At 46.6% G+C, this 45,875-nt stretch carries 41 protein-coding genes and 1 pseudogene (1 of these 42 cut by a window edge); 16 read left to right on the top strand and 26 right to left on the bottom strand.

What is annotated here, in order from left to right:
• Positions 1 to 288: 288 nt before the first annotated feature.
• Entirely contained in the window at positions 289 to 1,827 is a 1,539-nt protein-coding gene (locus EMM73_RS15195) for a S10 family peptidase (protein WP_127687646.1), read from the top strand.
• A 120-nt stretch (positions 1,828 to 1,947) separates the two neighbouring features.
• Here EMM73_RS15195 and EMM73_RS15190 read toward each other — a convergent pair whose 3' ends face one another.
• A complete protein-coding gene (locus tag EMM73_RS15190; protein WP_127687645.1) occupies positions 1,948 to 2,364 on the bottom strand; it encodes a DUF4174 domain-containing protein in 417 nt (138 codons plus the stop codon).
• A 476-nt stretch (positions 2,365 to 2,840) separates the two neighbouring features.
• On the opposite strand from EMM73_RS15190, the gene EMM73_RS15185 reads away from it, so the two are divergent.
• From EMM73_RS15185 to EMM73_RS15170, 4 genes are all read left to right on the top strand, one after another.
• Positions 2,841 to 5,180: a TonB-dependent receptor domain-containing protein gene (locus EMM73_RS15185; RefSeq protein WP_186435249.1), complete on the top strand. Its 2,340-nt coding sequence runs from the start codon at positions 2,841 to 2,843 to the stop codon at positions 5,178 to 5,180.
• 445 nt (positions 5,181 to 5,625) lie between these two features.
• The gene (locus EMM73_RS15180) at positions 5,626 to 5,949 is read left to right on the top strand and encodes a DUF883 domain-containing protein (protein WP_127687643.1); all 324 of its coding nucleotides are present in this window, start codon (positions 5,626 to 5,628) and stop codon (positions 5,947 to 5,949) included.
• Between the two features lie 48 nt (positions 5,950 to 5,997).
• Complete coding sequence (locus EMM73_RS15175; RefSeq protein ID WP_127687642.1) at positions 5,998 to 6,471, top strand: hypothetical protein; 474 nt, start codon at positions 5,998 to 6,000, stop codon at positions 6,469 to 6,471.
• Positions 6,446 to 6,700 (top strand): hypothetical protein, encoded by a 255-nt coding sequence (locus EMM73_RS15170; RefSeq protein ID WP_127687641.1) that lies wholly within the window; start codon positions 6,446 to 6,448, stop codon positions 6,698 to 6,700. The genes EMM73_RS15175 and EMM73_RS15170 overlap by 26 nt, the downstream gene beginning before the upstream one ends.
• A gap of 180 nt (positions 6,701 to 6,880) precedes the next feature.
• On the opposite strand, the gene EMM73_RS15165 is transcribed toward EMM73_RS15170, so the two are convergent.
• The 3 genes from EMM73_RS15165 to EMM73_RS15155 all read right to left on the bottom strand — a co-directional run bounded on the left by EMM73_RS15165 (position 6,881) and on the right by EMM73_RS15155 (position 9,752).
• Positions 6,881 to 8,023, bottom strand: a complete 1,143-nt coding sequence (locus EMM73_RS15165; RefSeq protein WP_127687640.1) for an alpha/beta hydrolase — start codon at positions 8,021 to 8,023, stop codon at positions 6,881 to 6,883.
• Positions 8,024 to 8,041: 18 nt separating this feature from the next.
• Positions 8,042 to 8,419 carry a cyclophilin-like fold protein gene (locus EMM73_RS15160; protein WP_222422678.1) on the bottom strand — a complete coding sequence of 126 codons (378 nt, stop codon included), beginning with the start codon at positions 8,417 to 8,419 and terminating at the stop codon, positions 8,042 to 8,044.
• Positions 8,420 to 8,528: 109 nt separating this feature from the next.
• Complete coding sequence (locus tag EMM73_RS15155; RefSeq protein ID WP_186435247.1) at positions 8,529 to 9,752, bottom strand: MFS transporter; 1,224 nt, start codon at positions 9,750 to 9,752, stop codon at positions 8,529 to 8,531.
• A gap of 118 nt (positions 9,753 to 9,870) precedes the next feature.
• On the opposite strand from EMM73_RS15155, the gene EMM73_RS15150 reads away from it, so the two are divergent.
• Entirely contained in the window at positions 9,871 to 10,779 is a 909-nt protein-coding gene (locus tag EMM73_RS15150; protein ID WP_261373458.1) for a LysR family transcriptional regulator, read from the top strand.
• Positions 10,780 to 10,944: 165 nt separating this feature from the next.
• Entirely contained in the window at positions 10,945 to 12,057 is a 1,113-nt protein-coding gene (locus EMM73_RS15145; protein WP_127687638.1) for an MBL fold metallo-hydrolase, read from the top strand.
• A 48-nt stretch (positions 12,058 to 12,105) separates the two neighbouring features.
• Here EMM73_RS15145 and EMM73_RS15140 read toward each other — a convergent pair whose 3' ends face one another.
• Together EMM73_RS15140 and EMM73_RS15135 are read right to left on the bottom strand one after the other, a co-directional pair.
• Entirely contained in the window at positions 12,106 to 13,320 is a 1,215-nt protein-coding gene (locus EMM73_RS15140; protein WP_222422677.1) for a glycerophosphodiester phosphodiesterase family protein, read from the bottom strand.
• A gap of 124 nt (positions 13,321 to 13,444) precedes the next feature.
• Positions 13,445 to 14,320: a DMT family transporter gene (locus EMM73_RS15135; RefSeq protein WP_186435246.1), complete on the bottom strand. Its 876-nt coding sequence runs from the start codon at positions 14,318 to 14,320 to the stop codon at positions 13,445 to 13,447.
• Between the two features lie 281 nt (positions 14,321 to 14,601).
• Between EMM73_RS15135 and EMM73_RS15130 the strand changes: the two genes are divergently transcribed.
• Positions 14,602 to 15,564 carry a glycosyltransferase family 2 protein gene (locus EMM73_RS15130; RefSeq protein ID WP_127687637.1) on the top strand — a complete coding sequence of 321 codons (963 nt, stop codon included), beginning with the start codon at positions 14,602 to 14,604 and terminating at the stop codon, positions 15,562 to 15,564.
• A 961-nt stretch (positions 15,565 to 16,525) separates the two neighbouring features.
• Here the strand turns inward: EMM73_RS15130 and EMM73_RS15125 are convergent.
• From EMM73_RS15125 to EMM73_RS20390, 10 genes are all read right to left on the bottom strand, one after another.
• A complete protein-coding gene (locus EMM73_RS15125; RefSeq protein WP_127687636.1) occupies positions 16,526 to 17,017 on the bottom strand; it encodes a glutathione peroxidase in 492 nt (163 codons plus the stop codon).
• A 125-nt stretch (positions 17,018 to 17,142) separates the two neighbouring features.
• Positions 17,143 to 17,556, bottom strand: coding sequence for an ExbD/TolR family protein (locus EMM73_RS15120; RefSeq protein WP_127687635.1), 414 nt, complete (start codon positions 17,554 to 17,556; stop codon positions 17,143 to 17,145).
• Complete coding sequence (locus EMM73_RS15115; protein ID WP_127687634.1) at positions 17,557 to 18,285, bottom strand: MotA/TolQ/ExbB proton channel family protein; 729 nt, start codon at positions 18,283 to 18,285, stop codon at positions 17,557 to 17,559. It lies immediately after the preceding gene.
• Positions 18,286 to 18,295: 10 nt separating this feature from the next.
• Complete coding sequence (locus tag EMM73_RS15110; RefSeq protein ID WP_222422676.1) at positions 18,296 to 18,964, bottom strand: energy transducer TonB; 669 nt, start codon at positions 18,962 to 18,964, stop codon at positions 18,296 to 18,298.
• Complete coding sequence (locus EMM73_RS15105; RefSeq protein ID WP_127687633.1) at positions 18,961 to 19,641, bottom strand: Fe2+-dependent dioxygenase; 681 nt, start codon at positions 19,639 to 19,641, stop codon at positions 18,961 to 18,963. Before EMM73_RS15105 ends, EMM73_RS15110 begins: the two co-directional genes overlap by 4 nt.
• A 52-nt stretch (positions 19,642 to 19,693) precedes the next feature.
• Positions 19,694 to 22,042, bottom strand: a complete 2,349-nt coding sequence (locus tag EMM73_RS15100; protein ID WP_127687632.1) for a catecholate siderophore receptor Fiu — start codon at positions 22,040 to 22,042, stop codon at positions 19,694 to 19,696.
• A gap of 163 nt (positions 22,043 to 22,205) precedes the next feature.
• The gene (locus EMM73_RS15095; protein WP_127687631.1) at positions 22,206 to 22,805 is read right to left on the bottom strand and encodes a PepSY domain-containing protein; all 600 of its coding nucleotides are present in this window, start codon (positions 22,803 to 22,805) and stop codon (positions 22,206 to 22,208) included.
• Between the two features lie 58 nt (positions 22,806 to 22,863).
• Positions 22,864 to 23,769, bottom strand: coding sequence for a diguanylate cyclase domain-containing protein (locus EMM73_RS15090; protein WP_127687630.1), 906 nt, complete (start codon positions 23,767 to 23,769; stop codon positions 22,864 to 22,866).
• 249 nt (positions 23,770 to 24,018) lie between these two features.
• Positions 24,019 to 24,162 carry a hypothetical protein gene (locus EMM73_RS20395; RefSeq protein WP_261373457.1) on the bottom strand — a complete coding sequence of 48 codons (144 nt, stop codon included), beginning with the start codon at positions 24,160 to 24,162 and terminating at the stop codon, positions 24,019 to 24,021.
• A gap of 141 nt (positions 24,163 to 24,303) precedes the next feature.
• The gene (locus tag EMM73_RS20390; protein ID WP_261373456.1) at positions 24,304 to 24,492 is read right to left on the bottom strand and encodes a hypothetical protein; all 189 of its coding nucleotides are present in this window, start codon (positions 24,490 to 24,492) and stop codon (positions 24,304 to 24,306) included.
• Between the two features lie 280 nt (positions 24,493 to 24,772).
• Between EMM73_RS20390 and EMM73_RS20220 the strand changes: the two genes are divergently transcribed.
• The 3 genes from EMM73_RS20220 (at position 24,773) to EMM73_RS15065 (ending at position 28,479) form a co-directional block, all read left to right on the top strand.
• Entirely contained in the window at positions 24,773 to 25,342 is a 570-nt protein-coding gene (locus EMM73_RS20220; RefSeq protein WP_127687629.1) for a methyl-accepting chemotaxis protein, read from the top strand.
• A 63-nt stretch (positions 25,343 to 25,405) separates the two neighbouring features.
• Entirely contained in the window at positions 25,406 to 26,110 is a 705-nt protein-coding gene (gene cobB, locus EMM73_RS15070; RefSeq protein ID WP_127687628.1) for a Sir2 family NAD+-dependent deacetylase, read from the top strand.
• Between the two features lie 365 nt (positions 26,111 to 26,475).
• Positions 26,476 to 28,479, top strand: coding sequence for a PhoX family protein (locus tag EMM73_RS15065; RefSeq protein WP_127687627.1), 2,004 nt, complete (start codon positions 26,476 to 26,478; stop codon positions 28,477 to 28,479).
• A gap of 62 nt (positions 28,480 to 28,541) precedes the next feature.
• Here the strand turns inward: EMM73_RS15065 and EMM73_RS15060 are convergent, their stop codons facing one another.
• From EMM73_RS15060 to EMM73_RS15045, 4 genes are all read right to left on the bottom strand, one after another.
• The gene (locus EMM73_RS15060; RefSeq protein WP_261373455.1) at positions 28,542 to 28,850 is read right to left on the bottom strand and encodes a DUF2798 domain-containing protein; all 309 of its coding nucleotides are present in this window, start codon (positions 28,848 to 28,850) and stop codon (positions 28,542 to 28,544) included.
• A gap of 123 nt (positions 28,851 to 28,973) precedes the next feature.
• Positions 28,974 to 29,324, bottom strand: a complete 351-nt coding sequence (locus EMM73_RS15055; protein ID WP_127687625.1) for a putative quinol monooxygenase — start codon at positions 29,322 to 29,324, stop codon at positions 28,974 to 28,976.
• Positions 29,324 to 30,256 carry a pseudouridine synthase gene (locus EMM73_RS15050; protein WP_127687624.1) on the bottom strand — a complete coding sequence of 311 codons (933 nt, stop codon included), beginning with the start codon at positions 30,254 to 30,256 and terminating at the stop codon, positions 29,324 to 29,326. The genes EMM73_RS15055 and EMM73_RS15050 overlap by 1 nt, the downstream gene beginning before the upstream one ends.
• Positions 30,257 to 30,404: 148 nt before the next feature.
• Positions 30,405 to 31,682, bottom strand: a complete 1,278-nt coding sequence (locus EMM73_RS15045; RefSeq protein ID WP_127687623.1) for an MgtC/SapB family protein — start codon at positions 31,680 to 31,682, stop codon at positions 30,405 to 30,407.
• Positions 31,683 to 31,916: 234 nt separating this feature from the next.
• Here EMM73_RS15045 and EMM73_RS15040 point away from each other — a divergent pair, with 234 nt between their 5' ends.
• Positions 31,917 to 32,903 carry an LLM class flavin-dependent oxidoreductase gene (locus EMM73_RS15040; protein ID WP_127687622.1) on the top strand — a complete coding sequence of 329 codons (987 nt, stop codon included), beginning with the start codon at positions 31,917 to 31,919 and terminating at the stop codon, positions 32,901 to 32,903.
• 52 nt (positions 32,904 to 32,955) lie between these two features.
• Here the strand turns inward: EMM73_RS15040 and EMM73_RS15035 are convergent, their stop codons facing one another.
• Positions 32,956 to 33,945 (bottom strand): DUF481 domain-containing protein, encoded by a 990-nt coding sequence (locus EMM73_RS15035; RefSeq protein WP_186435245.1) that lies wholly within the window; start codon positions 33,943 to 33,945, stop codon positions 32,956 to 32,958.
• A 128-nt stretch (positions 33,946 to 34,073) separates the two neighbouring features.
• Complete coding sequence (locus EMM73_RS15030; protein WP_127687620.1) at positions 34,074 to 34,556, bottom strand: fasciclin domain-containing protein; 483 nt, start codon at positions 34,554 to 34,556, stop codon at positions 34,074 to 34,076.
• 291 nt (positions 34,557 to 34,847) lie between these two features.
• Between EMM73_RS15030 and EMM73_RS15025 the strand changes: the two genes are divergently transcribed.
• A complete protein-coding gene (locus EMM73_RS15025) occupies positions 34,848 to 35,153 on the top strand; it encodes an ArsR/SmtB family transcription factor (RefSeq protein WP_127687619.1) in 306 nt (101 codons plus the stop codon).
• A gap of 10 nt (positions 35,154 to 35,163) precedes the next feature.
• On the top strand, positions 35,164 to 36,216 hold the full coding sequence (locus tag EMM73_RS15020) for an alkene reductase (protein ID WP_127687618.1): 1,053 nt from the start codon (positions 35,164 to 35,166) through the stop codon (positions 36,214 to 36,216).
• Between the two features lie 47 nt (positions 36,217 to 36,263).
• Here EMM73_RS15020 and EMM73_RS15015 read toward each other — a convergent pair whose 3' ends face one another.
• Together EMM73_RS15015 and EMM73_RS15005 are read right to left on the bottom strand one after the other, a co-directional pair.
• Positions 36,264 to 37,667, bottom strand: a complete 1,404-nt coding sequence (locus tag EMM73_RS15015; protein WP_127687617.1) for a PepSY-associated TM helix domain-containing protein — start codon at positions 37,665 to 37,667, stop codon at positions 36,264 to 36,266.
• Between the two features lie 3 nt (positions 37,668 to 37,670).
• Positions 37,671 to 39,779: pseudogene (locus EMM73_RS15005) on the bottom strand (TonB-dependent receptor).
• A 290-nt stretch (positions 39,780 to 40,069) separates the two neighbouring features.
• Between EMM73_RS15005 and EMM73_RS15000 the strand changes: the two are divergent.
• Both EMM73_RS15000 and fusA read left to right on the top strand, forming a co-directional pair.
• Positions 40,070 to 40,255: a hypothetical protein gene (locus tag EMM73_RS15000; RefSeq protein ID WP_127687614.1), complete on the top strand. Its 186-nt coding sequence runs from the start codon at positions 40,070 to 40,072 to the stop codon at positions 40,253 to 40,255.
• Between the two features lie 341 nt (positions 40,256 to 40,596).
• Entirely contained in the window at positions 40,597 to 42,702 is a 2,106-nt protein-coding gene (gene fusA, locus EMM73_RS14995) for an elongation factor G (RefSeq protein ID WP_409994310.1), read from the top strand.
• 148 nt (positions 42,703 to 42,850) lie between these two features.
• On the opposite strand, the gene EMM73_RS14990 is transcribed toward fusA, so the two are convergent.
• Both EMM73_RS14990 and EMM73_RS14985 read right to left on the bottom strand, forming a co-directional pair.
• Positions 42,851 to 43,945 carry a PepSY-associated TM helix domain-containing protein gene (locus tag EMM73_RS14990; RefSeq protein WP_127687612.1) on the bottom strand — a complete coding sequence of 365 codons (1,095 nt, stop codon included), beginning with the start codon at positions 43,943 to 43,945 and terminating at the stop codon, positions 42,851 to 42,853.
• A gap of 27 nt (positions 43,946 to 43,972) precedes the next feature.
• On the bottom strand, positions 43,973 to 45,875 hold the 3' portion of the coding sequence (locus EMM73_RS14985; protein ID WP_186435244.1) for a TonB-dependent receptor plug domain-containing protein. Its footprint extends 35 nt past the window's final position; the window shows 1,903 of its 1,938 coding nt (coding positions 36-1,938); its start codon lies beyond the right edge, outside the window; the stop codon is at positions 43,973 to 43,975.

Genomic DNA, 45,875 nt, shown 5'->3' with positions numbered 1-45,875 from the left:
GAAGTAGGTGGTTTAGGGCCGAAAATAAAAACAGACTACAGCAGCGGCATCAGCCAGACTACTTAAATGGACTTTTAGGCAAGAAGTGCGGAGCAACAGACAAAGTGAAGGCGGCTTCACGCACTGAGCTTGATGCGCTGAGCTGAATTCTCCAGTGGGATAAGAAGCAAAATTCTGAGCTTTTTAACCTGAATCTTTGTAATTAGTCTCAAGCCGGGTGGTTATTTTGCCAGCTCTGAGTTAAACAGTAGGCTGAACTAAAATAACAACAGTCCTATCAGGAAACTTATGAAAATCAGTCCACTTCTAGTGCTCGGCTTATGCCTGAGCACCACCAGTTTAAGCACAGCTGTTCAGGCAGACGAAGCTAAAACCGCAAAAAATGCGGCGATACAAATAGATGCCGACTCAGTGGTGGTTACCGACCATAAAACTACAGTACTGGATCAAAGCTTTAACTACAAAGCTTACACTGGCACTCAGCCGGTATGGAATGAACAAGGCGAGCCCACAGCCGCCATTTTTTATACCTACTATGAACGTCAGAATGTAAAAGACAGAAAAAGCCGTCCTTTACTGATCTCTTTCAACGGTGGCCCTGGTTCTGCTTCGGTATGGATGCAAATTGCATACAGTGGCCCCAAAGCGCTGAATGTAGATAGCGAAGGCTACCCGCTGCAGCCTTATGGCGTAAAACAAAACCCTTATTCAGTGCTCGATACGGCCGACATAGTCTTTGTAAACCCGGTGAATACAGCCTATTCCCGCGTCTTACCGGGCAAAGATGGCAAAATGCCAAGCCGTGATGAGCAACAAAAAATGTTTTTTGGTGTAAACGCCGATATCAAATACCTGGCCGAGTGGGTCAATACTTTTGTCAGCCGTTACAACAGATGGGAATCGCCTAAGTATCTGATTGGTGAAAGCTATGGTACTACAAGGGTTTCAGGTTTAGCTTTAGCGCTGCAAAACCAACAGTGGATGTACTTGAACGGCGTCGTACTGGTGTCTCCGACTGATATAGGTATTAAACGTGACGGCCCTGTCGATGTAGCCAACCGCCTGCCGTATTTTGCGGCGACAGCCTGGTATCACAAGGCGCTTAGCAGCGAATTGCAGCAAAAAGACTTACTGGATTTTTTACCTGAAGTAGAAGCTTTTACATTAGACACTTACCTGCCTGCTTTGGCTAAAGGCAATTCATTACCTGAAGCTGAGAAACAAAAAGTTGCAGAACAGGTAGCAAAGTATTCAGGTTTATCCGTCAAAACTGTGCTGCAAAATAACTTAGATATTGATAACAACTTCTTCTGGAAAGAATTACTGCGTGAGCGCGGCCAGACCGTAGGCCGTTTAGATTCGCGTTATTTAGGCATAGATAAAAAAGAAGCTGGTTCAGCGCCGGATTACAACGCCGAACTCACCTCATGGCTGCACTCTTTTACTCCGGCTATTAATCATTACCTGAAAAACGAGCTGAATTACAAAACTGACATTAAATACAATATGTTTGGCAATGTGCACCCATGGGACAGAAGCAATGACAATACAGGTGAAAACTTACGTCAGGCCATGGCACAAAACCCCTACCTGCATGTGATGACTCAGTCGGGTTACTACGACGGCGCCACCAACTATTTTGACGCCAAATACAATATGTGGCAGTTGGACCCAAGTGGCAAAATGAAAGACAGATTAAGCTTCAAGGGCTATCGCAGCGGTCACATGATGTACCTGCGTTATGACGACTTACGCCAGTCGAATCAGGATTTACGTGACTTTATCAAAGCCACTTTACCTAAGCCGGATCAAGCAGCCAAGTATTGATGTAAGTGAGTCAATGTGAAAAAGGACCGCAAGGTCCTTTTTTTGATGTCTGCTGTAGGGTGCAATAGCCGCGAAGCGACTTTGCTCTGTCAGTGCACTCAAGCACAACCAGCACCGACCTCAATTCAGCATTTCATTTTGCCGCATAGGCATGGCATCAATCTCTGAAAATATCGCTTCTAAATCCATACGGTCGAGCAAAAACTTTACGCCGCCATCCTTGCCAATCAGCATAATTTTCCCTGGCGTGATCTGGTAACGCTTTCTGGTTTTCGCGACAAAATCTGCTGACAACTCCCCCTGATAGTTCGTCTCTGCCTGATCAGCTGTAAATATAAACCAAAGCAGATCACGCTCCTTGATTTCAATTTTATTTGTATCAAGCAAAACCAAAACAGTGTCCCGGCTTTGAACCTCATTTATAACAAGAATCCGATTATTCCATTGCAAAGTGGCAAGGTCAGAGAGCACTGTTTGCTGCTTGCTGTAAGCGGACAGACTGAATATGAGCAAAAGCAGTTTGATCAAGTTATTCATTATTGTTCTCCAGCTTTAAGCTTTCACCTGAGCAGACATAACGGATACTACAAAGATTCGGATCAGGCCTTACAGACTACGAACTTTTTGATCGTGGCCGCCATCCCCTCTTTAATAGGCACAGAGAACACTAACTCAGCCACCCTTCACTTTAATACTTGCCAAGCTCATGCCTGCGTCAGTAAATCCCAGCTCGGATGTAAAAATGATTAACCATATATGAACTCGGGATAAAGAGCGTCGACCTTTTTGATTTCACGAATCAAATCAACGCCACGAAAGCCTGAATACACTTGTTTCGTTTTGTAGAAAATACCTCAGGTTTATTTATTCGACAGCAATTTAAATGAAGACATTTTTCATAAAAATCACATTTTAATTACTTCATTTTGTCATCTTCCTTTCACTTTGCTGTCATTCGACCAGTTCAGAATGGCCGCGCTTTCTTCAATTCAAACAACAATATGGAGTTTCACGTGGCATTACATCACAAACATCTGCTCGCTCTGGCAGTGAGTTCAGCCTTGGGTTTATCGGCGCCTGTCATTGCAGAGGAAGCAGCAGTAGCTGCAGCCGAAGAGCAAGAAGTAGAAGTGCTGGCCATTACCGGCAAACGCATCAGCTATGCCAACAACAGTACAGATGAAGCTATTAAAAACACCAAAGCTCCTATAGGCAACGTATTAGATTTAGTGAGTCAATTACCAGGTATCAGTGTAGGCCAAGGCGACGCTTTTGGTGGTGACGACTGGTCTACTACTATTTCGATGCGTGGCTTTAACGTCAATCTAAGTGAGCAGCAGCTGGGTATTACTATTGATGGTTTGCCAAATGGCGGTTCAGGTTATGGCGGTGGCAGTAAAGCCAACCGCTACCTGGATTCAGAAAACACAGCTTATGTCGAAGTTGGTCAGGGAACCTCAGATATAGCCTCGGCTTCCCTGGATGCATTGGGTGGCACTCTTAACTTTGTTTCTAACAACCCACTGACAGAAGAGAATTTATCTTTGGCTGTCACTGGCGGCGATCACAATGCACGTCGCTATTACACTCGCTTTGACACAGGCCAAATTGGCGGTAACACCACAGCTTATGTCAGCTTGTCGGACAGCTTTAGCAACAGATGGATAGGTTCAGGCAGCAACGGTTTTTCCGACCGCTTGCATGGTGAAGTAAAAACTGTCACTGAACTGGATAACACTACCATTACTGCACGTTTTTCGTACGACGATACAGAAGAAGATAACTACAACACAGTTTCTTTACAGCAGTTTTTAGACAATCCGGACTGGGATCGCCTGACCAACGTCTGGACTGGTAATCCGGATATAGACCAGAACTTCGCTGAAGCCTGGTCGACCTTGAGGGAAAACAGCTTAACTTATGTCAAAGTGGACACAGACCTGAGTGATAGCCTGAATCTGACGGTGACGCCTTATGTCCATATGCAATCAGGCCGTGGTGACTGGTTACCGCCTTATCAGGTTTATGTAGAAGACGCTGCAGGCAACCGTGTTAGTCGAGGTACAGGCAATGGCAATCTGGTTCGTTACACCTATGTGAATGCAGCAGGGCAGCCTATTTTAGACCCCAATGCAGATTTAACGAACGCGACACGAGTGTCTTCTTACCGCCACACCCACTACGAAAAAGATCGCTATGGCCTGACCTCAGAACTAAAATGGGCCATGGACAATCATGAGCTACGTTTAGGTGCCTGGATTGAACAGCAAGACCGTAACGAAACCCGTGACTGGCATAATGTAATAGATCCTATTCAGTACCATTACTTTAATAATCAGCCTTACTGGGTACATTACGACCGCAACTATGAAACTGATACACAGAAAATTTATCTGCAGGACCAGATCAATTGGGATGACTTAACAGTCACTGTAGCTGTGAAGCAGTTCTATGTAGATGTCAGTCGCAAAGACAATATAGTGGCTGCAAATACAGACAAGCTGAACAGCGATTCTGACTTATTACCTAGTCTGGGCTTTGTCTACCGCTTAAACGAAAGTTACGAAGTGTTTGGTGGTTACGCCGAAAACTTCAAAGCTATCAGCGATGCGATTTTAGAGACCGATCAGGATTTTGATAATCTGGAGGCTGAAACTGCCAACAATATTGACTTAGGTTTGCGTTATTTTGGCAATGATTTAAGTCTTTCCGTCACTTATTATGATGTGCAGTTTGACAACCGTATTACCTTTTTACAACCCGGAGCTAACGCGGGTGGCCCGGATTATTTAAATGAGCTAGACGGTACTTATGTCAACGTGGGTGGTATTGAATCCAGCGGTTTAGAAGCCAGCTTAAACTGGGAGTTTATGCAAAGCTGGAGCCTTTACAGTGCTTTTACCAGCAACAAGGCCGAATATAGCCAAACTATCAATTCCGTGATTTTGGACGAAGACGGCAAGGTAGTTTTAGGGCCTGACGGCAAACCGGCAATTAACCCGGCTGCTATATTTAAAGGCGACAAAGTTGCAGGTTCACCTGAAACTATGCTGAGCCTGTCGCTGCGTTATCAGGGCGAAGCGTACCGTGCAGGCTTAACTGCCAAACGCACAGACAGCTACTTTGGTGCTGCCTTAGGTGGCAATAAAGATGAAATTCCTGCTTCAACCCTGATGGACTTTTATCTGGGCTACAGCAAAGACTTGTCATCAAAAGATATGTTTAAAGGCATCGACCTGTCCTTAGTGCTAAACAACCTGACCGATCAGGACTATTTAGCCGGTGGCCAGGAAGGCGCTTATTACTTAGGTGCAGAACGCACTGCGACTGTGACTTTAAAACTGGATTTCTGATCTAGCCCAGAGTAACAAAAGCCAGGCCGGAGCCCTCAAAGCTCCGGCTTTTTTATTGTTGCAGCTGTTCATTTTTATCGGTTAAGCCTGCCTAAAAATTACCAGCAGCCGGAACTTCTGCAGCTTCGCTGCAGATAAAGAATCGACAAAGCACNCTGCGTTGCTCTGTCTAGCCATAGCTTGCTATGGCGTACGACAAAGCGCCTTGAGATCCATAAAAATCTGCACATTCAGTCAGAAAAGAGTTTTGCTTTTTGAAAAGATACTTTTACGTCTTTGATTTTATTGATTAAATCAACAGAGGTCGACACTCGTTATCCCGAGTTCAGGTTAGTTATTGATTTATATCAATTTGGTGCAACCAATGCTTTAATGAATGCGCAGAGAGTAAGATGCAAGATGCAGCCATGGCTGCATTTCACAGTGATCACCAAGGAGATCTATCATGGCCACCTCACAAAGTGCTACAGAACAAGCAACAAGTAAAAGCAAGAATGCGTTAAATTCGCCTGTGACCGAAAAAGCTGTGGAAGCAGCACACCATGTAGTAGACGCAATCGCAGAAAAAGCTGCAACAGCTGAAGACATATTACGAAAAACAGCAGCCGACTCTCAGGAAACCCTGACAGATAAGCAAGATGAAATTAAACAACAATTGCAGCTGTCTTATAGCAAAACCCGTGACTTTGCAGTGCAACATCCACTGGCTGCAGCAGGAATAGCTTTTGCTGCTGGCGTATTGTTAACCACTTTACTACGCCGTAAATAAGGTCGTATTTGAGGCGGCAACAAACGCAGAAACAACCAAGGCGGTTAGATGCAAACTACTGAAAGTCCCGAAGTGCCTGTACAAAAAACCGGGCAGCCTGAATCGGTAGATCAGGCTTTGGCTCAATTGACTGAATTGGCTGAGCTTGGCCATTCAGTTCAACAAGCTTATGCCAGCCAATTAAAACTGACAGGGCAGATAGCAGCTGCAGAATGGCAGCTTACAGGTCGAAGCCTGACCATTGCCGCGGCTTTAGTGGTGTGTTTTGGTGCAGGCATGATTTTACTTTTGGGCAGTTTTTTGGCTGTACTGGGTTATCTGCTATTCCAGCTAAGCAGTTCAGTCGCAATTACGGCCACTGCTTTGTTGCTGTTGCAATTTGCCGTATTGTTTTGGTGTTGGCGCAGTTTAGCTTATGTGTTGTCACAAGCTGGCTTTTCAAATACCTGGCGGCAATTGCAATTGCTATTATTCAGGCCACAGAAGGAAGACAAAAATGCTGATCCAACGGCTACTGACTAAACAACAACAGAAGCTGACTGAGCTGACAATAAAAAGCCAGCTACAGCAGCAACTGCTGCTGGTAAGGAAACAGCAATTATCAGAAGCGGCTCTGAGGTTTATTGGCTCAACTCCGGGTTTAATGCTCAGTTTTTGCGCTGGTTGCCTGTTTCAGATGCGCCACAACAGCGCTGTGAAAATCATGCGCAGCCTGATAGGGTTTCGCTGGATCACCAGATTTATTGGCTAACACCCAAAGGGTACTTCAGCTCGCTGGCTTTTGAGCTAAAAGCCAGCGAAACAACTTGATCAAAGCTCAGAATAATGTTTGCAGTGGTTTAAACCTCTTCCTACCAAAGTCAGTTCAAAGCCAATTTTCAGCACATGCTGTTTTTGCTTTATCCTCATAACTCAGTCCTTTAATCAGTGCTTAGGCCATTAGGTGTTGCTGAAAAAAACTGGTCATTTTGTCAAAGGGGATCACATCAAGCCGATCGTACAGGTCAATATGAGTCGCGCCTTTGATAATCATTAACTCTTTTGGCTCTGCTGCTGCGGCATAGGCAGTTTCAGCAAAGTAACGGGAGTGCGCTTTTTCACCATGCACCAACAATAGCGGGCGGGGCGAAATTTCGTTGATATACGACAGCAACGGCATATTCATAAAGGATAATGGATTAGTCATGGTCCAGGAGCTGTTCGAGTTAATAGCTCGTGGGTGAAAGCCACGAGCGCGGGATTTGTAATACCCTGCATAATCTACTAAAAATTGTGGTTCGCCCCCTTTGAGTTCATTGTAAACAGGACCGAGCGCAGGTTCACCTTTCTCCGCATCTTTCCAGCGCTGCTGACCTAGTTGTTCCAGTGTTGCAGTTCGCTGTTCTTTGGTCACACTGTCGTTATAGCCTTTGGACATCACTCGCGTCATATCGTACATAGTACTGGCTACTACAGCTTTCACTCTCTTGTCGATGGCAGCAGCATTTAACGCCATGCCACCCCAGCCACAAATACCAAGTATGCCAATACGCTCACGATCGACATTAGCTAATAAGCCAATAAAATCCACTGCTGCACTAAAATCTTCGGTATTAATATCAGGTGAGGCAACATGACGTGGCTCGCCACCACTCTCGCCGGTAAAGGATGGATCAAAAGCAAGAGTTACGAAACCTCGCTCAGCCATGATCTGCGCATATAAACCAGAGGATTGCTCTTTAATAGCACCAAAAGGCCCCCCCACCACAATAGCTGCCAGCTTGCCGCTCGTGTTTAGTACTCCGGGATTTTTGGGTTGATATAAATCAGCAGCTAACCGAATGCCATAGCGGTTTTTAAAGCTGACTTTTTTATGATCCACTTTGTCACTTTTGGCGAAGGTTTTGTCCCACTCTGTACTAAGTTTCAGTTCCGTTTGAGCACCAACAGAGACTGGGGCTGCAGCAGCCACTGAGGTTGTAAAAAGTGGCGCAACACAAGCGGCAGCAATACCTGCGCTTGTCATTTTTAATAAATTACGCCGACCAGCGTCCGGTTGTCCGGCTTGTTTCATCTTGGGTTGACCCTTGTTCATGATTTCTATCCTCATAGCTTAATTAGAGTGAATAAGGCTGATAGTGGCGTACTTTTCGCCGCTAAAGTTCAGGTGTTCTATACCGCTGCTGATCCGTCCAAGCCTTACGAGATACTGGGAATAGGCAAAATCTTTATAGAAAATTGCCAGATTGCCCCAAGGCGCGTAATAGCTGATGTCGCCAACCGAAGGTATGCTGCCGGGCGGTGCATTTTGCGTGGTCAGCTTGTCAGGCAAAAAACCAATTTTTTCGGTCGATGCGTAGTCTTTTAGCTCTAATGTCATCGGCAGATGGGTGATAAAATCCCGTACTGTAGGGTTATCATCCAAAGTGGCAGAGATCAAAGCTCCATCCAGTTCAATTTGAATTTTGTATACCTTTTGTATCTTGAACACTGGGGCCTCCTTCGACCTGACTACAGCGTTAGCTGCTGGCGCAAAAACGCCGGCGAATAGAATAAGTAATGCAATAAAAGCCCTGACATTGAAGAAGTGATCAAATGTTTTAGTCATCTGAACCTACCTTCTGCTGCATTGGGTCTGCCCTAGGTGCAGTGATGACTGTCAGGCCTGCGGAAATCAGCAGCAGGGCAGCGCTGAATAAAAAAGTACTTTGGTAGCCACTGTGATCAAACAGCAGGCCGCCGACTGTCGACCCCAAGGCAATAGATAGCTGCACCATAGCGACAAAGAGGCCACCACCTGCTTCAGCGTCATCAGGAAATACCTGAGCTATCCAAGCCCACCAGCCTACAGGTGCTGCTGTTGCAGTCAGGCCCCATAACCCAAGCAAAACCAGCACAGCGTGACTGCGTTCACCAACCAGGGTCAGCAGCAATGCTGTTAGTGTCATCACCAGAGGAATAGCAATCAGCGTTTGGTAAAAGCGCCAGTGCAGGAGCTGACTTATAAACACAGTACCGATAAAGCCGGTAGCCCCTGCGACCAGTAAATAGAACGAAATTGTGGCACCTTGAACCCCTGTAACAGTTTCAAGAAAGGGCCGCAGATAAGTGAAGAGTGCAAACTGTCCCATAAACATCAGACTGCTGGCAAAAAAACCAGACAGGACAGCGGGTCGTTTTAGTAAAGCAAATACTTTAAATAACTGACCTGGCCGATTTTTTTGAACAGTTGCAGGCATCGAAGGCAAAGAAAGCCACAACCAGCCAAGCGCCATCAGCGCTAGAGGCACCAGACAAAAAAACGCAAAGCGCCAACCCACTGTGGCCCCGAGCCAGGCTCCAAGCGGTGCAGCGACCACTGTAGCCAGAGCATTACCGCCATTAACGATAGCAAGGGCGCGTGGCACTTGATGTGAAGGTACTAATCGAATAGCGGTAGCGGCTGACATAGACCAAAACCCGCCGACAACTACGCCGATCAGCGCACGGCCGAGCATATACATCTGATAGTCAGGCGCAAAGGCAACAATAGCGCCTGACAAGCCCATGACAGCGGTCAGCCCCAGCAGCAAAGTTTTGCGGTCAAGCTTCCCAAAAAGTGGAGAAATAAACAGGCTGGCCAGCACAGCAAAAAAGCCAGAGATAGCGATACCCTGACCAGCTAACCCTTCAGTTACGCCTAAATCTTCAGCTAAAGGAGTGAGCAAACTGACAGGCAAAAACTCAGATGCAACCAGCGCAAAAGCGCACACTGACATGGCAAATACGCTACCCCAGCTATTCGCTGTCTCAGCAACATCGGAGCTATAAATATAGCTATTCATTTCATCACGTCTTCAAAGACCAAAACATAGCTTTATCTTGACAGAGCTTTTATATTTTGATTAGTAGACATAATCTTTATGTAGTTGTGAGAAAAATTCAGCAATGGCACAAGACAAGATGAAGGATTTACAGGCCTTTCTGGCGGTGGCGCAGCAGCAAAGCTTTACCAAAGCAGCAGCCATACTGCGGGTTACACCTTCGGCTTTGAGTCACACCATTCGTGCTTTGGAAGAACGTTTAGGAGTGCGTTTGCTAACCAGAACAACACGTAATGTCTCGCTGACCGAAGCTGGTGTGCGGTTATCAGAGTCGATTAGTCCTTTGTTTGAGCAGATCAACGCCGAGTTGGACGCTCTGGGTGAACTCAGAGATAAACCCAAAGGCACCATTCGATTGACCTGCACCGATGATCAAATCCAGCTGCATTTACGCCCTATGCTGGCTAATTTTTTGCGTGATTACCCGGAAATCCAACTAGAACTCTACGTAGATTATGGCTTTACCAATCTGGTAGAAGAACGCTTTGATGCAGGGATCCGGCTTGGAGAATCCATCAGTAAAGATATGATTGCCGTGCGTATAGGGCCTGACTGGCGCTTGGTGGTGGTGGGATCTCCTGACTACTTTGCACGTCACTCAGCACCATCAACACCAGATGAACTTACAGAACATGCCTGCATTAATATTCGTCATCGAGTGGCTGGGTCAATTTATGCGTGGGAATTTGAAAAAGACCAACGCTCTTTTACTGTAAAAGCTGAAGGCCCGCTGGTGTTTAACAGCATTATGCATGTGCTGAATGCTGCTGTGGATGGTATTGGACTGGCTTATGTGCCTGAACCCTTAGTTGCGCCTTATCTGGCAGATGGCCAATTAAAAATGATCCTAACCGACTGGAGTCCGTATTTTCAGGGGTACCATTTGTATTACCCAAATCGTCGTCAAGCTTCACCTGCTTTTATGGCTTTTGTAAATGCCATCAGATACAAAGAGAATAAACAGATTACTGTTTTGCCAGAATTATGATTATTGAAAATAACTCATCATTGCATAGAGTTTTACCCGGCTAATCGACTTGCAGCTTCATCTGTACAATGGATTATGTATCCTTAAAGCACTGCAGTAAAACCTCAGCACTTCGATGCTGTGGACCCAATGTGAAAAGCTGCCTTAAACAATCAGAGTTGATACATGATAAAAAAACTATGTATTGGATTTGCCTGTCTGCTGGCTCTACTAGCAGTCTTCACTTATGCCTATTTTCAGCATGCCTTATTCGGCAGCTTGCCTGATGGAGCAAAACTGGACAGGATCCAGTCCTCTGCAAACTATGCTGAAGGCGCCTTCCAGAATCAGCTTGAGACGCCTTTTTTGACAAAGGGCGCGACCCAGTTATCTATCCGTATAGAAAACTGGCTTGCCGACAAGAAAACAACCCGGCCTGAACATCTGCTCCCCACAGAAAAAACCGACCTGTTTAGCCTCAATCCGAAGGATGACCTGGCGATTTGGTTAGGTCACTCTTCCTGGTACCTGCAACTGGGTGGCAAACGCATGCTGATAGACCCAGTGTTCAGCGACTATGCAGCGCCAGTACCAGGTATGATTAAAGCCTTTGACGGTACCAATTTGTATTCCGCAGCAGATATACCGGCGCTAGACCTGTTACTAATTACGCATGACCACTATGACCATCTGGACTACCATACAATTCTGGCACTAAAACCTTTGGTTAAACAGGTGGTTACAGGTTTAGGGGTAGGAGCGCATTTTGAGCTGTGGGGCTACGCTTCCAGCCTTATTCAGGAACTGGACTGGTACGGTGAACTAGAGATCAGTGCAGATCTGAAGATACATGCCACTCCTGCCCGGCATTATTCAGGCCGCACTTTTACCCGCAATCAATCGCTGTGGCTTGGCTTTGTCATAGAAAGCCAGCAACGTCGGCTATTTTTTAGTGGTGATTCTGGCTATGGATCACACTTTTCGGAGATCCGCAGTAAATTTGGCGCCTTTGATTGGGTGACCTTGGATAGTGGTCAGTATGATCCGCGTTGGGCACACTTGCATATGACTCCGGAACAAGCAGCCCAAGCTGCCGATGACCTCAACGCTCAGGCTATGACTCCGGCCCATGTTGGGCGTTTTACTCTGGCACCTCATGACTGGTTTGAACCATTCGAGCGTTTGTCGAAAGCGAGCCAAAACCATGATTACCAGCTATGGACTCCTGTGATTGGCCAAGCCATTTATTTTGATGGCAGGGAACAAGCATTTAAGCCCTGGTGGAAAGCTGCTCTCTAACAGAAAGCAGCATGGTTTTAATAGCTTAGCGATCATGCAAAACAGATATTAAAGCTTACAACTTTGCTGAAACAAGGCGCGTTGTTCCAGCGCTAAATCTGGATAGTCCGTAAACAGTCCGTCTATGCCCTGCTTGAACAAAGCCTGCATTTCTTGATTATAACTAAATGTAGTTTTTTCATCTTTGGGCATTAAATAGTTCGCTTCAGCCCTAAAGGTATAAGGGTGCACTTTTAAGCCCTGCTGCTGGGCCGCTTTGACAAAGGGCTTTAAATTCAGGCTGTGTTTTTGGTAAATACTGCTGCGCCATGGCCCAATACCAGCGGCATAGTTTTGTATAAAGTTAAGGCCTTTATCGTTGAGTAAAACTGAATAATCCAGAGGTTTGGACTCTAAGGCTACAAAGCTGCTGCCTTTATAAATGGAAGCTAAATCTGCGCTTTGTTGCTGATGATAAAACACATCATAAGGCACAGAAAAACTGTCTTGTGGTGGTAGATAAGCTTTTTCGGTATCACCAATCAGCTGGATCAGCGGAATCTTCAGCTTCAAAGCTGGCATCAACTGCTGCTTCAGCTCAAGTAAATTTTGCACTTCAAAAGACTGAATAAAGACCCGGCTTGGTTCGGTAAAACGCAGCTGCTGTAATTGCTGTACCAGCATTTTGCTGATATCCAGCGCTATGGGGGCTCCTGCAATCCTTTTGCCTTCATAACGAAAATAAGTCGGGTGTTTGGTTTCAATATAAAGCCCGACTTTGCGACCGGTATCGGCCTCAAACTGTTTTACCAGCCCCACAATCTCAGCCAGAGTAACAATATCAAACTTGTCATTGTGCTCTGCGCCCTGAGGCCTTAATGCGGATAAAGGTTCGCGTGCTTTCAACTGCTTTATTTCAGCCAGAGTAAAGTCTTCACTAAACCAGCCCGTAATTGGAATACCATCGATACGTTTGGTGGTTTTACGATCGGCAAACTGTGGCACTACAGCAACATTGGTGGTATGAGTTAAATCATTTTCATGACGGCTGATAAGCTGACCGTCTTTGGTGGGTACTAAATCGGGTTCGATAAAATCAGCGCCCATTCGCATGGCAAGCATATATGCTTCCAGCGTATGTTCGGGTAAATGACCACTGGCACCACGGTGTGCAATAACCAAAGGAGCAGTCACACAAGCGTCAGCAGCCATGGCAACACCAGATAGCATAGTTAAAGACAGCAGGCTCAGAGGCAGCAGGGAAAAACCTTTTTTTATCAGCATATTATTCACACCTTTTGCAAAAACTTCATACTAAAACCACAGAATGACAATAGCATGACACAAAATGTAGGGGCTGGGCTTGCCCTGCCCGTCTGGTGTTCAAAGCTATACCAAAAAGGTTAGATCAGCGCCGCTCCTGCGCCCATAAATACAAGCCGCTGGCCATAATGACCCCAGCGCCAATAAGCAGCGATAAGCTTGGAAACAACTGCCATAGCAGAATATCAAAACCTAAACCCCACACCAGCGCCGTGTATTCAAAAGGCGCAATCACAGAAGCCGGCGCTAAACGAAAAGCTTCGGTAATAAACACCTGACCTATAGCACCACTTAACCCCATCAGCGCTAATAACCACAAATGATCCGAAGATATAGACACCCAATCCGGATAAGCTAAAGCACCGGCACCAAGACCTATCATGGTCATCAGCCAAAACACCATATTGCCGCTGTTGTCAGTGCGGGATAAAACCCGTACCGTAATAGCAGAAATGGCATAACAAAGTGCTGAAACCAAAGCAGCCAGCGCGCCTAAACTCAGCAATTGATCGCCCTCTGGTTTTAGCATAAACAGCACCGCCAGCATACCAATACCGATAGCACCCCATTGCCTGATTTGCACATGCTCACCTAAAAACCAAACCGACATCGCAGTGATAAGCAGTGGTGCTGCAAAAAAGATGGCATAAGCATCAGAGAGCGATAAGGTTTGAATGGCATAGACAAAAGCCGACAACATGACGATACCAAGCACGGCTCTTAGCAAATGCAAAGACCAGCGTGAATTGAGTAAATGCTTCACCCTATTGGTTGTCACTAACCAGACGACTATTAAGGGCCAGGCAAACAAAGCTCGTAAACTGGTAATTTGCATAGGGCCATAATGTTGCGTCAGTTGCTTCATACAGGCATCCATAGCGCAAAACATGCCCACGGCCAGTAACATACATAGAATTCCCTTAGTCGGTTGATCGACCGCAGGGTGAAGCAGACTTTTCATAACCACCTGATGAATGCAGAAAACAGCGGGCTAGTGTTGAAAAATCCTTAAACTAAAGCAAGTGCAAAAACAGCAAAGATTAAGCCTGCTGCTGAAATACCGTGATTCCAGAGATGATCCCGCTTTTATGGCACCAGAGCAGCATAGAATTTCGTCACAACAGCATGCTGAATGTAAGGATAGTTAGCAGCTTAGTAACTAACTGTTACCCCTTAGCCTCCAGCATACCCGCTGCTGATAAACTCGGCTTCATGCTATTTTTGTGTAAAGTTCAGCCCGCTATGCAGCCAGGTCCTCTGTTATCTCTTATCGTCCCTTTTTACAATGTAGCCAGGTATTTTGCTCAGTTGCTTGATTCCATCGAACAGCAACTGACAGAGCAGGTTCAGGTGATTCTGATCTGCGATGGTGCCACAGACGGTAGCCTGGAACTGGCACAACAGCACATTTGTAGTTCAGCACGACCAGAATCTTACTTGTTGCTCTGTCAGGCTAATGCTGGTGTAAGCCTGGCAAGAAATGCCGGTTTAGCCAAAGCAGAAGGCGGCTATATTGGTTTTATCGATGCTGACGATATAGTGCTGCCTGGCTACATCAGCAATGTATTAGCTGTGATCACTGAGCATCAACCAGATTTGATTGAACTGGGTTACAAACGCTTTACGGATGCTGCAGCGCTGAATCACGCCAAGGAGCGCTATTTGCATCGTAAACAAGGCTGGCTGGAAAAACACAAAGCGGTCAAAGAAGTGTACCAATCCAGTCGTTGGTTTCCATGGTTAAGGATCTATCGCAAAAACCTCATGCCAGATTTTCAATTTCCGCCCGGCATCGCTTTTTGCGAAGATGTAATGGCGATGCCAGCTTTATATCAGGCAGCAGAGCGGCTTTATCATCTGCGTTTGCCACTTTATGGCTACAGAGAACACTGTGCCAGCGCGTCTTTTCATGTGAAAACCGAGCATCAGCAGCAATTACAAAGCTTTTTTAACGCGCTAAGGCAGAAGCATTCGCTCCCTGCTCTGTCAGAGCGTTTACGTTACATCCTATTGTTTCATTTAGCTTATTTGCTTTATAAATTACAACTGAGCAATCAAACTCAGCACAGCTACCCAGCTGAGCTTGATCGGCAATCTAAAGCGCTGATCCGTAAAGTCTGGTGGTGGCTAGGTTTCTCGTTACGAAAAAAACTCCATCTGGCTTTTGCGCCATTTTTTTTCCAGCGACACAGAAGTAAAGGCTAACAGGGGAAATTGGCAAACTAGGTATTTTATTGTTCTATATCAAGGTACATAGCGCAAAACAGGTGCACACTCTGCTCCGTTCCTGCCGCACAGCAGAACAGGTTGTAAAAGCTACAGGTCTTTTACTTGACCAATCCCAGCCTTGTGTACTTTGCGCCTGATTACAGCTTTGTCATCAGGCGTTTTTTTACATCTGTTCTTGCGATAAAATCAGACAGATGTGAAATCGAGTAGGAGGCGGGATCGCTCCCGCCGTCCTCTCACACCACCGTACATGCGGTTCCGCATACGGCGGTTCCTGTCTGTATCGAACGTATTCAATACATGAGTCTGTTTCGTGCATCGTGTCGCCGGTTATCGTTTAGAACACCGCAAACACCGTCCAGGTTTCCGACCCTTCTTGTTTATTTGTCGGCACAATGATTATTTTCATTGCCTTGTGTTCCGATAACTCGAGAGCACGCGTGACTTGCCGCTCGTGACAGGTTCAGCCCTTCATGATGTCGGTTTTACATCACTAATACGGCCTCTGCTGACTTCTGTTGCCCCATCCCGACACTTCACAGCGCCAGTAGCTCGTGGCAGGGCGACAGATCTCCCAGGGTAATTCGCGCGACCTTCCTGCTTATACCTGTCGACTTTACGTTGTAGCATTCCGTGTAAGTATTGGGCTTTAGTGATAATGGCCACCTCACCCTGCTACAACGCCTAAATCGCTTCCTGTTCGTCAGGCCAGCATTTTGCTTTCAGCTTCCTTCAGATTTCACCTCACGATGAACACCCTTGCCGTTCAGCTAACACTTCCCCTTACCGGGTGTGTAGAGGACTTGCACCTCCAAGTCACCAGTTTGACTACCACAGTCAAACCAGTTGCGCTTACGCGCAACGCGCCATGCCTGGCGCACCACAATAAGGGCGACCATAAAGGTCGCCCCCAGGCTATCTATTCGACCAAAATCATCTATTTTTCGGCTAACGCCGCCTGAACTTCAGCTTCTAACTCTTCTGGTTTGGTCAGAGGAGCAGCACGTAAAATCACCTTGCCATCCCGGCCAATCAGAAATTTAGTGAAGTTCCATTTAATAGATTCTGAGCCTAACAAGCCTGGTTTTTGCTGTTTCAGATTTTTAAATAGAGGTGAAGCGTCCGGACCGTTTACATCCACTTTGGCGAACATGGGAAAAGATACACCGTAGTTCAGTTCACAAAACTCACTGATTTCCGTTTCATTGCCCTGCTCTTGCTGACCAAACTGGTTGCAAGGGAAACCTAAAATCTCCAGACCCTGCTCCTTGTATTTCTGATACAACACCTCCAAGCCTTTGTATTGCGGCGTAAAACCACATTTGCTGGCAGTGTTTACCACCAGCAGCACTTTGCCCTGATAGTCTTTTAATTCGACCGCCTGGCCTTTGATGTTGGTGACTGCTAAATCAAAAATTGGGTTTGGCATCATGTGCTCCTCTGTTAGTTGGGGTTTCAGTACATGCTGAAAGTAAAAACATAATGCCCAACAATTAAATTGCATGCAATTTAATTTTATCAATGAAACTGACGAAAAAAACCGAATAACAAAGTTTAAGCTGCAGGCTCGCTGATAAAGCCTAACTTCAATAAACCCGATTGCTGTACAGCGGCCATAGTTTTGAGTACATGCTCGTAAGGTGCAGCTTTGTCACCTCGAATATGTACTTCAGGCTGTGGCTGTTGTTGCGCTTGTTGTGCCAACTTTATTTCAAGCGCAGCCGCATCAATAGGCTCATCGTCCCAAAATACGGCGCCATCGGCTTTAACTGTTAACGTAACAGTTTGAGGTTTAATTTGCTGTTTTTCGTTACTGACCCGAGGTAAATCTACTTTCACACTATGAGTGATCACCGGCACTGTGATGATAAAAATAATCAGCAGCACCAGCATCACGTCAACCAACGGCGTCATATTTATTTCGCTCATCACTTCATTGTCTGAATCTAAACCGCTACCAAAAGCCATTTATTTTGCCTCCTTTAAAGGCACAACCACTCTGCTGCTTTTTGGCGCTGCGCCCGTCAGAAAATAGGCGTGTAGCTGATGGGCAAAACGCTGCATTTTATTTAATACATCTTTATTACCGCGCTGCAGGGCGTTGTAACCAAGCACAGCAGGAATAGCCACAGCCAAACCAAAGGCTGTCATGATTAATGCTTCACCAACAGGACCTGCAACTTTGTCGATACTGGCTTGCCCCGACACACCAATACCCACCAGCGCATGATAAATGCCCCACACAGTGCCGAATAAACCAACAAAAGGTGCAGTTGAACCTACAGAAGCCAAAATGGCCAAGCCTTTTTGCATCTGTTCAGCACTTTCATCTATAGCGCCACGCAGACAAGAAACCAGCCATTCGGCGAGCGGTAAATTGCCATGTAAGTCTTGCTGATGACTTTGATGATGATCCAAAGCCGCCTGACCTTCATCTGCCATGTAACGAAATGGATTCATAGGCCCCGTCGCAGTGTCGGCCGAGCTTAAAATGCGTAACCCCTCAGTGAAACTGTGAGCATGCCAAAAATCATTGCTGGCTCTGCTAATACGTTTTAAGCGCCATAAACTAATGGCCCGGATCACTATCACAGACCAACTTGCTACAGACATCAACAGCAGCATCACAGCCACAGCTTTGATAACAAAGTCACCCTGTGCCCAGAGTGCCGCAATACCATAGGGATTTTCTTGCATGATTTACTCACTAATGGATTGAATTTAAATTAAAAACCACAGGTTGCACAAACCAGAAATCTATCGGTTGCCCCAATTTCAGCGCTGGTTGGTAAGTCCAGCCGCGTACTGCATTTAAGGCCGATTGATCCAGTCGTGCAAAACCCGAACTTTGTTTCAGTTTTAACTGCCCTACTTTGCCGTTTTTCAATACCAACACCTGTAAATAGACAGTGCCCTGCTCTTTCAGACGGCGCGATAACATAGGATAAAGCGGCGCTTTGTTCAGTGCCGTGTTGGCAGAAGCCACAGGTGGCTTGGCTTGCGGTTCAGGCTCTGATGCTTTGGCCGCAGCGTTGTTGTTGGCCGCTGGCGACACTGGTTCGGGTGCACTGACCGCTTTGGGTGAAGCTTGTGCCAATGGAGCTGGTTTTACCTGAGCAGCTTTTGGTGTAGCCACTGCCTTTTTCGCTTCAGCTTGGCTCTGTTTCAGCGGTTTAGGCTTCGGCTTTTTAACTGGTTCAGGCTGAACTGGCTTAGGTTTTTCTGGCTGGGGCGCTACAGGAGCTGACACAATAACCCCTTCAATAGCCTTTTCGACCGCTTTGACCTGAGGTTCAGTGGTTTGACTGACCACAGCCGCAATCAAACTTAAGTGCACCATCAGCACCAGCAAAAACAATGAGACGGATCGTTTCACAGTTCAGCCCATAGCCTTACTAAGTTATGGTAATGCCCTGTCAGTGTCAGAACTTCTGAGCTATCGCCATACTGGGAGCGTAATTGTTGTATGGTCTGATCAAGTTCAAACAACATAGAACGCTGTTGATCGTTACGCACCATACTTTGGGTCCAGAAAAAGCTGCATACCCGCTCGCCCTGCGTCACCGGTAATACCTGATGCAAACTGCTGGAAGGGTATAAAATTAAATCCCCCGCCGGCAGTTTAATTTCATGCAAACCGAAGGTATCCATGATTTGCAACTCGCCGCCCTGATAGTCATCAGGCTCGGACAAAAATAAGGTCGAAGACAAGTCTGTTCTTAAACTTAAACCAGAACCAGGCAAACCACGAATAGCGCCATCTACATGCAAACCATAATGTTCACCGCTCTGATAGCTGTTAAATAATGGCGGTACTGTGCGAAGTGGAATGGCCGCTGCCATAAAAAGCGGATGCTGATACAAAGCCTGTAAAATCACAGCGCCCAGTTGTTTAGCCAGCGGGGATTCGACAGATAACTGTTTGTTTTGCTTCACCAATGCACCTTGTGGCCCAACAGTTGCGCGACCATCAGTCCAATCTGCTGCGTCAAGCCATTGCCTGAATTGTGCCACTTGGTCTTTGTTTAATACTTGCGGAATATGGATTAGCATAAAAAATCCTGTATGAAAGGCCTCATTGCTGAGGCCTTGTACCTGTCAGTGCTTAGAACTGTACATTCACACCCAAACGGAACGAACGTGGAGTCCCGGCAAAATACCGTGAGCCACCGTTGTTCAACTTGGCGATATACTCTTCGTCCAGCAGGTTATAGACGTTCAGTTGTACGTCGACATATGGGGTTACAGGGTAAGAGGCCATAGCATCGACCACCCAATAATCCGGCATTTCCACCACTGCAGTTTTTGCCAGATTTAAGGTAGTGCTACTGGAGCGAACTACTGTATCGACGTAACGAACGCCTCCACCTAAGGTCAGACCTAGTGGTAACTCGTAAGTATTCCACAACGTAAATGTCAGTTCAGGAGTCCACTGAATAGTGCCGCCATCTGTCACTATGCGTCCAGACTGATTACCCCGGGTAATCTCAGAGTCCATGTAGGCAGCACCAGCACTGATTTGCCAGGCTGAAGTAATGGCACCCACTAGGCCCAACTCAAGACCTCGAACCTGACGCTCACCCACTTGCAAAGCTGTGCCGTCCGGGTCTGTGGCAATTTCGTTTTCGTTGTTACTTTTAAACACAGCAGCAGTTACTGCCAGCTTTTCATTCAGCAGATCCCACTTAGTGCCCAATTCTAAATTAGTGCCTTTTTGTGGATCCAAATTTGGGTTATTAATATTGTTGGCTGTTGTGCTTAACGTGAAGTTAGCCCCGCCCGGCGGTAACTGACTGGTGGCGTAGGATAAATACACACTGCCATTAGTTGCAGGTTTGTATAAAGCCCCCAGCTTGAAGCTGGCCAAATTGTCTGATGCTTCTACAGCAGAACCTAACTTAGTGCCGACCGGGATAGTTTGTGGCGTTGACGTCCCCTGGATGGTCACTGTGTCGGTTTCAGTTTTGTAGTGATCTAAACGTGCGCTGGCGTTTAACTGCCATTGATCGCTTAAATGAATAGTATCCAAAAGGTATATGCCAGAAGTTAAAGTACTGCCATCAGTGCTGGCACCGGTATGCACCGGGTTTACAAAAACATCAGCTGTACTTGGGTTGTATAAATTAGCCGCCACCTGAGCAGTGCCTGCAGGCAAACCCAAGGTGTTGTTACGCTGACTCTCATAAATAAACTCGATACCTGAACTGATATCGTGCGTCAGACCTGCTAAAGCAACAGAGGTATTTAACTGAGTCTGGTTAGTTAAAATCTGGTTTTGCTGATCTTTGCCTTGTCGACTGCGAGACACTGTCCAGTTGGCAGGATCTGCAATAGCTACAGCAGCTGCACCAGTGCCTGTTGTCGTAGTAATGGCATTCACCCCAGTCAGCAGATAATCCTGCGTAGACTGACCAAAACGTGAAGTGTTACGAAGAGTAGTTTTATCGCTTAAGTCATGCTCAATTTTTGCTGTCACCATAGTGGCTTTGACATCGTCAAAGTCATTTGTTGAACCATAAAAATTGCTGGTATCTACAGGCACCAGCGTCTTACCTGCATTTGGGCCACCATTTGGAAATGCCGTGCTCCGGTCTGCATCAAAAGCCGCATTGTAGTAGCCTGCCAAACCCACTGTTGTCAGGCCACCGTCTGGCAGATTTTTCTGATCGATATGGAATAAATTTAAATAAGCGCGGGTGGCGGTGCCTAAACCCAGGGCTAAAGAAGTTGCAATACCAGTTTTGTTGTCCTCCACTTCATCACGATCCACTACGCCTGAATCCTGCTTTAACAGGTTCACCCGGATGGCAGAGGTATCAGATAACTGGCGGTTCAGATCCACAGTAGCTCTTTTGTGCGAGCCAGAACCTAAAGTCAGGTTGCCTGTAGTAAATTCGTCTTGTGTAGCCTGTTTACTCGACAAATTGATATAACCAGAGGAAGAACCACGACCATTGTCTGCACCTGCCGGGCCTTTAGCGATTTCAACTTGCTCAGTATTAAAGGTATCACGACTGATGGTGCCTAAATCGCGGATACTGTCGACAAAAATGCTGCCTTGGGTATCAAAACCGCGCATAAAAATAGAATCACCAGTGGCGGTATTGCCATTTTCACCCATCAGCATAGTGATGCCTGGTGTATTGCGTAAGGTATCGGATAAAGTCGTTGCTGCCTGCTGCTGGAACAACTCTTTTTTCACCACAACCAGAGTTTGTGGTGTGTTGACCAAAGGCTGAGTTTGCTTGGTTGAACTTACTTTTTCCGCTTTGTATTTTGCTTCCACTGCATCAGCGGTAATAACCACGGCATCAAGTTGAGTGTTGTTTTGCGTTGCGGCATTTTGTTGATCAGCTGCTGCTGTTGCAGGTAACGCCAAAGCGAAAGCTGAAGCTAACAAAGTGGTATTAAAGCGGGCCACCTGCTGATGTTTTTTAGCGGTGATAAAAGCCATCAAATAAAGTCCTTCTATGAAAATGAAGTGTTAACAAAAAGAGTTGAAGGCATCGGCGCTGATCCTGCCAATCATGCTATCGATAATCATTCTCATTTGCAAATAATTTTCATTTAGATGGAACTTTTTTATAGTCTCCCGCTATTAAACCACTAAAGCGCCTTTAACGACGGCGAACCAGTAACCTTAGTCCTACTACAGTAGTCAAGATCAACAGCACTAATCCAATCACACCCACTATTTGGTCCAGAGTCTTATGTCCTGTCCACTGCAGGTAATGAGCTTTGTATAAATTGTTAATTAATTCAGTATCTTTACCTTGTTGCGACAGACTCAAACTATGCCAATCCAGTTGAATTTGTACAGCGGTATCTGTAATAAAACCTTGCTCTGTTTTTTGAAGCTGTTGGCCATAACGCTGAGGATCCACGCTGATTGCATCTTGAAGTAGTAAGTACACTTCATCATCTGTAGGCTGGGGACGGACTGTGAAGTCTTGCGGGTTCAACTGCTGCCAGCCGTCTGATTGTTTCACCAACAAATGCAAACCGAGCACGGTTTGCAGCAGCTTCATTTCCTGCCAATCAGGCTGAGGGCTTAGCTGAACACTAGTGCTGATGGGATAGGTTTTAACCGTGAGAGAGGAAAAAGCCGCCTGATAACCAGGCTTAATGAAAAACACCAGGCCAGTTGTAGCCCAGATAAAAAATGGCAGTATTAAACACCAGCCTAAAAAGCGGTGTATACGACGGGGCACAGACATAAAGCACAAAACTCGCTAGGGTAAGAAAAACTACAGTGTAGCAATAAGACTCGCCAAACTAACTCTGGTTTTTTTCGCTTAAATAACATAGCTCAGTTGCAACACAAAGCTGATTCCCCCCTGCCTGCTTAGCTCTATACATAGCCCTGTCTGCAGCAGCGAGTAAACTGGCTGGATCCTGTGCATGCTGTGGAAAAAATGCCAGGCCTATACTGGCTGATAACTGCAGAGCTTCTCGTGTAAATAGAAAGGGTTGCTGAAGACTTGCCAGCAGGTTGTGCAGACTCAGCACCACAGCAGCCTGGTCGGTGATGGCATCCATGATAACCACAAACTCATCGCCACCTAAACGAGCCACGGTGTCTGTATCCCGCACTGAATGCAACAAACGCTTGGCTACAGTTTGTAAATAAAAGTCACCTGTGGCATGACCATGACCATCGTTTACTTCTTTAAGTTTATCCAAATCAATAAAACATAAAGCCAGCATACCCTGCTCCCGCCTGGCGCGTGCTAATGACTGTTGCAGCCTATCTTCAAATAAAGCTCTGTTGGGTAATTGAGTCAAAGGGTCATAAAAGGCGATATGCTGCAACTGCGCTAACAGTTGTTTATGTTTGGTGATATCGCGGGCCACGGCCACCCGCACTTTTTGATCTTCAGACCAGCGGGCAGACCACTGGATGTAAGCAATCTGACCATCTTTGCGAATATAGCGGTTTTCAAAATCGATTTTCTGATCCCCGGCCATAATTTCGCTGGCGGCTAATAAAGTCCCTTCTCTGTCTTCCGGATGCACTAATTCGATCATAGGCCGGCCAATCATTTCAGCGCTTTGATAGCCAAAAATCCGTTCACAGCCAGAACTCAGATACAAAAAACGGCCGTTGGCATCCACCACACAAATAGCTTCAAGTAATTGATCAATATAATCACTTAACGAGGCTAACGACGGGCTTGACATACAACTCCTGCGTGAATTTGTTGCACAGTAACACCAGAACTTTATGTGCTTGGTGAGCAGGGCAGCAAGCTGCGTCATCCAAAGCAAACAACAATAGACTCAGTGCCATTTTACCTTGCTATCCAGACTTAAAGCAGAAAATAACAGAGTCGACCTTAACACACAATGAAAACGAAAAAACTGAAACAACATTAAAAGACAAAGGGCTACTCGCAGCCGGGGCCAGACCCAGCTGGGCTATTCACAATGTTAAGGCTGCTTTAAATAGTCGATATACCAGCCGTCTGCTCGGGCTTTAGTGAAATAAATTTTTTCTGTGGTATTTCTTTTGCCTTTCATATGAATTTCGGGATTAAATTCAGCCAGTACAGCGGGTTGGTAGCTATAAGCCAAATAAGCACCTGCTCCGGCAAAAACGAAAGACCATTTAGGTTATTTAACCATATTTGAACTCGGGGAAACTTTGTATTAAGTGTGGCCTTTAAACTGCAGGCAGCAAAAGGCAACACACAAGCCCTGCTAAAACATTGATTTTCATTTGTTTACATCTGCGGCTGGCAAACCATACCAGTGATAAATAAAGCGAAACCAGGCCTGATCTTTATTTTGCATCAGGCCCTGAATTTCACAGTTATTAAAACCATGAAAGCTATAGTCAAGATGATTGCCGTAGGGCGATTTTTTCAGCTCTAGAATGGCGCTGTAGAGCTGCTGTAAGGCCACTTTGATAATATCGGGCTCAGAAAGCAGCGTTTTACTCTATATCACTGTGCTATTTTCAAGTTGCAAGGTCGCTGTATAAGCTGCTGTAGCCACAGAATTTAAGCCAGCCGTTAAATTGTCGGCTGAAAAAAAGTTTCTGTTGCATGCAAATCACGCAATTGAATACAGATTTTGCGACATCAGGCAGATAGGTCCGTATGCATTTATCATTTTTATCACTTTTGTTTTTTCCATTTATTTCTGCTAGTCTGATTAAAGCAGATCTGCTTGCTGGCTAGTCATGAAATTTGCTTCAGATGTAAGTATTGCAGTAAGTAAAGACCAGGCTGTGAGGCATGCTGCAGATATGGCGGCCAATACATCCGAAGAAACGTCGGTCATTGTCGCCACAGGCGTGGAAAAATTACAAGAAACAGTAAGTGTGACCAGCACTATGGTCAACAAAATAGGCAGCGCTTACCAGCAAGCTGAGACTTTAACTTCGCATGCAAAAAGTATAGGTGCTATTGTGAGCACTATCCGTTCTATAGCGGAACAAACCAACTTACTTGCGTTAAACGCTGCGATTGAGGCAGCCAGAGCTGGAGATTTAGGACGAGGTTTTGCAGTTGTTGCAGATGAAGTCCGTAGTCTTGCTTCCAGAACAGCGAATTCAACAGCGGAAATTGCAACTGTGATTTCCGCCACTCAGCAGATTGTGGACTCTATGATGACTGTCATTACTGATGTAAATCAGTCTGCTCAGCAGGTTAACGAGCGTATTAGTCAAGTTGAGGATGTAATGTCTGATATTAAAGCTGGGGCCGATAATGTGGTCAGCCAAATTTCTAACGTTATTTTGACCTCTTGATCGTTGCCTTAAGCCAGCTATGCTGGCTTAAGCACTTTGGTACAAGAATAAAGGTTTTTTTCGATGCGATTTCACAACATAGTAGTGCTAACCGGAGCTGGCATATCGGCGGAATCTGGTATTAAAACCTTTCGTGATCACAATGGTTTATGGGAAAACCATAGAATAGAGGACGTGGCTACACCTGAAGGCTATGCCCGGGATCCGGCTCTGGTGCAGCAGTTTTATAATCAACGCCGTGCTCAGCTCTTGGATCCAAAACTCAAACCCAACACCGCCCATCTGGCGTTGGCGCAGTTCGAACAGCAGCATAAAGCCCAAGGTGGCACCTTTTTGTTAATCACACAAAATGTGGATAATCTGCATCAAAGAGCAGGCTCAGAACATGTCATTGCGATGCACGGCCAGTTGCAAAAAGTAAAATGCCCTTGGTCAGGCAAAAACCAAAGCTGGTTAAAAGATGTAACAGTCACAGATCTGTGCCACTGCTGTAAAATCCCACAGCCACTCAGGCCCGACATTGTCTGGTTTGGTGAAATGCCTTATCAGATGGATGAGTGCACAGCTGCATTGATGCAAGCCGATTTGTTCATATCTATTGGCACTTCAGGTCAGGTGTATCCTGCAGCGGGTTTTGTGCAAATTGCAGCTCAGGCGGGCGCTCATACGGTAGAGCTGAATATGGAAGCCACTCGTGGCGATTTCTCTGAAGGTTATTATGGTCCTGCCGCTAAAACAGTGCCGGCTTATCTGGCAAGACTGAGATAAATAAGCAGAGTTCGGCATAAGCTCTGCCGCCACCGAATAATAGCCCTCTTGTCACGCCTCTCCTCTGTGTCCAGCCATAGTCAGCTCTGGTAAGACAAAGCGCCTTGAGACCCACCACAATCTGCCCACTCGGTCAGTGAAAGTTTATGCGACTGATATGATAATTTTACCTATATGATTTATAAAGTTAAAGGCAGTGTGTTCGACACTCACTCTTCAGAACTCAGGTTCAATAACAAAGCAGTACCAATGCGTTGGCTATTTTTACATTGTCTTTATTTTATCAATAAAAGGTAACCTTACTGAAACAAACAACAGCTCTAATGTCGCGGCAGATTTCTAATTCAACCGACATCGGAGTCAAAATGCAGAACAACAATTTCCAGATTGATAACTCGGGTATAGATCCACAAACTAACTTTTCAGATAACCCGGATTTTCAATCCGTGCTGGCCTCACGCCGCAGTTTCTTAAAAGGTTCTTTAGGTGCAGCTATCGCCACTATTATGGGATCAGCCCTGGTAGGTTGCAGCAGCGATACTGCAGCGCCTGTGACAGGACCTGTTGCGGTAAAACCGGAACCAGCGCCAATCTTATTAGGTTTTACTGCCATTGCCGCCAACCGCTTAGACACAGCAACAGTGCCAGCTGGTTATACAGCCCGGGCTTTTTTACCTATGGGTACTCCTCTTTTAGGTAGCTACCCGGCTTATCTGGTCGATGGCAGCAACAGTGGTGCCGATATGGAACAGCAGGTCGGCGCTCACCATGATGGTATGCATTTTTTCCCTTTAGATGCCCGCAGCACAGGTCAAAACAGCAATGAAGGCCTACTGGTATTCAACCATGAATATCTGGATGCTAACGTATTACACCCTATGGGTCCTACAGGTCTGCCACGTCCTGCTGACGAAGTACGTAAAGAAGTAGCGGCTCATGGTGTTACTGTGGCTCATATCAAAAAAGACGCCCAGGGCCAATTCCAGTTGGTACAAGGCAGCCCGCTAAACCGCCGTATCACAGGCGCTACACCTATGGATATCACAGGCCCGGTGCGTGGCGATGCCAAAGTAGTCACTAAATACAGTCAGGATGGTACCCGTACCCGTGGTACTTTAAATAACTGCGGTAACGGTTTTACACCTTGGGGTACCTATTTAACCTGTGAGGAAAACTGGGCTGGTTATTTCATGAACGCTGATGCGACAAAACCACGCGAACACAGTCGTTACGGCGTAGGCAGCAGAAATGGCCGTTACTACTGGGAAACTGCAGACTCAGGTGCTGACCAATTCCAGCGTTTTAATGCATCCAGCCTGGGTGCAGATGCAAGCGAAGATTACCGTAACGAACCAAATACCTATGGCTGGATAGTAGAAATCGATCCGTTCAACCCAGACAGCGTACCGCAAAAACGCACTGCTTTAGGTCGCTTTGGCCATGAAGGCATCATTTTTGGCCCGGTAGTAGAAGGCCAACCTATTATTGCCTATTCAGGCGATGATTCTACCTTTGAATACATATACAAGTACGTCTCTAAGGCTCCTTACTACAAAGCAACTGCTGGTGGTCATTTGTTGAATGACGGTACCTTGTATGTGGCAAAATTTAACGCTGACGGCTCTGGCGAATGGCTGGCATTAGATATTAATAATGAAGAGCTGATGACTAAAGCCAACGCTGCCAATGTCACCTTCGACAGTCAGGCAGATATTTTATTAAATACCCGCTTAGCCGCTGATATCGCCGGCGCCACAAAAATGGACAGACCTGAATGGGGTGCAGTGCATCCAACAACAGGTGAAGTGTATTTTACTCTGACGAATAACACACGCCGCACAACTGAGCAGATTGATGCCGCAAACCCACGCGCCAATAACGCTACAGGCCATATTATTCGCTGGAAAGAAAATGCTGCCACTTCAGGTTTGAGTTTTAACTGGGATATATTCTTGTTGGCTGGCGATGTAGGTACCACTACTGAGGGCAGCAACATTACGCTCACGGCAGACAACCACTTAGCCAGTCCGGATGGATTAATGTTCAGCGCCAATGGCTTGCTTTGGATCCAAACCGACATGAGCGGCTCTCAGCAAGGTCAAGGCCCTTATGGGAATAATCAGATGCTGGTAGCAGATCCAGCAACAGGTATGATCAAACGCTTTTTTGTTGGCCCTGTAGATGCTGAAGTTACAGGTTTGGCATTTACACCCGACTTAAAAACCATGTTTGTCAATATTCAGCACCCAGGTGATCGCTCTACCCCAACCCAGTTCACCAGCAACTGGCCAGCCAATGACGGCACCAGCAGACCACGCTCAGCTACTGTTATTATCACCAAAGATGATGGTGGCGTTATAGGTTCTTAACTGAGATTAACGCAATAAAGCCGGTGATTACACCGGCTTTTTTTGCTTATACTGAAGTAGCATCAGTGACCTGTTGGACTTTCAACGATGAAAGAGGACAGTTTTCGTACCAGAGGTAAAATTAGCAGCAATACAGGATAGGCCACCACCCAGGATAAGAACCAGGCGCCGCACCAGAGCCTTAGTTCAAAGTCTGCAAAACCAGTGCTTTTCAGGGTGCTGATCAAAGACACAATGCAGCTCATGATGATGGACAACAACAATGGCATCACATAGGCCATACAGGGCGCAGGCAGTTTTTTAAACACAGGTTTCGACATCGTCACCACCAGAGCACAGAGTAAGCCGTGATCATAGCGACATCTACACATGTTGCGCAGCCTGCCGCTAAATTTTGCGACTAACAGATAAAAACCCAAGCCAAAGCAATAGCAAAAAGCCAGACCACAGCGTCTTTGAGTTCAGTGGCAAGACGTACTGAACTTTTTAACGCTTCACCCCAGGTTGGGTGCGTCATATCCTTCTGGTTCGTCACTGTAAATACATACATTCCAGTCCTGCACCAGGCCTGTTTCGGCCAGACAGTACGTCTGAAAAAATTGTTTGATTTCATTGCGTTGGCAATGAGCTTCAAAGCTTTGCAGATCAGCCCAAATCTCGTTGAATACAATAGGAAAACTTTTTCCTTCCGCAAAAGGGCTTGAAATATGGCGGGTCACTCTGTATTGCAAACAAGCATCTTCACGTAAAGTATTGGCTTCTAAACCTTGCAGCACTTTAAAGAGTTCAGCTTCCTTACCTGGTTTTGGTAAGAACTGAGCAATGCAATAGACTTTTTTAGACATTAGTTTTCCTTTGGCACTTTTGCAGTTGGCCAACTTTGTAGCTGGCGGGGTGATTCAAACTGATGCTCCAGCCCAGTGACAGGATCAGTGAAACTTAAGTGTTTTGCCAGTAATTGCAGCGGCTGAGTATAATTCTTTTCTCGCTCAGGCTCTTTCGGCAATAACACTGGGTAATATTTATCAAATAAAATAGGGCAGCCGACAGACCACATATGCAACCTCAGTTGATGAGTTTTGCCTGTGTGAGGACAAAGTTCAAACAAGCCCAGCTCAGCAGTTTTTGCTACAAGGGTGAGGCTGGAAAATGCATTCGCTTCCCCATCTACCTGTTGCATTAAAAAAGCAGGCGTTGATTTTTCCAGCCGGTTTTTAACCTGCCAGGTCTGTGGTAGTTCTTGTGACTGAAGCTCTCTGGGTAAAAGGGCCACAGCCTGATAACTTTTGTGGATCTTCCCTTCGGCAAACAACTGATAGTACAGAGGCCTGCTTTGGCTGTTGATAGAGAACAATACTAAACCCGCGGTTTCTTTATCCAGCCTGTGCACCGCCACCACATCCTGTAACGACGTCTCACGCTTTACTCTTTCAAGCAAGCATTCATTGACAAAATCGCCGCCTGGGGTCACAGCTAAAAAATGCGGTTTGCAGGCCAGGATAATATGCTCGTCCCGATACAGGATCTGGTGTTCAAACGGGATCAAGGGCTCAGCCAGCACTTCACGGTAATAACAAACACGGCGGCTCGGCAAAAATGCCGTAGTCGCATCAATAGGCTCGCCGCCATACCAATAGACCTTGCCCTCAGTCACCCGTTGTTGCCAAACGGCCGCATCAATACGATGAAATTTCTCAATCAGAAAATTCAGTACAGTACCCCAACCTCTATCCTTAGGAGGTAAAGTAATTTCAGATGGCTTTGTTGCTATGCTCATACACCCTCACATCAGAGGGCCTGAGTTAAGACAATTCGGCGCTTTGAGTCAACCTGTTTTCACTTTTCCTGCTGAATAATGCCGGCAAGCTCACTAGATGCATCAGCGATCAGTCCGGGCAGAAACAAAACTCAGCGTGGGTACACAGTTAGCTGATTCGAAATAACAGCAGGCCAAGGCCGCTCAGAATTAACATCACAGCAGAAAGCCGCACAGCCAGGTTTCGAGTGCCAGCGACCCACACCATCACTGTTTTCACCACAGAATTACTAAAGATGGCTATACCAATACCTGTTGCCGCCAAATCAAAAGACTGACTGCGACTGGCATAATCAGCAAGGGATAAACTAATAGCATCCACGTCAGTTAAACCTGCCAGAGCGGCCAACCAATATAAACCTTGCCCAGGAGCATAATGTTCAGCCAGTTTGACCAGCAGCAATACCAAAGCAAATAACAAAGCAAATTGAATAGCCGACCATAAACTAAAAGGATTAGTCACAGGCACAGCAGTAGCAACAGAGGCTGATTGCAATCTGTGACTGGCCAGAAAAAAAGCCATGGCTGATACTGAGGTTAACATGGCAAGCCCCAGCAATGGCCACAGCAGCTGTTGCACTAATGGAAAAGATACAGCAGACACTATCAGCATCACTCTGCCCAGCATCACCAACCAGGACAGCAAAATACCAGCAGCCAGTCTGTTAGCTGCGCTACTATCAGTTTGTGTTTTACTGCTGCGGGCAAAACTTAACGTCATAGCGGTAGAAGACACCAGACCTCCGGTTAAGGCGGTGATCATAGTGCCTTTGACTGAACCCAGCGAGCGCACAGCAACATAACCCACTAATGACAAGCCAGAAATTAAAATAACCAGCAACCAGAGCTTATAAGGATTCAACGCCTGCCAGGGATCAACAGCTTCATTCGGTAACAAGGGCAATACAATAAAGCTGGCGATCAGCAGCTTGAGACCAGCATAAAGATCATCTGCACCAATCTTGTTAATTAAACCATGTAAAGGCTCACGAAATGCCAGAATAGCCGAAGTTAAAATAGCCAGAGACACCGCGATTTCGGCAAAACCAAACAAAACGGCACCGCCCAACAAACAAACGGTAATAGCGGACAATTCACTGGTGAGTCCTAAAGCCACAGCTTTGGTTTTATTCTCCAGATAATAAGCACTTAAGACTATCACTGTCACTGCAGCTAATGCCGCGATAAAGAGCCAATGCGTCTGCAAAAATGCCGACAGCCAGGCACTGACAGCCCCTAATTGCGCAAACAAAATATAGGTGCGGACTCCGGCAAAAGAACCAGGATGATCATTATTTTTGTGTTTTTCCCGCTCAATACCCACTAAAGCACCAATCAGCAGTGCTATTAAAAAGTCTTGCGCCAGCGCTATATCAAATCCAGCCATGATTCATCATCTTAGTTCGTTGATCCCAGCATAGCTTAATTGTTGTATCAGTCGTTGATCTGTCGCAACACAGAGTGCTTTACCTTACTTCATCGTAAAAAATACAGCATTGAACCGCAAAATCAGCCTAATTATTGGCTAAGGCTTGAATCCTCCATATAGTGCACCCATTGCTGTCTTAGTTTCATACCAATCGGTATTAAATGCAAAGAGTCACAGCACAGCGGAGCCTTGATGATCCCTTTTTCTATTTTAGATTTAGCGCCAGTTTCGGCAGGCAGCACCATCAGTGCTAGCTTCTCTAACAGCAAAACCTTGGCTCAATACGCGGAAGCTCTGGGATATAACAGATACTGGCTGGCTGAACATCACAATATGCCGGGCATTGCCAGTGCGGCCACAGCGTTGCTGATCAGCCACTTGGCCGCAGCGACCTCCCGCATTCGTCTGGGAGCCGGCGGTATTATGCTGCCGAATCATTCACCTTTAGTCATAGCCGAACAATTTGGCACTTTAGCCACCTTGTATCCGGATCGCATCGATTTAGGTGTTGGCCGGGCTCCGGGCAGCGATCAGCAAACCGCCAGAGCATTGCGGCGCAATAGAATGGAAACTGAAGAACAATTCCCAACAGACATTCTCGAACTACAGCAGTATTTTGGCCCGGTAAAAGCTGAGCAAGAGGTACAGGCTGTACCGGGGCAAAACCTGAATGTGCCTTTATGGATTTTAGGTTCGAGTTTATATGGTGCTCAACTGGCAGCTCATTTGGGTTTACCTTATGCCTTTGCTTCCCATTTTGCTCCCAGTATGATGACGGAGGCTGTACAGTTATATCGTCGGCAGTTTAAGCCTTCAGCTCAACTGGATAAACCTTATCTGATGCTGGCACTGAATGTCTTTGCCGCAGAAACAACGGCACAAGCCCGGCATTTGTTCACTTCACCGCAGCAACAGTTTGTCAACTTGATCAGAGGTGTACCCGGCTTGTTACCCGCCCCCGTAGAGGATATGGATCAAATCTGGCAAGCCCACGAAAAATCCTATGTAGATAAAGCTCTGGCATGCTCTGTGGTAGGTAATGCAGCTGAAGTGAAAAAGGGGATTTTGGATTTTGTCACCACACACCAACCTGATGAGCTGATGCTAACCTGCATGATGCATGACCCAGAAGCACGGCAAAAAAGTTTCCAGACAGCGGCAGAGCTTATCACAACTTAAAAATAGCATAAGCTCAGACTGATCACTGTGAACTATCTGAGCTGATCCATTTTTAGAATTTGGCGCCTATGCTGAGTTTTTGATGTAATTCACGACTATCTACGGAAATAGCCAGCCCTTGATTTAATACAACGTCAATATCTGACCAGTCGAAATCAACAGAAAATGACAAACGGACACGCTCTGTCAGGTAATAATGCAAACCTGAACTGACATCAATCTCATGCCCAAATTTGATAAAATTAACAGGTTGATTGACGGGTTTTAAATAACTGCCTTCACTGAATATTTCAAAGCTGCTCTGTGGCCATAAATAGCGCAGGTCCCACTCCAACTGGGCATGACGGAAATCCAGACTCTGCCTGTCGCCAATAAAAATCTCCAGTCCTGCCGTTTCTTTAAAGTGAGTGCGCTTTAAACCTGCCAAAGCGATAAACTCAACTCGAAGCTCAGCGGTATCGAAAAAGCTATAGCCAACACCTGAGCTCAAGTCTGTGTTTCTGTAATCTGTTGCGATAAAGTCCTGTGAGTAATCTACTTTGGTACGCCAAAACAATTGGGGTTGGAAAAAATAGTCGGCACCAGGATTAAGCAGATATTTATGGGTCTTCTTTAACGAGTTACTGGTCTCGTAATCGTATTTTCCATCAAAGGTTAGGCGTAACTTGTCATCTCTTTGTTCAAAGGTAGTTTTAAACCCCAGATTATCTGTTCTGCTGTTACTGCGTTTTTTACCCGCTGTTAAATCAACACTGTAACCTGTGGCAGGATGTTTTTGAACATGCACAGCTTCAGTCTGGCCCTTAGCGGGCACAGCAGCATCTTCGGGCGGTGAGGGGTGTTCTATACGTTCAATCTGAGTTCGGGCGAGCAACAACTGGCCTGCATAGGGCAAGTCAAAAAATACCCTGTCTTTGTCCTGCTGCATAATAGAGCCGGTGAGTCTGTCACCATTTTTCATCCATATCACAACAGTCTGGCCGGCAGCACCAAGCTGAAAACTCCAGCCTATGAGGACAAACATCAGCACAGCTCTGAGCACAGCCATCATCCTTGCACAAAAAAATTCGTTTCAACTGGGAGCAGTTTAACAGCAGTGAATCAATTCGGCATTTGTCTGTCGCTGAAAAAAAAGGAGCACCAGGCTCCTTTTATCAAACACAACAGTAGTTATTCAGGTAATACAACGGCATCAATAATGTGAATTACGCCATTGCTGGTTTCGATATCAGTGCTGATCACCTTGGCGCCATCAACATAAACTGCGCCGTCTTTGACTTCAATTTTCAGCTCCTGACCCTGCACTGTTTTGGCTGACGTCAATTTTACTACGTCGGCGGCCATCACTTTCCCCGCCACTACGTGATAAGTCAGCACCTTAGCCAATGCAGCTTTATCTTTTAACAGCGCCTGTAAATCTGCAGCTGGTACTTTTGCAAAAGCAGCGTCATTGGGTGCAAACACAGTGAACGGACCTGCACTTTTCAAAGTATCGACCAGGTCAGCGGCCTTGACTGCTGTCACCAGAGTATTAAAACTACCTGCAGCTACAGCAGTGTCAACAATATCAGCCTTGGCGGCAGCATAAGATGCAGCAGAGACGACTAAAGCTGCAGAGAGCACGGTTACATTCAATAATGCGCGAAATTTCATACTGATTTCCTTTTAGTTGAAGTTAAAACCCGCAGTGAAAACGTTGCGCTACAACGAAAAGATCAGAAGTATTTTTGTTTATTTTCTGTGAGCCTGGATAAAAAAAGGCGTAATACGCTGCAATTTCATACTGGTTTTTTTGCATTAACTCTTCCGTTTCGTACTACTGTTTTACTTGCTTTACAGCACCGCAGCTGAATAATGTACCGATCGGAATAAAATAAAGATTGAATATTGAAATAAAGCGATATATAGTTCGCCACATCGCGATATACCAATATGAATTACAAGATGAGCTCTGCAGAACTCGACGAAATGATCAAAGCCCTGTCCCACCCGGTGCGACGGGATATTTTAAATTGGTTGAAGCAGCCTGAAGTCTATTTTGCTGATCAGGAACACCCACTTAGCCTGGGGGTTTGCGCAGGAAAAATAGACCAAAAAACCGGTTTGTCTCAGTCGACAGTATCCGCCCACCTGGCCACCTTGCAACGCGCTGGTTTTATCAGCAGCAAGAAAGTCGGCCAGTGGCATTTTTTCTCGCGTAATGAAGAGGTGATTCAACACTTCCTAACGCGGTTAAACGATCAACTTTGAGGAATTACAGATGCCCACTTTATTTGACGCTATTACCCTGGGTGATTTACCCCTGAAAAACCGTATTGTGATGGCGCCTTTAACCCGTTGCCGTGCTGACGAAGGCCGTATACCTAATGCCATGATGGCTGAATACTATGTGCAGCGCAGTGGTGCAGGCTTAATATTGGCAGAAGCCACAGCAGTGACTCCTATGGGCGTGGGCTACCCGGATACACCCGGTATTTGGTCACAAGCTCAGGTAGAAGGCTGGAAACTGGTGACAGATGCTGTGCACAAAGCGGGCAGCCGTATATTCCTGCAGCTATGGCACGTAGGCCGTATTTCTGATCCAATTTATCTGGACGGTGCAAAACCTGTAGCGCCAAGTGCGTTACGCCCGGCTGGCCATGTCAGCCTGGTTCGCCCAATCAAAGACTATGAAGAACCACGGGCTTTAACTTTAAGCGAAATTAAAGACGTGGTAGAAGCTTTCCGTCTGGGAGCAGTCAATGCCAAAGCCGCAGGTTTTGATGGTGTATTGATCCACGGTGCCAATGGCTATTTGCTCGACCAGTTCCTGCAAGACAGCACCAACTTACGTGATGACGAATACGGTGGCTCGCTGGAGAATCGTGCCCGTTTGATGCTGGAAATCACAGACGCTTGTATCAACGTCTGGGGCAAAGACAGAGTAGCTATGCATTTGGCACCTCGGATGGACGCTCATGATATGGGCGACTCGAACCGCACAGCCACCTTTGGTTATGTCGCCACTGAATTAGGCAAACGTGGTATTGCTTTTATTTCCACTCGTGAACATGCAGCAGAAGACAGCATTACACCGCTGATTAAGCAGTTATTCGGCGGCACTGTGATTGCGAATGAAAAATTCAGCAAAACAGAAGCTAATCAATGGCTGGCTGAAGGTAAAGCCGACGCTATCGCTTTTGGTATTCCTTTTATTGCTAACCCTGATTTACCAAAACGTCTGGAATTAGACGCTGCATTAAACCAGCCAAGACCTGAGCTGTTTTACGGCAAAGGCCCGGTGGGATATACCGATTATCCAACCTTGGCCTAATTTTCTTCACGCAAACAAAGGCCAGCTTCCATGCTGGCCTTTTCGTTTTAGTGCCCCCTAGACCGATTTTGCCAGAACCTCACAAGAACAAAAGCAAACAACGACAACACAAGTAGCGGAAACAGCATCACCAGCACCAGCAAACTTAGCTTTAAACCCAAAGGCAAACTGTCAGTGTTTTGCAAAGGCGGTAACCAACGGTCAGGTTTTCTGCGTCGCCACCACAAGGTTAAACCTGCAATCAGAGCCGCCAGCACCAGCATGCAAAACAGCAAATTCAGCCACTGATTCCATACCCCATATTGCCGGCCCAAATGAGTCATAGTGCCCCACTCCACCACTTTGGCTAAAGCCGAATAACGCTGCCAGCCAATATCATCCAATAATTCACCGCTGGCAGGGTCGATATAAAGTGTCTGCTGACCTTCTGCTTTATCAGGCACATAGTTGATTTTAAATACATCTGTTGCAGTTGCCGGATAGAAAATCCGTACACCTGAGCCATAAGTATCCAAGGCGAGCCTCGCAAGATAAGGTTCAGCTTTGCCGATATCGGCTTTCATAGGCTGATGCTGCATAGCGCTTACAGGTGCAGGATGATGTTCTGTTACCCAGGACTCTTTTCCTCCCGTCACATGCACTTGCGCCTCTTGCATTTTATGCTCGTGATGCGGGTCAACAGCTCTGGTTTTGACACTGTCAGGTAAATGGAAGTTTGGCGATGGCGTCACCCAATGCCACTGGGGGCTAAAATCCCGACCTAATTGCGCAAACTGCTTGCCCCAAAAGGTTGACCAGGGCATACCACTGACCACTAAAAATGCCAAAGCTAAAGAGCTGACTAAAGCCAACACAGCGTGCCAGTCGCGCCAGTGCACCCTGCCATCACTGCGCGTTCTTGGCACTAAAACCCCGGCAAGCCGCCAGTGTTTAGGCCACCAAAGCCAGGCTCCGGTCAGCAGCAAAAACAAGGTCCAGCAGGAAAACCATTCAATGATGTAACCGCCGACAGTTCCAGCCATCAGCTCACCATGCAAACGCCGCACTATCGCCATAGGCTGGGTTGAGGGGTCAATATCCGCCTTTACCTGCAAGCGATAAGGATCCAGATAGATTAAGTGCACGGCGTCAGGCGCTGTCAGTTGCCAGCGCACCGCATGAGCAGATTGTTGCGGTAACACCACCCTGTTGATGGTCCAGTCCGGATACTGTTGCCGTAAAAAATCCTGCTGCTGCGCCAAAGTGGCTGCAGTGCCTTTAGGCGTAAGTTCCAGCGCGTCCTGTTGCCACCATTGATCAAATTCGCGATCAAACAGATAAGCACTGCCTGTTAACAACAAAACCAGCAGCACTGGCGCTATCATCAAGGCAGACCAGCCATGCCAGAAAAACACAGCGCGCATAGCTCCAGCGGCGTTTTTATCTGCAGTTGAGTTATTTAGTACAGTCATCTGTTACCACTGCCACATCAGTTGCAAACTGACTTGCTGCGGCTCTCCCGGATAAACCACAAAACCATTACCTGAAGCTGTGTAATACAGCTCATCCAGCAAGTTGTTCACCGCCAGTTGAGCTGACCAAGCACTTTGCTGATAACGCAGACCTGTGCCAATCAAACGATAACCATCCAGTTGCCAGGTAGAGCCTGTCACTAAAGGCCGGCTACTACTGTAATTTGCCCGCACAAAAGCCGACCAATCATTGTCATATTGCCAGTTGGCGCTAAAGTTCAACCGATGACGCGCCAAATCGCCCAGTGTATTGCCACGATCGCCATCATTACTTTCGGTGATTTCGCCATCCATATAGGCATAACCGGCTTGTAATTGCAGAGCAGAATTGAATTGCCAACTGCCTTCAAGCTCCACACCATCGACACGTTGTTCGCCACTATTCACACTAAAATCTGAGTCAATAGGGTCTGTAGTCAGTGCATTTAAGCGCTCTATCCGGAACAGAGCCAGGCTACCTCTGAACTCGTCCGCACTGTAACGAATACCCAACTCGGTTTGAGCAGACTCTTCCGGCTCCAGCGCATCCCCTGAACTGCTGCGTGCAGCAGCGCTGCTTTCGACGTCAAAACCTGTGTTATGACCAGTAAATAACGTCAGTTGATCGTTAAGCTGCCAGGTTAAACCCAATTGCCAGATAGTGGACGAGACCGGCACTCATTCTGCCGCACTGCCCCAGGCACCGCTGCCTGCTTTACTGTCGGTGTAACGCACTGCACCTATCAATTGTAGATCTGGAGTTAACTTAATTTGGTCCTGCAGGTACCAGGCATCAGAATCCAGGTTGTAAAAATTATCAAAGCCAAAATCCAGCACAGGCTCTTGTTTATCATATTGATACTGCGGGTTATTAATATCGACAGGGTTTAAAGTACCAGTCCTTATATTGGATTGAGTAAAACGGCCCCGCTCCCGTCCTGCTTCATAACCCAGCAGCACTTTATGCTCTAAAGCCCCAGTGGTCACACGACCATTCAAATCCAGCTGGGCTATCTGGTAGTCGTCATTTTCGCGGCCCTGACGGCCGGTGCGGCTGATCAATTCTGGCTGACCTGTAACTGGAGCGCGTAAGTTAACCTGACCAAACACAGTGTTAAATTCCTGATATTGCAGACGCGGTGTTAGTGTCCAGTCGGTATTGAGTTGGATATCTAACCAGTATTGATACAAAGGCGCAAAAGATCGCAGGCTGGTAAAACCTGGCTCACCTAATTGGCTGCTGATGTCCAGTACTTCGCTATCCTGATCGGGCAAGACCACAGATACAGGCAAGCCAACATAACGGTCAGTTTCGCGTTTAAAGTACTCAGCAACAAAATGGCCTGTGGCCTTGTCGCCGACCTGATGCTGCAGCATCAGACTGGCATTGTTTCTGTCCATCGGCTGGCGATCAACAAAAGTGTCTGAGCGCTCAAGCTCGCCAGTTAACCGCAACGATACAGAGTCAGAAAGCACTTTACTGATGTCGCCATTCGCAACTTTTTGATTGTCTGTACCAAAGCGCAGTCCTGCGCTACCGCTGTTATCTGCGCCCGGCGCTTTACTGACCAGATTAATCACCCCACCCACAGCAGACTGGCCATAGAGCACACCGGATGGGCCTTTTAATACTTCCATCCGTTCTATGCTGTTAAGAGCTGACGCATCCACATCCTCAAAATAGCGCTGGCGCATACCGTTACGCATCTGGTCAGCAGCGAAGCCCCGGATTTTCAGACTAAAAGACTGATAAGGCCCTACCCTCGAATAACCTGGATTGGCACTTGGAATGTCGCGTAACAAATCCCCAACAGACACCAGCCCCTGGCCCCTCATCTGATCCACATCCAGCAGTTGAATACTCTGCGGTAACTCTTTTAATAAAATGCCCGACTTACTGCCAAAAGTGTCACTTTGGCGCTGACCGTACACTGATAAGCGCTCCAGACTAGCTTCGGCGGCAGTATCAGTTTTATTTTGCTCGTCAGCTACGGCGGAAAAAGACAGTAAAGAAAAAGCCTGCACACAGGCCAGACTCAATAGAGTTCGACGGGGGAAATAGACGGATTGCATCAAATAGCGCCTTAAAATCAGAAAGTTACCTTGGCACTATTTTTACATAGCAGGCTGTATCAGCCGATGCGGCATATTGTCGCAGTGGAGCTTATTTAGGGAACTTTTTTAGTTGATGCTTAGCCCCGCTAATGCGGCAATTTGTCACATTGGACCTGGTGTCTCCACATTATAAGCTGTCGGCATTTTTAATCTGACTTCCCTGACCTGGTTTTGTCTGGTCACAGAAATCAAACCAAAATGCAGCGGTTACCGTAAAAATACTAAAGATGTAAATAACGGAGTAAAAAGTGCTGACTGAAATCCTAATATTTGTTGCCCGCCTGATGTTATTAGCGCTGATGTTGATTAATCTGGTGTATCTGCTGTTTCCTGCGAAAACTATTCCAAAAGAAAAAAAGGTGGAGTACCGACTTGAACACAGTCTTTTGGCCCTCACAGGTGGTATTGGTTTAGCAGTGCTGCAATTTATCTAAAATCAGCCTGAGTTACACAGCTCTGGTATTTCGTATCTCAAGCATCAGAAGTTCGTATTGAAGTGAAACATACTGTCATTGTTGCAATTAAAGTTCCCTCGGCACTCGGAACTCTTAAACATCGAATGATAGCAAGTTGCATTATTGTATTCAGTCATGTCTTCAGACACCAGCGCAGGATCCTGTTGTTGACAGGTCTTTGCTTTTACGCTTTGAAACTTCATAAAAATGCAGTTGACGCCGTATCAGAAAAGACAGAAGATCTCGCTGATTTTTTTTCGGGCAAATTGGAATAATTTCCTGTATATTGTCGCACTATTTTCAAACCCTAGCTTATCGAGATGACTATGTCAGCAGATTTATCCTTATACAGAAACATTGGTATCTTCGCCCACGTTGATGCCGGCAAAACTACTACTACCGAGCGTATCCTGAAACTGACCGGTAAAATCCATAAGATAGGTGAAGTTCACGAAGGTGAATCGACCACTGACTTCATGGTACAAGAAGCTGAGCGTGGTATTACTATCCAGTCAGCAGCTGTTACCTGTTTCTGGAAAGGTCACCGCTTCAACGTAATCGATACACCAGGCCACGTTGACTTCACAGTTGAAGTTTACCGTTCTCTGAAAGTATTAGACGGTGGTATCGGTGTATTCTGTGGTTCTGGCGGTGTTGAACCTCAGTCAGAAACTAACTGGCGTTATGCGAACGACGCGAAAGTATCTCGTCTGATTTTCGTAAACAAACTGGACCGTATCGGTGCTGACTTCATCCGCGTAACAGAACAAGTGAAGAACGTTCTGGGCGCACACCCATTAGTAATGACTCTGCCAATCGGCCGTGAAGATACTTTCGTTGGTGTGGTTGACCTGCTGAGCGAAAAAGCTTATGTGTGGGATGATTCTGGTAAGCCAGAAAACTTCGAAGTTGTAGATATCCCAGCTGATATGGCTGACGACGTTGCTATGTACCGCGAACAGCTGATCGAAACTGCTGTTGAGCAAGACGACGACCTGTTAATGGCTTACATGGAAGGCGAAATGCCAACTGTGGAACAAGTGAAAGCTTGTATCCGTAAAGGTACCCGTGAACTGGCATTCTTCCCAACTTACTGTGGTTCAGCCTTTAAAAACAAAGGTATGCAATTACTGTTAGACGCTGTTGTTGATTACTTACCTTCTCCAACTGAAGTAAACCCACAGCCGCTGACTGATGAAGAAGGTAATGAGACAGGCGAATTCGCTATCGTTTCTGCTGACGAGCCATTCCGCGCTTTAGCGTTCAAAATCATGGATGACCGTTTCGGCGCCCTGACCTTTATCCGTATTTACTCAGGTGTTCTGAACAAGGGTGATACCCTGCTGAACTCATTCACAGGTAAAACTGAACGTATCGGCCGTATGGTTGAGATGAACGCGAACGACCGTACTGACCTGACAACTGCTCAGGCAGGTGACATCATCGCTCTGGTAGGTCTGAAGAACAACACTCAGACTGGTCACACCTTATGTGATCCAAAACACATCTGTACTCTGGAACCAATGGTATTCCCAGAGCCAGTAATCTCTATCTCTGTAACACCAAAAGATAAAGGTTCTGTTGAGAAGATGGGTATCGCTATCGGTAAGATGGTTGCTGAAGATCCAACATTCCGTGTTGAAACTGACGTTGACTCAGGCGAAACCATTCTGAAAGGTATGGGTGAACTGCACTTAGATATCAAAGTAGATATCTTAAAACGTACTTACGGTGTTGAATTAGTAGTAGGCCAGCCTCAGGTTGCCTACCGCGAAACTATCACTCGTGAAGTTGAAGATAGCTACACGCACAAGAAGCAATCTGGTGGTTCAGGTCAATACGGTAAAATCGACTACCGCATCCGTCCGGGTGAGCAAGCTTCTGGCTTCAAGTTCATCTCTACTGTTGTTGGTGGTAGCGTGCCAAAAGAATTTATGCCAGCCATCGAAAAAGGCTTCGCCTCAATGATGAGCACTGGTACTTTAGCAGGCTTCCCGGTATTAGACGTTGAAGTTGAAGTATTCGACGGTGGTTTCCACGCAGTTGACTCTTCAGCCATCGCGTTCGAAATCGCTGCGAAAGGCGCTTTCCGTCAGTCAATTCCAAAAGCTGGCGCTCAGCTGTTAGAACCAATCATGAAAGTTGACGTCTTCACTCCGGAAGATCACGTAGGTGATGTGATCGGTGACTTAAACCGTCGTCGTGGCATGATCTCTGGTCAGGAAGCTGGCGTAACTGGCGTACGTATCAAAGGCGACGTACCACTGTCTGAGATGTTCGGTTACATCTCTACACTGCGTACTATGACTTCTGGTCGTGGTCAGTTTTCTATGGAATTCTCTCACTACTCACCATGCCCACAAAACGTGGCTGACACAGTGATTGCAAAAGAGAAAGAAAAGAAAGCTGCCGCTGCTAAGAACTAATTAGCCACTAAAGCAACAAAAAGCCCCGCTGGTAAAAACCGCGGGGCTTTTTTTATTGGGGTCAGGTCTTGCTTTTTTTATTGGGGTCAGGTCTTGAATGTTGAATTTGATTCAACATTCAAGACCTGACCCTGACGAATCCAAAGAATTACCACAAGCGGTTTCGTGCCAGCCAAATCCGAGCACCAGTAATACTGAGCAGCAAAGGGACTAAACCACCAATACACCATAAAATCCGGCTGAACCAGCCGCCAAATTCGCCAAAATGCAACGGGAGCAGCCACTGCGCCATAAAGGCTGAAGCTCTTGGCAAAGTCGCGGGATCATAACTGGATAACAGCTGACCGCTTTGCGGATGCAACTGTAAAAACACTCGGTATTGAGCACCGGCCTCGATACTGACGCTTTGCTGATACCCCAACGACAACACGCCTTGCGGCTTTTGTGTCATCCACAAATTCCGCGGTTGTAACCCCGGATTCAATTGCTGCATCAGACTGACGACCTGCTCTGCAGACAAAAACGGCCCATCCATGGGTGGCTGAGTATGCTGGCTAATCCAGCTGTCTTCGGGAGCCGAGTCCGACCAGGTCACTACATCAATGACTTTCTGCATAGGAGCTGTGTAGAGAAAATACGCACCAGTGAGGGCCATGATCAACAGAGGAATGCTAAACCAGGCACCTGCACTGGCGTGCAGGTCAAAATTCAAACGTTTTGCATTGCTGCGATTGACCGTCAAAGCCTGCTTTAAACGCCTGACAGATTTAGGCCACCATAAATACAAACCAGTGATCAGACCGGACAAAGCAAAAAGCAAAGAGGCTGTGGCTGTAATATAACGACCCGGTTCTCCCAACAACAAATTGGAGTGGATACGGTACACTAACTCAAGTGCCGGGTGATTATAGGCGCCGTCGTCAGAGCTGATCACTCCGGTACTTTGATCAAAAAAGTACCAGTGTTCATCCTCAAACAACTTAAAACTATAAGTTTCACGGCTACGCACCGGCCACTGCAAGCTTTCAATCCGGCTTTGTGTCTTCTGCTCTATAAAGCGAACCAACTGCTGATCAGAGCTAAATTGGCGGCTTGTGTGCTTTGGCTGATAATAATCCCGCTGCAGCCACCCAGACAATTCAGGTTCAAACACATACACAGAACCCGTCACTCCGACCAGACTGACAATCAAAGCACAAAGCAAGGCGGTGTATAAATGAAGTTGTCTGAGCCAATAGCGCATCAGTGCCCCCGCAATAAGAGCCGGTGGTTAAAACCACCAGGCTAATTCCACACGGGCATCACGACCTGGTTCAGGCAAACCAGCCAAACCTTCGTAATCAGGAATATGATTAAAGTCAGGTAAGGTCGCCTGATCTCTGTACCATTTATCACTCAAATTACGCAGCGCAAAGGTCAGGCTTAAGCCTTCAATCTGACCGGATTGCCAGCGGGCAAAAGCGTCAAACACAGAATAACCAGGTTGATCTATTAAACCAGCCGAAGTTTGCACTTGATGTATGCCTTCCACAGAACGCATACCAGCGCCAGTCAGCCATTGGTCAGTCAGTTGATACTGCAGCCGCATAGCCACCGTCAGGCCCGTGCTGGTGCCTAAACCTGCATGGTCGTAGGCATTCAGTTGCACCCCATTTAAGGTTGCATCGGTTTTAGTAACGCTGGTCAACCATTGCCAGCCAGCCTGTTGGTAGCGCAGGCTCAAATCATAACCTTTGCTCTCTATCTCCCCGACATTGCGATACACTCTGCTACGCTCAGCTATAGCATTATCAATTTTATTCCGGAACAGGTTGGCGTTCAGCAGCCAGCTTTGATACAGCCACTCGGCTCCCAGCTGATAATGATCCGCTTCTTCAGCCTTTAAATCTGCTGCATTACTGCGGCTATCCAGCACAAAGCTGTTGGTGGTTAGCCGGCCTCGTAATGCACTGCTGTAGCCCGCGTAAATACGCAGCTGCTCGGTGCTTTGCCAGGACAAGCCAAGGTTAGGACTGATGCCATTGGAGCTTAAGTCCTGCTGCTTCATATCCAGCACCTGATAATGGTCATAGCGGGCGCCAGCATTTAATTTCCAGTCTCGTGCCAGTTGCCAGTAATCCTGTAAAAATACGCCATACACTTTAGCGTCTTCACGGCTTGTTGGTACTGACGGATCATTTAATGCGGTTAAGTCGGTATGTTCTTTCCGATAATCTACGCCATAAACCCAGTGGTGATTACCCACTGCGCTGCTATTTCGCAGGTCTAACCCAGTATTTTCCACTCCGCCCTCGTACAAACCAAAGCGGGCATCCTGACGTAATTCAGTATCGCTCTGATAGGCTGCAAACTTCAGTTCAACCCATTTAGATCCAGGCGAAAAATCATAGTTCAGCGTATGAGTAGCGCGTTCAGTTTCCAATGGGTAGGCTCGGTTCCAGTCGCTTATTTGCCAGTTAGGGCGCTGGGCGCGCAAGCCTTCATCTGTCGCATGTTCGCTGCTCAGACGAAGATGATGATGCTCTGCAATCTCACCTGATAATTTAGCAAAGCTGAACTCTTGTTCTGCGGCAGTACCTTGCCAGCGCTGCCCTTCAGCATCCTTAAATTCATCGCTGTTTTGACGCGAAGCTGAACCTAACAAGCTCCAGTTTTCTGTCAAACGGCCAGCCAGAGTCAAACCATATTTGTCACTGTTATTGTTACTGGCATGGGCGGCTTTAATTAAACCGGAAAAGCTCTGTCCTGGTGCCAATAAATCAGTCGCGTCTTTGGTTACAAAGTCAATGCTGCCGCCTAAAGCACCTGCGCCCTGAGTGGCATCCCCTGGACCTGCCTGCACTTCCACCTGACGTAATAATTCCGGCTCCAAAGACAAACGGCCGGTATGATGAAACATGCTACCGGATTGAATAGCGCCATCCAGCGAAACGTTCAACAGTAAATCTTCCAGACCATGCAAATAGAGTTTTTGCGCTACGCCCAAGGCTCCGCCCACTGCGATAGCGGACTGATCGGCGAATAAATCTTCTAAGTCCCGTGCCTGGCGTTTTTGCCAATCATCTTCAGTAAGTAACAGACGTTCTGCGCTGACTCTTTGGCCATGTACATAGATTTTTTCAATCTCCGCCTCACTGGCCATAGCAGACCAGGCTGGCACCAGACTGGGCAAC

This window comes from Rheinheimera sediminis, from assembly GCF_004005375.1.
In the GTDB taxonomy this organism is placed as follows: Bacteria; Pseudomonadota; Gammaproteobacteria; order Enterobacterales; family Alteromonadaceae; genus Pararheinheimera.
Note: the sequence above shows the minus strand (reverse complement) of the source record. Positions and strands in the feature narration are given on the sequence as shown.

Bases quoted from the DNA above. Each gene is read 5' to 3' on its own strand.
- EMM73_RS15195 (WP_127687646.1), top strand. From the start codon at position 289: ATGAAAATCAGTCCACTTCTAGTGCTCGGCTTATGCCTGAGCACCACC.
- EMM73_RS15190 (WP_127687645.1), bottom strand. From the start codon at position 2,364: ATGAATAACTTGATCAAACTGCTTTTGCTCATATTCAGTCTGTCCGCT.
- EMM73_RS15180 (WP_127687643.1), top strand. From the start codon at position 5,626: ATGGCCACCTCACAAAGTGCTACAGAACAAGCAACAAGTAAAAGCAAG.
- EMM73_RS15175 (WP_127687642.1), top strand. From the start codon at position 5,998: ATGCAAACTACTGAAAGTCCCGAAGTGCCTGTACAAAAAACCGGGCAG.
- EMM73_RS15170 (WP_127687641.1), top strand. From the start codon at position 6,446: ATGCTGATCCAACGGCTACTGACTAAACAACAACAGAAGCTGACTGAG.
- EMM73_RS15165 (WP_127687640.1), bottom strand. From the start codon at position 8,023: ATGAACAAGGGTCAACCCAAGATGAAACAAGCCGGACAACCGGACGCT.
- EMM73_RS15155 (WP_186435247.1), bottom strand. From the start codon at position 9,752: ATGAATAGCTATATTTATAGCTCCGATGTTGCTGAGACAGCGAATAGC.
- EMM73_RS15150 (WP_261373458.1), top strand. From the start codon at position 9,871: ATGAAGGATTTACAGGCCTTTCTGGCGGTGGCGCAGCAGCAAAGCTTT.
- EMM73_RS15145 (WP_127687638.1), top strand. From the start codon at position 10,945: ATGATAAAAAAACTATGTATTGGATTTGCCTGTCTGCTGGCTCTACTA.
- EMM73_RS15140 (WP_222422677.1), bottom strand. From the start codon at position 13,320: ATGCTGATAAAAAAAGGTTTTTCCCTGCTGCCTCTGAGCCTGCTGTCT.
- EMM73_RS15135 (WP_186435246.1), bottom strand. From the start codon at position 14,320: ATGAAAAGTCTGCTTCACCCTGCGGTCGATCAACCGACTAAGGGAATT.
- EMM73_RS15130 (WP_127687637.1), top strand. From the start codon at position 14,602: ATGCAGCCAGGTCCTCTGTTATCTCTTATCGTCCCTTTTTACAATGTA.
- EMM73_RS15125 (WP_127687636.1), bottom strand. From the start codon at position 17,017: ATGCCAAACCCAATTTTTGATTTAGCAGTCACCAACATCAAAGGCCAG.
- EMM73_RS15120 (WP_127687635.1), bottom strand. From the start codon at position 17,556: ATGGCTTTTGGTAGCGGTTTAGATTCAGACAATGAAGTGATGAGCGAA.
- EMM73_RS15115 (WP_127687634.1), bottom strand. From the start codon at position 18,285: ATGCAAGAAAATCCCTATGGTATTGCGGCACTCTGGGCACAGGGTGAC.
- EMM73_RS15105 (WP_127687633.1), bottom strand. From the start codon at position 19,641: ATGCTAATCCATATTCCGCAAGTATTAAACAAAGACCAAGTGGCACAA.
- EMM73_RS15100 (WP_127687632.1), bottom strand. From the start codon at position 22,042: ATGGCTTTTATCACCGCTAAAAAACATCAGCAGGTGGCCCGCTTTAAT.
- EMM73_RS15095 (WP_127687631.1), bottom strand. From the start codon at position 22,805: ATGTCTGTGCCCCGTCGTATACACCGCTTTTTAGGCTGGTGTTTAATA.
- EMM73_RS15090 (WP_127687630.1), bottom strand. From the start codon at position 23,769: ATGTCAAGCCCGTCGTTAGCCTCGTTAAGTGATTATATTGATCAATTA.
- EMM73_RS20220 (WP_127687629.1), top strand. From the start codon at position 24,773: ATGAAATTTGCTTCAGATGTAAGTATTGCAGTAAGTAAAGACCAGGCT.
- cobB (WP_127687628.1), top strand. From the start codon at position 25,406: ATGCGATTTCACAACATAGTAGTGCTAACCGGAGCTGGCATATCGGCG.
- EMM73_RS15065 (WP_127687627.1), top strand. From the start codon at position 26,476: ATGCAGAACAACAATTTCCAGATTGATAACTCGGGTATAGATCCACAA.
- EMM73_RS15060 (WP_261373455.1), bottom strand. From the start codon at position 28,850: ATGTGTAGATGTCGCTATGATCACGGCTTACTCTGTGCTCTGGTGGTG.
- EMM73_RS15055 (WP_127687625.1), bottom strand. From the start codon at position 29,324: ATGTCTAAAAAAGTCTATTGCATTGCTCAGTTCTTACCAAAACCAGGT.
- EMM73_RS15050 (WP_127687624.1), bottom strand. From the start codon at position 30,256: ATGAGCATAGCAACAAAGCCATCTGAAATTACTTTACCTCCTAAGGAT.
- EMM73_RS15045 (WP_127687623.1), bottom strand. From the start codon at position 31,682: ATGGCTGGATTTGATATAGCGCTGGCGCAAGACTTTTTAATAGCACTG.
- EMM73_RS15040 (WP_127687622.1), top strand. From the start codon at position 31,917: ATGATCCCTTTTTCTATTTTAGATTTAGCGCCAGTTTCGGCAGGCAGC.
- EMM73_RS15030 (WP_127687620.1), bottom strand. From the start codon at position 34,556: ATGAAATTTCGCGCATTATTGAATGTAACCGTGCTCTCTGCAGCTTTA.
- EMM73_RS15025 (WP_127687619.1), top strand. From the start codon at position 34,848: ATGAGCTCTGCAGAACTCGACGAAATGATCAAAGCCCTGTCCCACCCG.
- EMM73_RS15020 (WP_127687618.1), top strand. From the start codon at position 35,164: ATGCCCACTTTATTTGACGCTATTACCCTGGGTGATTTACCCCTGAAA.
- EMM73_RS15015 (WP_127687617.1), bottom strand. From the start codon at position 37,667: ATGACTGTACTAAATAACTCAACTGCAGATAAAAACGCCGCTGGAGCT.
- fusA (WP_409994310.1), top strand. From the start codon at position 40,597: ATGACTATGTCAGCAGATTTATCCTTATACAGAAACATTGGTATCTTC.
- EMM73_RS14990 (WP_127687612.1), bottom strand. From the start codon at position 43,945: ATGCGCTATTGGCTCAGACAACTTCATTTATACACCGCCTTGCTTTGT.